General features: G+C 48.5%; 56 protein-coding genes and 1 tRNA gene. 24 read left to right on the top strand and 33 right to left on the bottom strand.

What is annotated here, in order from left to right; translation table 11 throughout:
- Positions 1–176: 176 nt before the first annotated feature.
- From AC5JLB_RS24425 to AC5JLB_RS24400, 6 genes are all read right to left on the bottom strand, one after another.
- On the bottom strand, positions 177–602 hold the full coding sequence (locus AC5JLB_RS24425; protein ID WP_495876432.1) for a hypothetical protein: 426 nt from the start codon (positions 600–602) through the stop codon (positions 177–179).
- 392 nt (positions 603–994) lie between these two features.
- Positions 995–1,684 (bottom strand): hypothetical protein, encoded by a 690-nt coding sequence (locus AC5JLB_RS24420; RefSeq protein ID WP_495876431.1) that lies wholly within the window; start codon positions 1,682–1,684, stop codon positions 995–997.
- 472 nt (positions 1,685–2,156) lie between these two features.
- Positions 2,157–2,828 (bottom strand): hypothetical protein, encoded by a 672-nt coding sequence (locus AC5JLB_RS24415; RefSeq protein WP_495876430.1) that lies wholly within the window; start codon positions 2,826–2,828, stop codon positions 2,157–2,159.
- 256 nt (positions 2,829–3,084) lie between these two features.
- On the bottom strand, positions 3,085–3,297 hold the full coding sequence (locus AC5JLB_RS24410) for a hypothetical protein (RefSeq protein WP_495876429.1): 213 nt from the start codon (positions 3,295–3,297) through the stop codon (positions 3,085–3,087).
- A 4-nt stretch (positions 3,298–3,301) separates the two neighbouring features.
- Positions 3,302–3,994 (bottom strand): HAD family hydrolase, encoded by a 693-nt coding sequence (locus tag AC5JLB_RS24405; RefSeq protein ID WP_495876428.1) that lies wholly within the window; start codon positions 3,992–3,994, stop codon positions 3,302–3,304.
- A gap of 308 nt (positions 3,995–4,302) precedes the next feature.
- The gene (locus AC5JLB_RS24400; RefSeq protein ID WP_495876427.1) at positions 4,303–5,871 is read right to left on the bottom strand and encodes a metallophosphoesterase family protein; all 1,569 of its coding nucleotides are present in this window, start codon (positions 5,869–5,871) and stop codon (positions 4,303–4,305) included.
- A gap of 394 nt (positions 5,872–6,265) precedes the next feature.
- On the opposite strand from AC5JLB_RS24400, the gene AC5JLB_RS24395 reads away from it, so the two are divergent.
- From AC5JLB_RS24395 to AC5JLB_RS24375, 5 genes are all read left to right on the top strand, one after another.
- Positions 6,266–7,987: an iron uptake porin gene (locus tag AC5JLB_RS24395; RefSeq protein WP_495876426.1), complete on the top strand. Its 1,722-nt coding sequence runs from the start codon at positions 6,266–6,268 to the stop codon at positions 7,985–7,987.
- A gap of 357 nt (positions 7,988–8,344) precedes the next feature.
- Entirely contained in the window at positions 8,345–8,818 is a 474-nt protein-coding gene (locus AC5JLB_RS24390; protein WP_495876425.1) for an RrF2 family transcriptional regulator, read from the top strand.
- Between the two features lie 70 nt (positions 8,819–8,888).
- Positions 8,889–9,857: a cysteine synthase A gene (cysK, locus tag AC5JLB_RS24385; protein ID WP_495876424.1), complete on the top strand. Its 969-nt coding sequence runs from the start codon at positions 8,889–8,891 to the stop codon at positions 9,855–9,857.
- Positions 9,858–9,954: 97 nt separating this feature from the next.
- Positions 9,955–10,683 carry a J domain-containing protein gene (locus AC5JLB_RS24380; protein WP_495876423.1) on the top strand — a complete coding sequence of 243 codons (729 nt, stop codon included), beginning with the start codon at positions 9,955–9,957 and terminating at the stop codon, positions 10,681–10,683.
- Between the two features lie 363 nt (positions 10,684–11,046).
- A complete protein-coding gene (locus AC5JLB_RS24375) occupies positions 11,047–11,298 on the top strand; it encodes a DUF7219 family protein (RefSeq protein WP_495876422.1) in 252 nt (83 codons plus the stop codon).
- Positions 11,299–11,411: 113 nt separating this feature from the next.
- On the opposite strand, the gene AC5JLB_RS24370 is transcribed toward AC5JLB_RS24375, so the two are convergent.
- The 4 genes from AC5JLB_RS24370 to AC5JLB_RS24355 form a co-directional block, all read right to left on the bottom strand.
- Positions 11,412–12,545 carry a glycosyltransferase gene (locus AC5JLB_RS24370; protein WP_495876421.1) on the bottom strand — a complete coding sequence of 378 codons (1,134 nt, stop codon included), beginning with the start codon at positions 12,543–12,545 and terminating at the stop codon, positions 11,412–11,414.
- A gap of 26 nt (positions 12,546–12,571) precedes the next feature.
- Entirely contained in the window at positions 12,572–12,859 is a 288-nt protein-coding gene (locus AC5JLB_RS24365) for a hypothetical protein (RefSeq protein WP_495876420.1), read from the bottom strand.
- A 3-nt stretch (positions 12,860–12,862) separates the two neighbouring features.
- Complete coding sequence (locus AC5JLB_RS24360) at positions 12,863–14,014, bottom strand: NAD-dependent epimerase/dehydratase family protein (protein WP_495876419.1); 1,152 nt, start codon at positions 14,012–14,014, stop codon at positions 12,863–12,865.
- A 458-nt stretch (positions 14,015–14,472) separates the two neighbouring features.
- Complete coding sequence (locus tag AC5JLB_RS24355; protein WP_495876418.1) at positions 14,473–14,661, bottom strand: CsbD family protein; 189 nt, start codon at positions 14,659–14,661, stop codon at positions 14,473–14,475.
- A 522-nt stretch (positions 14,662–15,183) separates the two neighbouring features.
- Between AC5JLB_RS24355 and AC5JLB_RS24350 the strand changes: the two genes are divergently transcribed.
- A complete protein-coding gene (locus AC5JLB_RS24350) occupies positions 15,184–15,600 on the top strand; it encodes a hypothetical protein (protein ID WP_495876417.1) in 417 nt (138 codons plus the stop codon).
- Between the two features lie 319 nt (positions 15,601–15,919).
- On the opposite strand, the gene AC5JLB_RS24345 is transcribed toward AC5JLB_RS24350, so the two are convergent.
- A complete protein-coding gene (locus AC5JLB_RS24345; protein ID WP_495876416.1) occupies positions 15,920–16,768 on the bottom strand; it encodes a universal stress protein in 849 nt (282 codons plus the stop codon).
- Positions 16,769–16,895: 127 nt separating this feature from the next.
- Here AC5JLB_RS24345 and AC5JLB_RS24340 point away from each other — a divergent pair, with 127 nt between their 5' ends.
- Positions 16,896–17,369 carry an acyl-CoA thioesterase gene (locus tag AC5JLB_RS24340; protein ID WP_495876415.1) on the top strand — a complete coding sequence of 158 codons (474 nt, stop codon included), beginning with the start codon at positions 16,896–16,898 and terminating at the stop codon, positions 17,367–17,369.
- 69 nt (positions 17,370–17,438) lie between these two features.
- Here the strand turns inward: AC5JLB_RS24340 and AC5JLB_RS24335 are convergent, their stop codons facing one another.
- From AC5JLB_RS24335 to AC5JLB_RS24320, 4 genes are all read right to left on the bottom strand, one after another.
- A complete protein-coding gene (locus AC5JLB_RS24335) occupies positions 17,439–18,449 on the bottom strand; it encodes a DMT family transporter (RefSeq protein WP_495876414.1) in 1,011 nt (336 codons plus the stop codon).
- 805 nt (positions 18,450–19,254) lie between these two features.
- Positions 19,255–20,979 carry an ABC transporter ATP-binding protein gene (locus AC5JLB_RS24330; RefSeq protein WP_495876413.1) on the bottom strand — a complete coding sequence of 575 codons (1,725 nt, stop codon included), beginning with the start codon at positions 20,977–20,979 and terminating at the stop codon, positions 19,255–19,257.
- Complete coding sequence (locus tag AC5JLB_RS24325) at positions 20,976–21,605, bottom strand: DedA family protein (protein WP_495876412.1); 630 nt, start codon at positions 21,603–21,605, stop codon at positions 20,976–20,978. Before AC5JLB_RS24325 ends, AC5JLB_RS24330 begins: the two co-directional genes overlap by 4 nt.
- 278 nt (positions 21,606–21,883) lie before the next feature.
- A tRNA-Arg gene (locus AC5JLB_RS24320) sits at positions 21,884–21,956 on the bottom strand.
- Positions 21,957–22,316: 360 nt separating this feature from the next.
- Between AC5JLB_RS24320 and AC5JLB_RS24315 the strand changes: the two genes are divergently transcribed.
- From AC5JLB_RS24315 to AC5JLB_RS24305, 3 genes are all read left to right on the top strand, one after another.
- Positions 22,317–22,991: an Npun_F0813 family protein gene (locus AC5JLB_RS24315; RefSeq protein WP_495876411.1), complete on the top strand. Its 675-nt coding sequence runs from the start codon at positions 22,317–22,319 to the stop codon at positions 22,989–22,991.
- Between the two features lie 80 nt (positions 22,992–23,071).
- Positions 23,072–24,178, top strand: coding sequence for a superantigen-like protein SSL4 (locus AC5JLB_RS24310; protein ID WP_495876410.1), 1,107 nt, complete (start codon positions 23,072–23,074; stop codon positions 24,176–24,178).
- A 273-nt stretch (positions 24,179–24,451) separates the two neighbouring features.
- Positions 24,452–25,069 (top strand): DUF1003 domain-containing protein, encoded by a 618-nt coding sequence (locus AC5JLB_RS24305; RefSeq protein WP_495876409.1) that lies wholly within the window; start codon positions 24,452–24,454, stop codon positions 25,067–25,069.
- A 76-nt stretch (positions 25,070–25,145) separates the two neighbouring features.
- Here the strand turns inward: AC5JLB_RS24305 and crtO are convergent, their stop codons facing one another.
- The 4 genes from crtO to AC5JLB_RS24285 all read right to left on the bottom strand — a co-directional run bounded on the left by crtO (position 25,146) and on the right by AC5JLB_RS24285 (position 29,118).
- Complete coding sequence (gene crtO, locus AC5JLB_RS24300) at positions 25,146–26,840, bottom strand: beta-carotene ketolase CrtO (protein WP_495876408.1); 1,695 nt, start codon at positions 26,838–26,840, stop codon at positions 25,146–25,148.
- Between the two features lie 95 nt (positions 26,841–26,935).
- Positions 26,936–27,976 carry a bifunctional heptose 7-phosphate kinase/heptose 1-phosphate adenyltransferase gene (locus AC5JLB_RS24295; RefSeq protein ID WP_495876407.1) on the bottom strand — a complete coding sequence of 347 codons (1,041 nt, stop codon included), beginning with the start codon at positions 27,974–27,976 and terminating at the stop codon, positions 26,936–26,938.
- Positions 27,977–28,157: 181 nt separating this feature from the next.
- Complete coding sequence (locus AC5JLB_RS24290; protein ID WP_495876406.1) at positions 28,158–28,571, bottom strand: PspA/IM30 family protein; 414 nt, start codon at positions 28,569–28,571, stop codon at positions 28,158–28,160.
- 133 nt (positions 28,572–28,704) lie between these two features.
- Positions 28,705–29,118: a hypothetical protein gene (locus AC5JLB_RS24285; protein ID WP_495876405.1), complete on the bottom strand. Its 414-nt coding sequence runs from the start codon at positions 29,116–29,118 to the stop codon at positions 28,705–28,707.
- A gap of 227 nt (positions 29,119–29,345) precedes the next feature.
- On the opposite strand from AC5JLB_RS24285, the gene folD reads away from it, so the two are divergent.
- The 3 genes from folD (at position 29,346) to AC5JLB_RS24270 (ending at position 31,839) form a co-directional block, all read left to right on the top strand.
- Positions 29,346–30,215, top strand: a complete 870-nt coding sequence (gene folD / locus AC5JLB_RS24280) for a bifunctional methylenetetrahydrofolate dehydrogenase/methenyltetrahydrofolate cyclohydrolase FolD (RefSeq protein ID WP_495876404.1) — start codon at positions 29,346–29,348, stop codon at positions 30,213–30,215.
- A gap of 120 nt (positions 30,216–30,335) precedes the next feature.
- Positions 30,336–31,259, top strand: a complete 924-nt coding sequence (gene crtE / locus AC5JLB_RS24275) for a geranylgeranyl diphosphate synthase CrtE (RefSeq protein ID WP_495876403.1) — start codon at positions 30,336–30,338, stop codon at positions 31,257–31,259.
- 100 nt (positions 31,260–31,359) lie between these two features.
- Positions 31,360–31,839, top strand: a complete 480-nt coding sequence (locus AC5JLB_RS24270) for a divergent PAP2 family protein (RefSeq protein ID WP_495876402.1) — start codon at positions 31,360–31,362, stop codon at positions 31,837–31,839.
- 82 nt (positions 31,840–31,921) lie between these two features.
- Here AC5JLB_RS24270 and AC5JLB_RS24265 read toward each other — a convergent pair whose 3' ends face one another.
- From AC5JLB_RS24265 to AC5JLB_RS24255, 3 genes are all read right to left on the bottom strand, one after another.
- On the bottom strand, positions 31,922–32,551 hold the full coding sequence (locus AC5JLB_RS24265; protein WP_495876401.1) for a hypothetical protein: 630 nt from the start codon (positions 32,549–32,551) through the stop codon (positions 31,922–31,924).
- Between the two features lie 128 nt (positions 32,552–32,679).
- The gene (locus tag AC5JLB_RS24260) at positions 32,680–33,006 is read right to left on the bottom strand and encodes an MgPME-cyclase complex family protein (protein ID WP_495876400.1); all 327 of its coding nucleotides are present in this window, start codon (positions 33,004–33,006) and stop codon (positions 32,680–32,682) included.
- 1 nt (position 33,007) lies between these two features.
- A complete protein-coding gene (locus AC5JLB_RS24255; RefSeq protein WP_495876399.1) occupies positions 33,008–33,730 on the bottom strand; it encodes a pyridoxine 5'-phosphate synthase in 723 nt (240 codons plus the stop codon).
- A gap of 419 nt (positions 33,731–34,149) precedes the next feature.
- Between AC5JLB_RS24255 and AC5JLB_RS24250 the strand changes: the two genes are divergently transcribed.
- Positions 34,150–35,073, top strand: a complete 924-nt coding sequence (locus AC5JLB_RS24250; protein WP_495876398.1) for a tRNA (5-methylaminomethyl-2-thiouridine)(34)-methyltransferase MnmD — start codon at positions 34,150–34,152, stop codon at positions 35,071–35,073.
- Between the two features lie 2 nt (positions 35,074–35,075).
- On the opposite strand, the gene AC5JLB_RS24245 is transcribed toward AC5JLB_RS24250, so the two are convergent.
- Positions 35,076–36,263 carry a hypothetical protein gene (locus tag AC5JLB_RS24245; RefSeq protein WP_495876397.1) on the bottom strand — a complete coding sequence of 396 codons (1,188 nt, stop codon included), beginning with the start codon at positions 36,261–36,263 and terminating at the stop codon, positions 35,076–35,078.
- A 118-nt stretch (positions 36,264–36,381) separates the two neighbouring features.
- On the bottom strand, positions 36,382–39,738 hold the full coding sequence (locus AC5JLB_RS24240) for a response regulator (protein ID WP_495876396.1): 3,357 nt from the start codon (positions 39,736–39,738) through the stop codon (positions 36,382–36,384).
- Between the two features lie 275 nt (positions 39,739–40,013).
- On the opposite strand from AC5JLB_RS24240, the gene AC5JLB_RS24235 reads away from it, so the two are divergent.
- From AC5JLB_RS24235 to AC5JLB_RS24225, 3 genes are all read left to right on the top strand, one after another.
- The gene (locus tag AC5JLB_RS24235; RefSeq protein ID WP_495876395.1) at positions 40,014–40,229 is read left to right on the top strand and encodes a hypothetical protein; all 216 of its coding nucleotides are present in this window, start codon (positions 40,014–40,016) and stop codon (positions 40,227–40,229) included.
- Positions 40,230–40,436: 207 nt separating this feature from the next.
- Positions 40,437–40,955 carry a transcriptional regulator NrdR gene (gene nrdR / locus AC5JLB_RS24230; protein ID WP_495876394.1) on the top strand — a complete coding sequence of 173 codons (519 nt, stop codon included), beginning with the start codon at positions 40,437–40,439 and terminating at the stop codon, positions 40,953–40,955.
- Positions 40,956–41,119: 164 nt separating this feature from the next.
- Positions 41,120–42,862, top strand: a complete 1,743-nt coding sequence (locus AC5JLB_RS24225; RefSeq protein ID WP_495876393.1) for a hypothetical protein — start codon at positions 41,120–41,122, stop codon at positions 42,860–42,862.
- 237 nt (positions 42,863–43,099) lie between these two features.
- Here the strand turns inward: AC5JLB_RS24225 and AC5JLB_RS24220 are convergent, their stop codons facing one another.
- Positions 43,100–43,462 carry a hypothetical protein gene (locus AC5JLB_RS24220; protein WP_495876392.1) on the bottom strand — a complete coding sequence of 121 codons (363 nt, stop codon included), beginning with the start codon at positions 43,460–43,462 and terminating at the stop codon, positions 43,100–43,102.
- 234 nt (positions 43,463–43,696) lie between these two features.
- Here AC5JLB_RS24220 and AC5JLB_RS24215 point away from each other — a divergent pair, with 234 nt between their 5' ends.
- Positions 43,697–44,233: an orange carotenoid protein N-terminal domain-containing protein gene (locus AC5JLB_RS24215; RefSeq protein ID WP_495876391.1), complete on the top strand. Its 537-nt coding sequence runs from the start codon at positions 43,697–43,699 to the stop codon at positions 44,231–44,233.
- Positions 44,234–44,260: 27 nt separating this feature from the next.
- Here the strand turns inward: AC5JLB_RS24215 and AC5JLB_RS24210 are convergent, their stop codons facing one another.
- Genes AC5JLB_RS24210 through AC5JLB_RS24200 form a run of 3 tightly spaced genes read right to left on the bottom strand, consistent with a single transcriptional unit; the run spans position 44,261 to position 47,332 of the window.
- Positions 44,261–44,896, bottom strand: coding sequence for a pseudouridine synthase (locus AC5JLB_RS24210; protein ID WP_495876390.1), 636 nt, complete (start codon positions 44,894–44,896; stop codon positions 44,261–44,263).
- Between the two features lie 18 nt (positions 44,897–44,914).
- Entirely contained in the window at positions 44,915–45,982 is a 1,068-nt protein-coding gene (gene hisC, locus AC5JLB_RS24205) for a histidinol-phosphate transaminase (protein WP_495876389.1), read from the bottom strand.
- Between the two features lie 60 nt (positions 45,983–46,042).
- A complete protein-coding gene (locus AC5JLB_RS24200; RefSeq protein WP_495876388.1) occupies positions 46,043–47,332 on the bottom strand; it encodes a cytochrome P450 in 1,290 nt (429 codons plus the stop codon).
- An 89-nt stretch (positions 47,333–47,421) separates the two neighbouring features.
- Here AC5JLB_RS24200 and AC5JLB_RS24195 point away from each other — a divergent pair, with 89 nt between their 5' ends.
- Entirely contained in the window at positions 47,422–48,408 is a 987-nt protein-coding gene (locus AC5JLB_RS24195; RefSeq protein WP_495876387.1) for a carbohydrate kinase family protein, read from the top strand.
- A gap of 6 nt (positions 48,409–48,414) precedes the next feature.
- Complete coding sequence (locus AC5JLB_RS24190) at positions 48,415–48,879, top strand: CYTH domain-containing protein (protein WP_495876386.1); 465 nt, start codon at positions 48,415–48,417, stop codon at positions 48,877–48,879.
- A 116-nt stretch (positions 48,880–48,995) separates the two neighbouring features.
- Here the strand turns inward: AC5JLB_RS24190 and AC5JLB_RS24185 are convergent, their stop codons facing one another.
- The 3 genes from AC5JLB_RS24185 to AC5JLB_RS24175 form a co-directional block, all read right to left on the bottom strand.
- A complete protein-coding gene (locus AC5JLB_RS24185) occupies positions 48,996–50,084 on the bottom strand; it encodes a DUF8738 domain-containing protein (protein ID WP_495876385.1) in 1,089 nt (362 codons plus the stop codon).
- A gap of 616 nt (positions 50,085–50,700) precedes the next feature.
- Positions 50,701–51,327 carry a hypothetical protein gene (locus AC5JLB_RS24180; protein ID WP_495876384.1) on the bottom strand — a complete coding sequence of 209 codons (627 nt, stop codon included), beginning with the start codon at positions 51,325–51,327 and terminating at the stop codon, positions 50,701–50,703.
- 399 nt (positions 51,328–51,726) lie between these two features.
- A complete protein-coding gene (locus tag AC5JLB_RS24175) occupies positions 51,727–52,155 on the bottom strand; it encodes an HHL1-like protein (RefSeq protein WP_495696142.1) in 429 nt (142 codons plus the stop codon).
- A gap of 161 nt (positions 52,156–52,316) precedes the next feature.
- Here AC5JLB_RS24175 and AC5JLB_RS24170 point away from each other — a divergent pair, with 161 nt between their 5' ends.
- The 3 genes from AC5JLB_RS24170 (at position 52,317) to grxD (ending at position 53,510) form a co-directional block, all read left to right on the top strand.
- On the top strand, positions 52,317–52,781 hold the full coding sequence (locus AC5JLB_RS24170; RefSeq protein ID WP_495876383.1) for a hypothetical protein: 465 nt from the start codon (positions 52,317–52,319) through the stop codon (positions 52,779–52,781).
- Between the two features lie 126 nt (positions 52,782–52,907).
- Positions 52,908–53,153, top strand: coding sequence for a BolA family protein (locus tag AC5JLB_RS24165; RefSeq protein ID WP_495876382.1), 246 nt, complete (start codon positions 52,908–52,910; stop codon positions 53,151–53,153).
- A gap of 36 nt (positions 53,154–53,189) precedes the next feature.
- Positions 53,190–53,510: a Grx4 family monothiol glutaredoxin gene (grxD, locus tag AC5JLB_RS24160; protein WP_495876381.1), complete on the top strand. Its 321-nt coding sequence runs from the start codon at positions 53,190–53,192 to the stop codon at positions 53,508–53,510.
- Between the two features lie 199 nt (positions 53,511–53,709).
- On the opposite strand, the gene AC5JLB_RS24155 is transcribed toward grxD, so the two are convergent.
- Positions 53,710–53,967: a DUF6761 family protein gene (locus AC5JLB_RS24155; RefSeq protein ID WP_495876380.1), complete on the bottom strand. Its 258-nt coding sequence runs from the start codon at positions 53,965–53,967 to the stop codon at positions 53,710–53,712.
- A gap of 227 nt (positions 53,968–54,194) precedes the next feature.
- Here AC5JLB_RS24155 and AC5JLB_RS24150 point away from each other — a divergent pair, with 227 nt between their 5' ends.
- The gene (locus AC5JLB_RS24150; RefSeq protein ID WP_495696147.1) at positions 54,195–54,944 is read left to right on the top strand and encodes a response regulator transcription factor; all 750 of its coding nucleotides are present in this window, start codon (positions 54,195–54,197) and stop codon (positions 54,942–54,944) included.
- On the opposite strand, the gene AC5JLB_RS24145 is transcribed toward AC5JLB_RS24150, so the two are convergent.
- Positions 54,941–55,699: an ABC transporter ATP-binding protein gene (locus AC5JLB_RS24145; protein WP_495876379.1), complete on the bottom strand. Its 759-nt coding sequence runs from the start codon at positions 55,697–55,699 to the stop codon at positions 54,941–54,943. The two genes, AC5JLB_RS24150 and AC5JLB_RS24145, sit on opposite strands and share 4 nt — an antisense overlap.
- Positions 55,700–56,173: the final 474 nt, after the last annotated feature.

Here is a 56,173-nt window from a genome sequence, read left to right as displayed (position 1 = left end):
TTCCAAGCCTATCACCTTTCCCTTTTCCGCCGGTCTTATTTAATCCACGTTCCTAGCTTCAATAACAATTCTGGGCGTCGGCGATAAAAATGATTCGCTAATGCCCAGAATTTTGCAATTAAAAAGGGGTACGCTAACGCACCCCTAACCCAAAACTTGATGAGATTTAAGAGAAACTATTCTAGACCGTCTGCACCCGAAGCTGCTTTAAGAATTGCAGAATAAGCATCAATACTTGCTTGATCGGTTCCAGCAATACCGTTTAGCTTGGTGATAACTGCTGCTTTTAGGGTATCAGCATTGAGAGGAACAGTGCTAGTTGTCAAAGCACCACCTGTCAGCGTCAACTTCGTGGGGACTTGAAGTGTAACATCGTAAACCGCATCTACCATCAAGGGACTTGAGAAGTATGTGCCTTCGGGAGCAACCATTTCACCCGAAAGAGAGGCAGAGTAGCCACCGGGAGTAGTCCGAGTTGCTGCACCACTGATCGAAGCATTTTCAGCAGATGCAGGTGAAGCTGCTAAAGCGACAACTCCAACGAAACTAGCTAGAGCCAAACCGCCTTTAACAATACCAACAGATTGAGATAACAAACTCATTACAGACTCCTCGATTAAGGATCAATACCTGACAAGCTTGTGTTAACTTGTCACCTGTTTATCTTTCCCCACAGCACCAAGCACTTTGTCCGTAATTTCACACAAATTTCTTGTTGGTTGCAAATTACTAGCTCTTAAAGTAGTAATTGTCTCTGTAGCATGGGCATTAATAGCTAGATTTGCTTGTTTATTCAGAAACAGTCTGCAAAAGAATTGAGATTGAGCGAGTGAAGTTAGGGCGCTTCAACTACCGAATGCTAAGTTTGAATTTGTTGCGGTGAGGCTTGAGTGATTCAATCCGACGGTAACGATCGAATCCCTAGAATAAAAAAGAGGCGCGTTTACCGCACCTCTCGAAGCCAATCTCTCATAGTCTTTCTAGAAACGGCAGGTTACTCTAAACCATTGGCTCCCGATGCGGCTTTAACAATGGCAGAATACGCATCGCGTCCTTGCTGAGTGCTGATATCAATGGTGTTGAGTTTGGTGATGACAGCCTGCTTAATATTAGGGGTAGACAAACGCGAAACGACAGGAGCCAGATACATAGAATTAGAAAGAAGAAAATGCAGGTTGGCACTGAGGAATGGGTCTATGCGGGCAAACTCTCCAAGCCCATTCACGACCACGATGTTGCCGTTTGCATCGAAATAACCGTAACCACCAGGAAACGCCGCATTGAGAGCAGCATAGACTTGTTCCTTCAGTTGAGGATTACTCAATAGTGTAGGGCTAGTCAGCATGGCGCTCAAGGTTTGAGGATCATAAGAACCAGGACTGGTTTGCAGCCCATTCACCGTACTTACCCATAGGCTCGTTGGAATCGAGGTTCCGCCCCCTACAGGAGTCGTAAACGTGGGTGTGACTTCTAAAGGACCTTTGAAGTAGGTGCTATCGGGGGCAATCATTTGACCCGCCGTTGAGGACGAGTAGCCTCCCGGAGTCGCACGAGTGGCAGCACCCTGAATCGAAGCGTTTTCAGCCCCCACTGGGAGACTCGCAAAGGCGGCTAAGCCAATTGCGCCAGCCAGAGTTAGCCCTCCCCTAAAGCCAGTCGAAGCCCAGTACGATAAAAAGCTCATCACAAATTTCCTCGGGTAGTCAATACGTGTGGGGGGATCGCTCACCTCATCTACAAATATTGTGCCCAGACCAGATAATTACTCTTCCGCAACGTCACTTAACTTATATCTAACTCTTGACGCCTTAACGCAAACAGCGCGATCGTTGCGAAAGCCTTAATTCTGTTGCAAACAAACTGGGAGAGGCAAAGGAATCCCACTAAATGTTCAAGCCGCACCTCTCAAGATCAAGATTTAGAAACCAAAACAACCTGTACGACTATTTAGCCCTTCCCATCCATAGCGAAAGTCGCGCTGGACGGGCTGAATGTGAAGCGCAGTCCCGAGATCCGAAGCGGGATACTATTTCTTAGCAAGTCCCTTAGGTGCTTCAATCAAACGCTAACGGTCGAATCCCCAAAATAAAAAATCGAGAGGCACAATTGCTGCACCTCTCGAAATCGATCTCCACAATCTTTCTAGAAACGGCAGGTTACTCTAAACCATTTGCTCCCGATGCTGCTTTAACAATGGCAGAGTACGCATCGCGTCCTTGTTGAGTGTTGATATCAATGGTGTTGAGTTTGGTGATGACAGTCTTCTTGATGTCAGGAGGAGAAACACGCGATATGATAGCTGGCAATAGCCAAGGATTCCACTGCAAAACTAGATTCAGGTTGATATTACCCCAGTATGAGTCCGTGCGAAGATACATTCCCAGACCCTGCCCGACTCCCCCCCAATTAGGGTATGCCGCATCGAGAGCAGCATAGGCTTGCTCCTTCAGTTGAGGATCACTCATTAGTGCAGGACTGGTCAGCATGGCGCTCAAGGTTTGAGGGTCATAATAACCAGCACCACCGGGTTGCACTCCATTTACCGCACTCACCCGTAGGCTTGTGGGAATTGAGGTTCCACCGCCCACAGGAGTTGTAAATGTAGGTGTGATTTCTAAAGGACCTTTGAAATAGGTACTATCGGGAGCAATCATTTGACCCGCTGTTGAGGAGGAGTAGCCCCCCGGAGTGGCGCGAGTGGCAGCACCCTGAATCGAAGCGTTTTCAGCCCCCGCGGGGGAACTTGCAAAGGCAGCGAAGCCAATAATGCCAGCAAGAGTTAGCCCTCCCTTGCAGGCGATTGAAGCCCAATACGATAAGAAGCTCATCACAGATTTCCTGGGTAGTCAATACGTATGGGGTGATCACTCACCTCATCCACGAATATTGTGCCCGGGCTAGATAATTCCTCTGTCCGTAAGAGCACTTAACTTCGGTCTAGACCTTGCTGCCTCAGCTTAAGAAGCGCGATCGCGGCGAAAATTCTAGTTTCTTACTGCAAAATCTTAAGGCAGGGCAGAACAATTCTGTTAAACTCGCCAGCCGCCCCTCAAGATTTCAGCGACAAATAAGCTGCACCATCGTTTAGCTCTTTCCGTCTACCAATCGCTTCAGCTTCAGATACGCTTCCTCAGCACTCAATCTCTGAGATTCCTTCTCATTGGGAATATAAAAATCTCTATAGTCCCGAAAATGATGGACAACATAGCTCGGAATTAACCCCTGCTTTAGCGCATCCTCCGCGAGTTCCGCGACGGCGTCCGCTAATGTTTCCTCATTATGAAAAGGATGAGCCATTGTGCTATTGCTCCACTAACTTCAGTGTTTTTGTTCCCAATGGAGAGCGATCGTAGTGGGCGAGTAAGTCGGCTGGATCATCGTAGATTGCGATCGCGCCTTCTAATTCACTGTCATTGAATCCGCCGCAGCGGAACATGATCACTTCGACGCCTGCGGTGTTTGCTGCTGCCACATCATAGGGTGAATCTCCGAGCATGACAACCTGATTGGGTTCAAAGCCGCCTCGCTTGAGAGCCGCGTTGACCAAATCAGGAGCGGGTTTTGAAGCCTCGGCATCATCGCTTGAAGTCGTCGGCATATCATTCAACAGATCTTTGACATCAGCCGCTTCTAGCAGAATATCGAGTTCTGCTTGCGTTGCTGAACTGGCAACGACGATTGAATAGTCATCTTGCTGGAGTTTTTCTACCAGTTGTCTTGCTCCTTTCGTGGGCGATAACATCGCTCCGACCCGTTCGACAATGATGGCTTTACGATGAGCGCTAATCTTCTTGCCATCGCCTTCTTCATCAGATAACCCCGGAACCAGCATTGGAAGAATTTGATCGCCGCCCATGCCAATTAACGGTCGCACTTGGTCATATGCGATCGAATACCCAAATGCCCCGAATGCCTCAACCCACGCGTTCGCATGGGCATCATTACTAAGAATCAATGTCCCGTCTACGTCCAGAAGTATGCCTTGCAAGGTCATATGACCCATTCTCCACAATGAAAGCTGCTCTCAGCCTAATGATTGTGAATAGAGCTAACGTCTTCAATAAGAAGTAAAGAAAGTGAAAGGTAAAGAACTAATGTGATGCAGCGTCTTTGCGGTTTTGAAAGCTGAGTTACGATCGCGTGATCCTTCGTTCCCAACTTAGGAACTCAATTACGATCGCATGATCTTTCATTCCCAACTTGGGAACTGAGTTACGATCGCACGCTCCTTTATTCCCAAGTTGGGAACTGAGTTACGATCTCGTGCTCCGAAACACCACTTGGTTGTACAACGAACATTTGTTAAATCGTAAACGGCGTCAAGGCGCGATCATTCCACTCCCCTCGATACCATTCCGACACAAACGGGCGCACCACAAACTTGACTGGATTTCCTGCTTGCACATCAATGCGGACAAACGAGTAGGGACGGCGTTTCCGCGAACCCTGTCCTTCACGCCCCACAAATAAATGAGACTTCGCAACGGTGGTTTCGTCGCTAGACACGCGAAACCGCTCACTCAACACATCGCCTTCCATCCGCTGCCGTCGCAAACTGTAGCCACTGCCGCCACAGACAATCCAGTTGACATTCGCATCACCCGCCCCGGTGTCAACCGTTCTCAGATGCTCAAAACAATGCGCGTGACCATTAAGCACCAAATTGACAATCGGCTGATCGTTCGCAATGTCTCCCACGGCGGCTTTTACTTCATCTAACACTTGTCGCAGCCGTAACCGCACCGCTAACGTTTGTGCCTGATGCCACTTTGTCGCTTCTGTCACATAGGGCGGATGGTGGAAAAACAAAACGCGCCCTCGAACTTCCGGATCGCGCCAAGAATCAATTAAGCGATCGCGCAACCAGTTCAATTGCTCGGTGTCAATCACGATCGCTTGGTCGGCAGTTAATTGTTTATCAATGTCAATCTGCACTTCTTCAAGCTGCTGCAACTTAACCCGCATATCGTCAATTTGATCTGCCTCCTCTTGCTGAGTTGGGCTAAGCGTCTCAATCTGAGTCACCAATGCTTGCATTTCAGCTTCTACTTTACGACGGCGAGTTTGTAGCACCTGCCGATACTCGTCTCCTGCCGAATCGGACGGCAATGGAGCAGGTTCATTAAACGTGTTGGAATCGAGCGCAAAAAAATCAACGCCGCCGTAGCAGAAACTATAGTAGCGGTTTGGCACGCGGGTAAAGTGCCCCGGCTCGTACTGCAAACATCGTCCGGTAGACGTTTTGGCGTTGTAATACTGATCGAGATGTTGTCCCAACTGCCCTTTCATCTCGACCATCCACAACGGATCGATAAAGGCTTGAGTGTAAGCTTTGCCCTGCCCTGAGCCGTGCCAACCCAAATCGAACTCCAGCCGCGATTGCAGCAAGCGACGAAGCGGGTAGGTCAACTGTGCGATCGCGCCCAAGAACACAGGCAAATCATAGTAGTCGTGGTTTCCTGGCACAGGCAGAAACGGCAACTTAAACACCATCTGCTCATAACTCAGCCGCTTGTAATGCTCCCCGCCTACCAGAAATTCTCGGTATGGCTCGATAAAGTTTGGCGGATAGAATTCGCTCGAACCGACTAAATAGATCACATCTCCCGTATGTAAAATAAAGCGGCACTCATCCCACTGAGTCAACATCTGTTCAGCAATTCGTCGCTGTGGGTTGTTTCCTTGATGTTTGCCAGAGCCACTATCGCCAATTACTAAAAACGAAAATTCTGGCGCATCATTCTGCTCATCTGCCAGCATCAAGCGCGTTTGATCAATGCCGCGCGTTTGAATCTCTGGCGACCCCCAGCAGACTCGCTCTTGCATCTTCTGAATTTTGATGGCGGTTGCTGGATCAGTTACGAATCGCATAACTCTTCATGTCTAGGTGGGCACTGTTCCCTAAATCGTAGCGATATCCCTAGTTTTAATTACATCTACCGTGGGCTAAAATTTTCGCCTCCGCCCATCGAAGCTCATGCCTTGAAATGGAGCTTTTCAGTCGCCATTTGTATTCGAGGAAACAACACTTTTGGTGGAACTTCTGTATACTCACATCTGCCTCAAGTTAGAAAAATTCCTCTCTAACACGAACTTGCTTAGGATATACCTTGCTTAGGATATACTTTTGAGCGAGCTAAATATGCAGCTTCAGATTGAATAAGTGTGCAGTTTAGAAAGGGCAACGCAGGTACTGGCTTTTGCAAGCATTGCAGTCTTGTACAAGCCGACTCGGTTTATTAATGGTGTGAAAGGAAAAGCAAACATGTCGAATCATTTGTGGAAGTCATTGCTGACTAGTCCTGCACTTTTGGGTGCTGCGATCGCGGTCTCTGCTACCGTTGGTGCGGGCATGGCTCAAGCGGCTGATGTGTCTACCCAAGCGCAGACCCCAGTTTCTCTAGACCAAATTGAGACTTATGGTAATGCAGATGGTAGTACAGAAGATGCGAATGCCGTCGATCAAGTCACTTCGGTTTCGCAACTTTCTGATGTTCGCCCTACGGATTGGGCATTTCAAGCGCTGCAATCGCTCGTTGAGCGTTACGGCTGTATTGCAGGTTATCCTGACCGCACCTTCCGCGGCAATCGCGCCACGACTCGATATGAATTTGCCGCAGGTCTCAATGCCTGCCTCGATCGCGTCAACGAACTCATTGCAGCCTCAACCGCAGATCTGGTTAAAAAAGAAGATTTAGCCACGCTTCAAAAGCTGCAAGAAGAATTTGCGGCTGAACTGGCCACCTTGCGGGGACGGGTAGACGCAGTAGAAGCTCGCACCACGACCTTAGAGAAGCAGCAGTTCTCGACCACAACCAAACTTCAGGGTGAAGCCATTTTCGGCATTGCTGGAGCTTTGGGAGGAGATAGAGCCGTGCCTTCTGGGGCAGTTGCTGGGTCAGCAGGTCGCGTTGATGAAAATACAGTATTTAGCGATCGCGTCCGCGTCGGCTTAAGAACGAGCTTTACCGGAAAAGACACGTTATTTACCCGCCTGCAGGGCCGTAATATTCCGAACTTTGCTGGAGCAACGGGAACCAATATGGCTCGTTTGTCCTATGAAGGATCGCAGCCTTCGGGCACTCCTGCCAACAACAGCTTCAGACTGGACAAGCTGTACTACCGCTTTCCGGTCGGAGCCGGTAATCTGACGATTGATGCGGTGGGGGGCGAATTCTACAACAACGTTCCGAACTTTAACCCATTATTCGCCAGCGATGCTCAAGGAGCGATCTCTCGCTTTGGTCGGTTTAACCCAATCTATCGCCAAGGGGCGAGCCCCAGTGGTAGCGGCGCAGGTGCAACACTGACCTTACCGTTGAACCAAGCCTTTACGGTGTCTCTGGGCTACTTGTCCGATGAAGCGTCGGCTCCGGGTGCCGCGCAAGGTTTCTTGAACGGTTCCAATGCAGCGCTCGCGCAGTTGGCGTTCAAGCCTAGCAGAAATATTGATTTAGGCTTCACCTATGTACGCTCTTACGATCGCGGTCCTCTGGGCGGAGCGGGTGCGACAAACGTGACCACGTCGGCTGCGACCGGTAGCGCTTTTGCGAACAATCCATTTAACGGTGCTGCAACATCGGCAGACCACTTTGGGGTAGAAGGGTCTATCCGCATCACGCCTAAGTTTGTGTTGTCTGGTTGGGGTGGTTTAACCAAGGCTCACCGTCAAACCGGAGCAGATGCAGATGCTGATATTCTGAACTGGGCAGTCACGTTGGCCTTCCCAGATTTAGGCAAAAAAGGCAACATGGCAGGCATCATTGTTGGTATGCCTCCCAAAGTTACTGATAACGACTTTGTAGGCGCGAATGGGGTTCGCCGAGAAGATCAAGATTCTTCGCTGCATCTAGAAGGTCTATACCGCTTCCAGTTTAGCGACAAGATCTCCATCACGCCTGGCATTATTGTGATCTTCAATCCTGAACACAACAACGCCAACGATACGGTATATGTCGGAACGATCCGCACGACCTTTACGTTCTAAAGTCCCTGATTGAATTTCGGTTGTCTGATTGAGTTTTGGTTGATAGACGCCTCGCCTAACGCGGGGCGTTTTTTGTGAGGCAGGATGTTTCAGAATCTTATCCCGTTGAAAATATTGCGATAGTGCAATCTCCAGACTTTACCAACCCTTCTGGAACTTCGCTTTGTATTAAAGTCATCCTGCTCTAGCTCTTTACCTTGCTTGTCATTCTGCTCAGCCAGACTGCTAGTACTCTACAATTATGCTACGACCCAGGAGAACACCAGACGTGGCTATTTGCGAGAGCTTCTCCGTCAATTCTTTAGAAACCTACAAAACCCTAGTGGAAAACCGGAGTATACTAGAAGAAGCTCGTCCTTGATTGATCCCCAACCTACTGTGCCCGTGGAACTGTCTTGTAAAAGTGAATATGCGCTCCTCGCGCTTCTAGAACTTGCCGATGTTTACACTAGTAAAGAGCCACTCCAAATTCGACAAATTTCTGCTCAACAGCACATTCCCGATCGCTACTTAGAACAACTGCTAGCGACCTTGCGGCGAGGAGGGATAGTGCGATCGCAGCGCGGCGCAAAGGGTGGCTATCTGCTCGCCCGCGAACCTCGGAAAATTACACTTCTTGAAATTGTCGCCTGTTTAGAAGGCTTTGATGCTCAAGCGAAGGAGCAGGAAGATGCAGCAAAATTCACAAAAACACTTGAGGGCGGTATCATTGCCGAGGTTTGGCAAGAAGCCGATCAAGCTGCAAAGACAATTTTACAGAACTACACGCTTCAAGATTTGTGCGATCGCCGCGATGCCCGACAACAGCTTGACCTGATGTATTACATCTAACCGTATTACATCTAACCGTATTACATCTACATTGTTTTTTCTTAGACGCTGTTTTACCTTCATTAAAGCCATGCATATTGCTCAAAACGTTACGGAACTCATCGGTCACACGCCGCTCGTTCAGCTAAATCGAATTCCTCAAGCGTCAGGTTGCGTTGCTCGCATCGTCGCCAAACTGGAAGGCATGAATCCTTCTGCGTCAGTGAAAGATCGGATTGGCATCAGCATGATCAACGCCGCAGAGCGGGAAGGCTTGATTACCCCTGGAAAGACAGTTTTAGTCGAGCCAACCTCTGGAAATACGGGGATTGCCTTGGCGATGGCATCGGCTGCAAAAGGCTACCGCCTAGTCTTGACTATGCCAGAAACCATGAGTTCTGAGCGTCGATCGATGCTGCGTGCTTACGGGGCCGAACTCGTCCTAACGCCAGGAATCGAAGGCATGGCGGGCTGCATTCAACAAGCGCAACGCATTGTCGATACGACGCCTCATGCCTACATGCTGCAACAGTTTCGCAATCCTGCGAATCCTCAAATTCATCGGGAAACCACCGCAGAAGAAATCTGGCAAGACACCGATGGGGAAGTTGATTTCGTAGTAGCAGGAATCGGCACGGGCGGCACGATTACAGGTGTCGCAGAAGTCATTAAGCAGCGAAAGCCGAGCTTTAAGGCCATTGCGGTTGAGCCGACCAACAGCCCAGTTCTCTCAGGCGGGCGTCCGGGGCCTCACAAAATTCAAGGGATTGGAGCTGGCTTTATTCCGCCTGTGCTAAATGTCAACTTGATTGATGAAGTGATTTCTGTGAGCGATGATGATGCGATCGCATATGGACGCCGCCTCGCGCGGGAAGAAGGGTTGCTCTCCGGTATCTCTAGTGGTGCTGCCCTAAAAGCGGCTTTAGAAGTGGGAAAACGTCCAGAAAATGCGGGTAAGCTAATTGTGATGATCCAACCCAGCTTTGGCGAGCGCTATCTCAGTACTGCCCTGTTTCAAGATTTAGAGATGGCGATACCCGCCGCGATGTTAGACGGCTAGAGCGATCTAAATTTGCTATGTGAATAGGAGAAAGAAAAGGAAGCAAAAGGTTCACTGAGCCTTGGTCTTCCTGTCTTTCTTCTTTTAAAATAGCGGTATGTCGATTTCTTCAACTCACTACCAAACCCTAGATCTTCAGCCAACCGCATCCCAAGCTGAAATCAAACAAGCCTATCGGCGCTTAGCAAAACGATTCCATCCCGATACTAACGCTGAAACCGCTAACCACGACAAGATTTCCCGAATTAATGCTGCCTACGAAATTTTAGGTGATCCGCAAAATCGTAGACAGTACGATCAGCACCTGCAACTCAGCGAACAGCTCGAAGCGGTTGGATTTTCCGTCGATGCTGTAGAGGAACGTCGCCAACGAACAGAAGCGGCGCAAGAGCGCTATCGTCAGCAACGAGAGGCAGAACAAAATGCAGATCATCAGCTTAAGCTGTGGCTCAAGCGGGTCTACACACCCGTCAATCGCATCCTAAACCAGATCTTGCGTCCGCTCAAATCCCAACTCGATCAGCTTGCGGCTGACCCCTTTGATGATGAATTGATGGAAGCGTTTCAATCGTACCTAGAGGACTGTAAAGCCCTGATCGACAAAGGACAGCAAAGCTTTCAAGCACTACCCAATCCGCCAAGTGCTGCTGCCGCTGCTGCCAACCTGTATCACTGTATAAACCAAGTGAATGACGGAATTTATGAGCTAGAGTACTTTACGCTAAACTACGACGATCGCCATATCCATACGGGGCGCGAACTTTTTCGGATTGCTGAACGACTGCGACGAGAAGCCGTCGCGGCGGTTCGAGAGTTACCGCAGTAGGGTGAGGAGATGAGTACAGCAATTTCAATTTGTTAGGAGCAGTTGACAAATTGAATCAGTTGCGATCGACGCAGAGCATAACTTTAAAAGACCACTTTGCAAGCTCTAAAGGAGCGCCTGTACTAGATACCGCTAGGGCGTCGCATCGCCTACTTTCGCTTAAGGTAGCTACTTTAGGCACATTATATTTCTGCCTAATCAGGTTAACATTCGATTAAGGTTAAGTTAAACTAAAAGACCCTTTCAATTACTACCGTATTCTGGGAATACTTAAGTTGTTCCTATCTACTCAGTTTCAGCCGAATAGCATTCCCGCTTCTTCCCTCGCTGAAACAGAAACAACTTTTAGATGAGGAGATAAAGATGCCAGACCAATATAACTTTTTGTACCCTCGCAGTCGTTACCGTGGCGCGGTGAAGCCTGAGAACTTAGTTTTTAATGCTAATTTGCAGGAGTTTTCTCAGCGCGTGAGCTATATTTCTTGTCTAGAAACTGGCGGAAAATTGACGCCAGAAGAATCTTATCGAGAGATTCGCTCGCTCTGGAAGCAGCTTAAAAAGAGCCGAAAGCAGTTAGGCATCGGCAGTAGCAATCCTAATTCGGAAAATTCTTAGTCAGGGACAGCGAATTAACTGAATCAGCATGGTTGAATCTGCTTAATGAATTCTGGAAGAAAACGCGCGATCGCTGACTCTTCCAGAATTTTTTACTTTCTTCAGCCCTCACCTCAGACCACTGAAGAAAGCGGGCGTTTTGCAGCAACACGTTGATAGTACTGCTGCAATTGCTTAGTGGCGGCTGACCAGTTCCAGCGCTCCGCTTCTTGTCTAGCATTACGCCGCAGCGTTTCTCGCTCTTCTTGTTGAGAGAGCAGATATTGAGTTGCCGCGATCGCGCCTCCCTCGTCTTTTGGATCAAACAAAAAGCCGTTGACCCCATCTTCTACAATGTCGGGAATTCCCCCCGATCGCGCTGCTACAACTGGGCATCCGGCGGCCATCGCTTCGAGCAACACTAATCCTAGTGTTTCGGTTCGAGACGGAAACACAAAAGCATCGGCAGAGGCAAACGCAGACGCTAATTCTTGCCCTTCAAGATAGCCGACAAAATTTGTAGGCGTGTCTGCAAAATGCTTTTCTAAAGCTTGGCGGTTCGGTCCATCTCCTACCAAGGCTAAGCGAGCGTTAGGAATCGCGTCCAGAATGGGTTTGATGCGATCGATTTCTTTCTCGGCGGAGAGCCGACCCACATAAAGCAACAATGGCGCTTCAGGACGCCCTTGGCTTAAGCGGTTTCGCATCTCCAAACTGGCGAGATGAGGCTGAAAAGTTTCGGTATCGACTCCACGTTGCCACAGGTTTACCCGCTCGATGCCGTGTTCTGTGAGGGCTTGCAGCATGGCAGTAGACGTACACAAATTGATCTCTGCCTGATTGTGTCCAGCTTTTAAGAGTTCCCACAGGACTCCTTCTAACAGACCCAAGCCGTAATGCTGAAGATATTCGGGCAGATGAGTGTGATAAGACGCAATTAATGGAATATCTAGAGTCTTGCTATAAAACAATCCTGCTAATCCAAGGACAGCAGGATTCACAATGTGAATGATGTCAGGTTTAAAGTCCGATAATTCGTACCCGATCGCAGGGCGCGGCAACGACATTTTCAATTCTGGATACAATGGTAACGGAAATCCAGATACGCCATAAATCCTTGCGCCTTTGTATTCGGTTAGCCCTCCATCTGGCGAGAAAATTAAAACTTCATCACCTAGGCGTTGCAGATGATCGATCGTGTGCCGCAATCGAGTAACGATGCCATCAACTTTAGGAAGGAACGTCTCAGTAAATAAAGCGATTCGCATAAATGAAGAGATGAACAATAAAACGGTTACTGCTGCTTAGGGAGTGTGCATCCATGCACACCAATTGCAACAATCACACTCCCTAGTAGAACGCCTACGCCTTCTGCAAAACAGTTGAGGCGGTGTCGCATTTCTGCTGATTCTGCAATAGATAACTCTCGCATACTCGCGCCTGCGATAATGAGCCTTTCATAGTTTTGATGACTTTTATCTAATGCCGTCCAATCCGCAAATAAGTAAAAAGTGCTGAGCGCCATTGCTCCTAATCCAGGCAGAACCGTTGTCAGCAGCAATATCAAAACTCGAAGGGGCATGAGCTATCGCTTCCACGTTACTTTGGGCAGAATGTGAGACTCATCGACTCGATGTTTGTATTTCATCGCGAAGTTAAGCAGCGAATCGAGCAGTGAATCTGACAGGAAGTGGGGCTGAAGTCCGAGATCTAGCAAATTGGTGTTTTTAGCGTTGAAGTAGTGTTCTTCTTTCTCAATGCGAGGATTGTCCACGTTTTGAACGTCTACTTTCACACCTAATGCTGATCCGGCTTTCTGCACCATGTTTGCTAGGTCACCCACACTAAACATTTCGGTGAATTGGTTGAAGACGCGGAATTCTCCCGGATTGGCAGGGGTCGCGATCGCTAGCTCAACGCACCGCACTGTATCGCGAATGTCCAACAGTCCGCGAGTCTGTCCACCTGTTCCATAAACTGTGAGCGGGTGACCTACTGCTGCTTGAATGCAGAATCGGTTTAATGCCGTGCCGAACACGCCATCGTAATCGAGGCGGTTGATCAGCAATTCATCCATGCCCGTTTCTTCAGTCAAGACCCCGTACACGATGCCTTGGTTAAGATCAGTAGCACGTAGACCCCAAATCTTGCAGGCGAAATGAATATTGTGAGAATCATGTACCTTGCTGAGGTGATACATGCTTCCAGGCTGCTTTGGATAGGGCAGTGTGTCCTTGCGCCCGTTATGTTCGATCGTGATGTAGCCTTCTTCGATGTCAATATTGGGTGTGCCGTATTCGCCCATTGTACCGAGCTTGACCAAGTGGCAGTCGGGGAAACGCTCTTTAATGATGTAGAGCAAATTGAGCGTTCCAACAACGTTATTGACCTGAGTTAGCACCGCATGCTCGCGATCGATCATGGAGAAGGGAGCGGAGCGCTGTTCGCCAAAGTGAACAACTGCCTCTGGCTCAAACTGATTGAGTGATTTATCGAGAAATTCGTAGTTCGTGATGTCACCAATGAAAAGATCGATCGTTTTACCCGTGAGATCTTTCCATCGCTTCAAGCGTTGTTGAATCGGCGCGATCGGCGTTAAGGTATCGATGCATAACTCGTTATCCCAATGTCGCCGCACTAGACTATCCAAAATTCCGACGTCATAGCCTCGATTTGACAAGTACAAGGCTGTCGCCCAACCGCAATAGCCATCACCACCAATCACTAGAACTTTCATCTTGCTCAATTTTATGTGCTGATACTTTGCCAAATCTACCAGGTTTGGGGTCGCAGTTGATAGTAGTTAATGAATGGGCGTGGGTGTAAAGAACAGAAGAGATTTGAGACAGTGAATAGGCATCTAGCTGGAGAGTTAAGTTGCGGTTAAGACAAAGCAGAAATTGGAGCAGTGACACTCAGGAGCTTGGCAGAGCCATTTTTTCTCTTTCTGAAGTTGTGCTTTTCGCTAGTTGCGGCAATACCGAAAACCCTCAGAATTCACACATCTTTCGATTTGCCCTGCAAGGCTATAAGTGAGTTCATGAGCAGAGTTAAAAATAGCGGTTTGTAAATCTATGGTTGAACGCTCTCCTATCACAGTTGTAAAGACGCAATTAATTGCGTCTTTACAACATGGCATCGAAGCTAGTCAACAGGTCTACAACACTACCAAATCACGGATACGAAGCATAGAGATTACACCTGGTCTACGTCACGCTTAAAGTCATCTTTGATATCCTCTTTGACATGACGAGCCGCCGCTTCTACCTGCTTTGCTTTCCCTGCCATTTGATCTTTAGGATCGCCTGTCAACTCACCTACAGCTTCTTGCACTTTGCCTTCAATGTTTTTAGCTGCTGCCTTCGCTCTTTCTTCTAAGCTCATGACATTACTCCTTAATTGATTTGATTTTAGATACTTAATTTAGTGATAGTTACTGATTTATCAGAAGAGCATTAACTCAGAGAGAAATTAACTCATTCCGCACAGTCTGTTTTCTCTTCTGATAATTAAAAAAGTAGCGGGGTTTGCTCCCTAAAACATCAATCTACAGAAGGAAGTGTTTAAGCGATCGCGGGTATAAAACTCCTACTTAAGCATGAGGTGAGATTGCGATCGCCGCTAACTTTACCTCAATGCATTTCTACCCAAAGGGGGGCATGGCTGAGCCAAAATGTCTGGTAGGTTAGGACATATAAAAGTTACATGAATAAAAAATTTAATACATTTAGACATGTAACAACAATTGTTTAGTACACATAGATTAATAGAACTAAGCCTGATAAGCATAAGGCTTACTGAGCGAAGTTATTATGTGTTTACTGTTGTTTAATCACTACCAGAAACCGAATAAGTTTTGTTACGGTTTCGCTTGAACGTAAACTACTCATTACAAGTGGGAAAATTATGAGCCAAGATTCTAGCAACGCTAAAACAACTGCTACCGATTCAGCAGACCGAGTGCAAGAAGACCATTACGATCGCGGGATTGTTCCAGCAGAGACGGCGGCTCGTAGGGAACGAGAAGGCGATCAATTCAAGACGACTCCGACTGAAGAGAGAGAAGCGGGTGCGGCAACGGACGATCAGACAGACAATGAGAGCATACGTACAACCGATGGATATACGGTTGATAAGGAAGGACTGGTGAACAACTACGCCATCGAGCCGGAGATGTATTACGAGGTTCCGGGCGATGCAAAACAAGCAGAAGCGGAAGCAGAAGCAGAACGAGCTGAAGAGTACCGCGAAATTAATCAGGATGAAAAAGGGAAGCTAACCACCGAGGGCGATCAGCGCGGCAAAGGGCCGGGAGCGGTCTAAGGGTCTAAGCGTTGGAGCATCATAAGCAACGTTTCTAAAAAAGGTAAAGGACAAACTATTCCCTCTCAAAGTTCATCCTTGATCAATATCACACTGCCATAAACGAAGCGATGGTTAGACTACACATCTGACCATCGCTTCGTTTATGGCAAAACTACTCGCATTAGTATCAGATACAACAGGCAGAATGGCAGCGGATGAGTAGCGGATGCATTACAATGCTTCGCAACCAATGGATGAGATTAACAACTCATTCACTATATTCTGACAGCCGTTACTCATCCGCTGCTAATGGAGAATTATTAACTCAAAGCACGACCTATCCTATTGTTCTAGTTAATAGAATTGGACAGTTTGCATAGACTCGAACATAGTCAGATAGCGACGTACCTAACAAGCGATCGAGGTCTGGTAATCCTTTCGCGATCGAGGGACGACGATCGGGCGATCCAAGCATCAGCAGATCGGTTTTAACCTCCTCTGCCATTCGGCAAATTGCCTCTCCCGCTTTACCTGTTGTCACAAAGCAGCGATAGTTGATGCCTAAACGTTTGGCGTCTGCGATCGCGCTGGCAAACACTGGATCTTTTTCAGCCTCTGCACCTTTTTTATCGGCTGTCACTTTTGGATCAGCACTGACGTTAACTAAATTGAGTTGTCCGCCCTGAATGTCACGCAATAGAAATAGAGCAAGATTGAGGCATTGTTTTGCTGCTTCCGATCTGTCGATCGCAACGGTAATCCGGCTTAGATTCCGAACATAAATATCGTCTTTTACCAGCAGCATCGGGCGCGAGGTCAACTGAAACACATACTGGCTAACAGAATTTTCTAAAATCGAGACGAGCCGCTTTAGACCGCGCGACCCCATGATGATTAAGTTAGCATCGATTTCATCTGCAACCTTGAGAACAACGTCTTTCGGGTCGCCCTGGCGGAGAACGGCAGACACTCGGCTTGGGTCAAGCTTGAGCGATTCAACAGCTTTTCCTAATAGCTTTCCGCCTTCTTCCCAACGCTGCGACATCGCCTCAGACGTGACCTGTTCGGGAACAACATGCAGTACCGTTACCGATGCACGCTGAATCGATGGAATCTCCATCAGCGCTTTTAACATCTCTTCGGAGTGTCCGGTTCCTGAATCAGCCAGTAAAATTTTTTCTATCATCGCATTACCTCGGTTTAATTAGACTAGAGCAAAACGGAAACACCTAGCTCGACATTAATCCTGTAAACTACACTTTCCGTTACTCATAGCCAGGTCTAGTCGTGATTTTTGTAGGACGATCGTGAACGTGACAGAACAATCTCAACTCCCCACTTCCAACATTATCCAACCTTCGTTGTCTGTCGTTGCAGAAGATTGGTTTAAGTATTTGGTGAAAGTCCATCCTCACCATACCGACTATGCGGGTATAGTCTGGCATGGAACCTATTTGACCTGGATGGAAGAAGCTCGTGTTGAATGTTTACGATCGCTGGGAATTGAGTTTGCCGATTTGGTCGCTGCGGGCTGCAATCTCCCTGTAGTTGAGGCATCCCTTCGCTATCACCAACCGATGCGAATGGGAATGGAGGCAATTGTTAAGACTCGGATTGGGGATATGGAAGGCGTCAGAATTCACTGCGATTATCAGATTCAATCGCTCAACGGTGAACTGCTGTTTTTAACGGGTCGAATTACGCTGGTGGCAGTGGATTTGCAGAATGGAAAGGTGATGCGACGGTTGCCGCCGAGCATGAAAGATGCGTTGGAGAAAATGAGATAAAGCTTAACGTTTACTGGGCATCTAGGGTTTACTGGGTGTCTAGGGCTGGTGCTGCTAGTTCTAACGTGCTCATCCTTTCAGGCTTGGCGAAGCCAATTCAGATGTCAGATTCAATAAAGCATCATCTTGGCGCTCTTTATCAATGCCTTGACTAGACTTTGCTAAATAGATCCCAATCAAAACTAAGCCAAACGCCAGCCCACTGGCGACGCTGATCTGTTCGGCAAATATGATCCAGGCGAAAATGGCTGTCAGAATCGGATCGAGCAGCAGAAACACAGCAACAAAACCTGCCGAAAACCGCTTCAGGTTGTGGGCCTGAAGACTTTGCCCAATGACTTGACAAATCACACTCATCGCGATCACGCATATCCAACCCGACCCACTGTTGGGAAACACAGGTTCTCCGGTTAGCAATACAATCGGCAAGGTTAAAACAGATCCGATCGCAGAACACCACAGCAAAATAGTTGAGGCAGAAAATCGGGTTCGCAAGTGTTCGACCAACATCAGATTGGCTGCCGACAGCACGGCTGACCCGATCGCGGCGGCATCGCCTACAAAGTGTTCCCCAGAGACTTGCCAATCTTGGGCTGCAATCAAGCCCGCTCCGCCAAGTGCGAGTGCCATCCCGACTAAAAAACGGTTGTCAAACCGTTGTCTCAAAAATAGCCAGCCTCCGATCGTAGTAAACAAAGGCGTCACGTTATGAAACAAGTTGGAGTTAGCCACGCCAGTCTGAGTCAGCGACCAAGCCCACATGAGTAGTGTCCCGACAAACGTGCAGGACATCGCGATCAGCAGAAGTAACGTTTGCCCTGTAAAGGGTTGTGGTGCAACAGCAGGCGGTTGGCGGCGCATCGTGATCACTTGCCCCACACCCAGTACGATCGCTCCGACCCAGAATCGATTAAAAATGGTCGAATTCGGTCCTAAACTTTCTTCATTTAATCGAATAAAAATAGCAGCAGAGGAAAGGGCAAAAATCGCCAGAAGTAGAGTCGTCAGATCGATGAAGGTGATAGGCTGCCACTCTAACTTCTGTTCTAACTTCTGTGGCAGTCGTAGTTGATGGGTCATATTCAGTGCCTAAAAGCCGTCTTAACACCCCTCATCCTTTAGGCAAAGCGTTAATTCATAGGGATTACGTATGCTCATCAAAAATTTGCCTCCAAGTCTCAAGTTTAGAAAGGAGATAATCTTCCGAATTTGAGGATTTTGGAGGGAGAATGCGTAAGTTCTGACTTAGTTATCTCTTCGCAGAAAAAGTTAACTAAGCTAGGGCTAGAATGCTTCGTGGATGGGAATAACTCTTATTATTGTTGCATTTTAGGTACACAAAACACGCATCAAGAAATGAATTCCACCATCATTCTCTATTTGTGTGTAGAAATGATTTGTATGTAGAAATGCCGTGTCGCAATTAGCACAAAACGCAACTTCGGAAAGAATGACTTTGCCACATTCTAAGCGACGGCGAATCGTGAGAAATATCTACCGCACCTCTTGGTGGCGTTTAATCCATAAGAGAGGAAGCAGCAGCTTGAAGAACGCAATATGTCTATGTACACTTCATACAGATTTAGTCTATCGGTAGAAAGATAGACTTTTCAATCGCTAGAACAGCAGAATCTAAAGGTTGATACTAATGAGAATTGTACAAAACCCAAAAGTGAACGAAATACTTAACGATTTAGCATTTGTGTCAGATCTTTTATGAATAAGTTTGTGCCTTCAGACTACAAGTTGAGAGAATATAGTAATCACTTCGATATCAGGATTAGAAACAGAACCTACATTGCCAATCACAACATAACAGTCCTCGTCAAGCATGTCTTCAGGTAGGCGAATGAATTACATCCGCTGGTCAACCTGAATTTCTAATTCAACTAAACTGCTGAGCGTAAAACCCTGCGTATCGCCCGCCTTCGGCAATCAGTTCCTGATGCGTGCCAGATTCGACCACCCGGCCTTTTTCTAATACCAAAATCCGATCAACCCGTCGTACCGTTGCCAATCGATGGGCAATAATGAAAACTGTTCGGCTCTCCATAATGCGTTCTAGGGCTTCTTGTACCAACGCCTCAGACTCAGAATCGAGTGCAGACGTAGCTTCATCGAGAATCAGAATGCGGGGATTGAGCAAGACGGCTCGTGCGATCGCCAGTCGTTGCCGTTGTCCGCCTGACAAATTCACGCCGCGCTCACCTACCCAAGTGTTATACCCGTCGGGGAACTGACTAATAAATTGATGAGCATTGGCAATCTTCGCGGCTTCCTTCACCACATCTAGGTCGAATTTGGACTGTCCAAACGCGATGTTTTGCGCGATCGTGCCCGTAAACAAGGTCGTTTCTTGCGGCACAATTCCGATCTGCCGTCGCAAACTTTTGAGCGAAATATCTCGGATGTCGATGCCGTCTACCCGAATTTCTCCTGCTTGCGGATCGTAAAAGCGAGGAATCAAATTGACGAGCGTGGTTTTTCCGGCTCCAGAAGTTCCAACCAGCGCCACCATTTCTCCCGGAAGCACCCGCAAATTTAAGTCTTGCAGCACAGGTCTGCCGACTTGATAGGCAAAGCTGACCTGATCGAATTCCACTTTGCCATTGACAGAGGGCAGCGGTAAGGCGTTTGGCTTTTCGACAATCGAGGGCTTTAAATTGAGCAACTCAAATATTCGATCGACCGAGGCTTCTCCCTGCTTAAACTCGTTGTAGTTATTGGTCACCGTTGCGATCGGCTCAAACAAAATTACTACTGCCACGATGTAGCTAATAAAGCCACTTCCGGTTAAGTTGCCTTGAGCGATCTGAATTCCGCCGACCATCAACAGCGACAGCATACTCAACGCTTCTAGAAAGCCCACCACGGGGTATTGAATCGCTCTGAGCCGCTCGGTTCCATATTTGGCTTGCCAATTACGCCTCGCCGCATGATTAAACCGCTCAATCGAGTAGTCTTCCGCCGCAAACGCCTGAACGAGCCGAATACCGCTAAACATCTCAATCAGCAGTGCCGACAGATCCGAAACCCGATTTTGGCTCCGGTAAGAGAGCGATCGCAGTTTCTCACCAAACCAGGCAATCAGAAATGCCATTAGGGGAGCCACAATTAGCGTTGCAAGCGTTAACTGCCAGTTGAGAATCACCATGTAGATCAGCATGATCACCAACCGCAGCACGTTTGGCACAAACTGATGAAACACCTTATTGATCACTTCGCCGATGCGATCAACATCCTCCGTCAGTCGATACGCCAAATCTCCTGTTTGCGCCGTTTCAAAATAGCTCAGACTCAACTGTTGAATATGGGCATACGCCTGTTGCCGCAGTCGCAGCGCAATGGATAACGCCGCCTTTGCCATTAGCGTATCCTGCCCGTACTGAACCAGCTTTTGGCTCCCCCAAACCAGTGCAGCGAAACCTGCTAGCTGAGCTACGCCACTCACTTTTCCTGCCGCAATCAACTCAGACATCTGCTGAGCCAGCCATGCCAAAATGGGCCACGTCGCCGTAAAGACCAGAGTACAGGCCATCGCTTGTGCAATGGTTTTCCACTGAGGGCGCACGTAGGGAAGAATCTGCCAGTAGCTAGAGCGATGTTTCAAGGTCGGTTAGATTTTCGGTCTTGGTAGATGTGAAAAACAGATGGCAATAACGAGACAACAATAATCATTAGGATAATCGGTAAGAGGTACTTGTCGAGTTGCTCGGCGGGCAGAATTTGTCCCAGAAAATAGCCGAGGAGCGTAACGCCAAACGTCCAGAGCAACCCCCCTACAACGTTGTAGAGCAAGAACGTACGGTAGTGCATGGTGCCAATGCCTGCCACAATTGGCGCAAATGTCCGAATGATCGGCGTAAATCGTGCCAAGATGACTGCCCGTCCACCATATTTTTCGTAGAACTGTTGAGCCGTGACGAGGTGCTTCTTATGAAACAGCCAAGAGTCTTCTTCTTTAAAGAGTCGTCGTCCAAAGCGGCTACCTGTGGCGTACCCCACGTTATCGCCAAGTACAGCACAGACAAAGCTGCCAAACATCAGTAGGTTGAGGTCAAGTTTTCCCAGCGATGCCAAGAAGCCAGCAATAAACAGCAGGCTGTCTCCCGGCAAGAAAAATCCTATCAGCAACCCAGACTCTGCAAAGATAATCCCCCAGATGACCAACAAACCACCCCAAAACCCCAAGTGTTCGATCGTTTGCTGTAGGTGTGGTACATCAAAGAAGTTCATGCTTTCCTCATCTCAAATTTTATGACGGGCGATGTCGTTGCTTTGTGCCACAACGCAAATTCCTCCCTTACAAACTACGAATTCTAACCTCCTCTTCAGGACACCATGACTCATTCATGACCCATCCATGACTCATTGTGATGGACTTCGCCTCAATCCGTTCTTTCAAAATATCAGCAGTGTCTCACGAAACCGCAGAACTTCTACTAAAGTCAAGGTTTCTCTAAACTCAAGATTCTTTCAGCTTAGATTTTCTGTAATCAGTTTTCTCTCGTTAACGGGTACTACAGGGTTCGAACCTGTGACCGACCGCTTAGAAGGCGGTTGCTCTATCCACTGAGCTAAGTACCCAAGGGGAAATGTATTTCAATATGATAGACGGCTGTGGGGGAATTGGGAACCAGGGTAGACCGAACACCAATGACAGAACCCCCTTTGAGAAGAATTTTTAGGGTGAAAATAGAAAACTTAATATCTCTCAATCTATAAGTCTCAATCTACAAGATGGCTTGGATTTTATAAGGCGTATGTAAATCGAGCGCTAGAAAAAGGGAATTCAAAGGTGTGAGACATTTGTTCTGAAACATGAGTGCAATGACACGCTGCTGACAATGACTGAATTGCCGCGTCAATTCTAACGATCGCAGGCATAATGGCAACTGTTTACGGGGATCGTGTCTCGCAATCCCATACCCCTCCTCTAGCTGTTTTATGTTCATCCTGAAACGGCAGGATGTTGAAATCACCAGCATTCAACATCCTAAACGTGATCAAAAAGTTCCGATTCTGTCCTATCAGGGGCAGACCTTTCGACTTATCAGCGTGTTCCAAGCCAACCAAGAGGAAGAGGCAAGGGCATTTTGGCGTGAGCTAACCGATAACCAAGGGAAAGCCTGCGTTTTATTAGAAGAACCAGAACGCTATAGTGTTTGGGGCAAAATTCGCCTCGATCAGTTGGGTAACGAAGCAGCTCCTAGCGGTGTTGTTGGAGGGGTGCCACCCACCGTATTTACTCAAGCCTGTCTGCTGATGCTGCAAGCGGTGTATATCGATATCGAAGATTTTATGGGCACCAAGCAAGCGGCAACCTTTCAGAAAGAAATGGCAGATGTCTTCTCGAAAGGGCGATTTCCTGAAGCAGAGACTCCAGAGGCAATCAAACATCTGCTGACGGTTGACCCGCTCAACAGTCAGCGAACTCCTGTTTGGCAAGATAAGCATTTGAGTGTGCTGCTGCAAGAGCTACATCGTCTCAGCAAATCCTATTTTGGGAAGTCTCCTTTTGTATCCCGCATTTTAGAAGCTCTGCAAGATTTATCACCGAGCGATCGCACTCAGTTTGTAAATTGGATGCACCAATTACCCGTCGGTAAGCTATGGCAGTAGTGACAAATATTTAAGGTATAGCTGTTTTTACGCTAGGACTCACCCAAACCCATTCCCCTTGTTCTATTGAAAATCAACGTATGAGTAGTTCACTAGGAAAATCTGCGACCAAATCTGCATCGGTGCAAACGATTGTGTTTGCAGAAATCATTTGGGCGGTCTTAGCCCTGCTATTTTTTCTGTTGTTTAGTGTTGCTGATCCTGGCAAAGACCGCGAAAGCTGGTACCTCTTGGGAACCGCCGTGTTTGAAATTGCGGCGTTTGCCTCAGCCGCTATCTTATGTTTTAGAAATTGGCTGAGTCCACAAATTGTGAGTGGTCGTCGAGTTTGGCTGGGTATTGGGTTAGGAATGCTGTTCTATGTGCTTGGCAGCATTTTGTTTACCGTGTGGGAAGTCGGATTCAACCAAGAACCTGATGTCTCTCCGGGCGATTTCTTTTATATTCTCACTTACCTTTGTCTGGGTTGGGGAATGATCATGGCATTCGCCGATCGTCGCCTCAATTTGGAACTGTGGCAATGGGGTATTGTTGCTGGGATTGCCGCCGTGAATATCGCGCTGGCAACTTCGATTACGATCGCGGGCAATGCTCAGAATGCTCCTCAAGCCGATCTATTTGGCATCGCTCCAGTTTCGGCACAAACGGCTCCGGTGAAGCCTCAAAAGCCTGTTATGATGTCACCAAAACCTAGCACTCTAGCCTCTCCGAGAGTATCCGTCACGCCTAGCTCAAGTTCTGCGCCGCAAGTCAGCCCGCTGCCGAGTCCGTCTGGTGTGGTAGCTCCAAAGATTTCTTCTAAAGCAGAGGAGCTTAAACAACCTGTACCAGAATGGGTGAGCGCGATCGAGGACGGACTCAAACCTCTGAAAGCCTTTGTCAATTACTTCTACGTTATTGCCGATGTGTTTATCATTATTATTGCAACGACGTTGTTGCTTGCTTTCTGGGGCGGGCGATTCTCGCAGTCGTGGCGAATGATTGCGGCGGCAGCGTTCTCGCTTTACATCGCCGATATGTGGCTGAAGTACGCGACCAGTCCCCTGTTTCCGGGCTATCCTGACTATCAAAGTGGCGGATTGCTAGAAGTATTTTGGGTGTTTAGTGCTGTTTTGTTTGGCATTGGTGCAGCGCTTGAGTATGACCTCAGCCGATCGCGTCGGACGGGAGGACGGCGAAGAGCTTGACGTCATCAGGAAAATTCTACGGCGGCGATTCAACTTTTCGGCATTCCTACAATTGGGGATGCCTTTGTCGTGGTAGGCGATTTTTGATCAGATCAAGGCTTTTTCCGGCAGATAAGTACTCGGTGAAAATTTGCTGCGGCAGTGTCAACTGATCGATCTAAAGTCCCTCGCAGCTTGTCTCTAGCGATCGTAAAGTTCAGCCTTAAGCTTCTAGCGGCATAGCTCGATCGAGGCTTACCTTAAGGGCGTACCTTTTGGTCGTTATAATTAAACATGGCAACTAGCAAAGGCTTCTCTATGTTTGGTCGCCGCGCTGCCCCGCGAAGCATTCTTCCAACGGCTCCCCTCCCCGATCCAATTGGTGAAACCATCCAGACCATTATTGCGCTGCAAACCAAAGCAGAACGAGATGTTGCCCCTCATCAACGTAGAGTTGAACTCATCACTGGATTTTTTGGGCGTCCTGCTTTTTTATACGGGCTGATGGCTGCGATCGCGCTTTGGCTGCTTCCCAATCTTTTGCCTGCTGCATGGGGCATTCCTCACTTTGATCCCCCACCGTTTGAGGGACTCGACAAAACTATTAGCATCGTCTCGCTGCTAATGACGGCTGGCGTGTTAGTGCGGCAAAGTCGGCAGGAGTATTTGGCTGAACAACGCGCTCAGCTCAGCTTACAACTGAACCTTTTATCCGAGCAGAAGATTGCAAAAGTGATTGCCTTAGTAGAGGAACTCCGGCAAGATTTACCGGAGGTCAGCGATCGCTACGATCCGGAGGCAGAGGTGATGCAACAAGCGGTTGATCCACAGACGGTGGTTGAAACGCTAGAAGAAACGCTGACCGTGGAATTAGCGCGGTTGCAAAACGAATCTAAGCAAGCTGAATCATAACGCTGAGTGCGATTCTTGCGGAGCTGTGCCTTACGGTAATTGCACTGGCGCAAACATTTTGAGAAATCCCAGCATTTTAGGAACGACGGAACAGAGAAGAAATTGTAGACTGCGCTGATTCTTTAGCATCGCGCAACTTCTGTGTGACGGGTTCTTGAGTGTGCAGAAAGACACGTGCGCAGTTGCGTCCCGGCATCCCTGAAATTGACCCGCCCGGATGGGTTCCAGCCCCTGTCAGAAACAGCCCCTCGATCGGCGTTTTGTAGTTGGCGATTTCCGGTAGAGGACGGAAAAAGATCATTTGATCTAAAGTCATATCAATGTGATAGTAGTTGCCATTGACTGCCCCTAGTCGCTCTCCCAATTCTGCCGGGCTCTCTACCCGCCGCGCGATCGTTGCCCGCTTAACATTTGGCGCATACTGAGCCAGTTTGTCAATGCAACGATCGGCAACCTGATTCTTGATCTCGTCTGTCCACCCTGTCCCATGTTTGCCTGTCCCTTCCAATCCAGCAATTTTGTAGGGCGCAAAGAACTCAATCCAAACTGTATGTTTACCGTCTGGAGCCATTGAGGGATCAAGCATGGTTGGTTGTACAACATACATGGATGGATCGGCGTCTGGGATGATGCCTTGACTCGGATCAGCGTGCGATTTCTCTACGTGCCGCACCGAATCTGCAATTAGCACTGAACCAATTAAGTATTCATCGCGATGATTGTATTGCTCAAATTTCAGTGGCTCTGACATCGCCAAGTCAATTTTGAGAATCGTTTCATTGTTGTTGACAATCCGTCGCTCCAGATGCTCACGCAATGTCGGATCGGCAGCATCGACCTCGGCGGGGTTCAGTAGGTGCAAGAACACGCGCTGAGCATCGATATTTGAGATTACGCCTTTGGTCGCTCGGTACTCCTTACCATTAGCGGTACGGACACCCACCGCACGACCATCATCGACCAGCACTTGTTTCACCTGCTGATCGGTTAAGATCACGCCGCCTAATGTCTTGACCAGATTAAGCAATGCCTGCACCAGTGCCCCTGTGCCCCCTTTGGGTCTTGCCATACCAGGATTGTGCCGCATGGCCATCATAATCATGCCGATACCTAGCATTTTTTGAGAGGGTGGCGCACCCAGTTCGGCTGCCAGTCGTGCCAGCGGAGCTTTGAGAAATTCTGAATCAAACCACTCGTTGACGACATCTTCTGCACTGTTGAGCATGGTGCGAATCAGATCCAGGGTCTTGATGGGCGACCCCATCACAGAAACCAGATCTCGAATTTTCTTGAGGTCATAGTTGCCCGCAATGTCAATGATTGATTTAGGCGGGGCATTGAACATGGGGGTCATCGCGTTCAGCACCTGCTGCCAATACTGAGTGAACTGGGCATAGCGCTCTGCGTCGCGGGAGCTGTAGCGGGCAATCTCGGCACAAGTTTTTTCAACCGAGCGATGTCCTAGAAAATACTTTCCATCAGGATGGGGACAGAAAACGACAGGATCGCAGAACAAATACTCTAGCCCGTACTTAGTCAGTTCTAATTCCTCGATGACTGGGCCTAGATGAATGAATTCATGATCAATGGCGCAAAGATTAAACTTAAACCCAGGTGCGTCTTCGGGTAGCGCCTCTTCCGTGGTTGCGGCTCCCCCTGGAACGGATCGCTTCTCTAAAAGCAACACGCGATAGCCCGCCTTGAGTAAGTAAGCTGCACAAACTAATCCATTGTGCCCTGCGCCAATAATCACCACATCATAGGTTTCCATGAAAGCCGCCCTAGAACGAATAGAATTTCAGATTGAAGCAAAATCAATAAATTATCTTCTCGCTATGGATAGAAACAGGGTAGGGGCAGCAGTTCTTACAGTGACTCGCTCAGTTCAGCTAAGAGGGTTTCTAGGGCGGTTTTGATGGCGATCGCATCTGTCGTTGTCGTGCCAAATTGCCGCACAACAATACTTGCTGCCAAGTTACCCAACACTGCCGCTTCCCACACTGTCGCTCCTGCGCTTAACCCTAATGTCAGCGCCGCTACCACGGTGTCCCCAGCTCCCGTAACATCAAACACCTTAGTGCGATTAAACGCGGGGATATGCTGCTGCGCTCCCTTTTGGTCGAACAGCGTCATGCCCTGTTCGCCGCGCGTGATTAGAAGGTGTTCTGCTTGAGTGAGTCGCAGCAGATCGCGCCCTGCCTGAGATAGCGTTTGAGCATCCGTAATCGAATAGCCCACCGCAAGTTCTGCCTCTGGTAAATTGGGGGTGAAGATAAACGCTTTCTGATATTGAGGCATCTGTTTTTGAGAATCAATGATCGTGCGAGAATGCTTCAGTGTTGCCTCGATCACGGGTTTAGTTAGCGTTCCGTCGCCGTAATCTGAGCAGACGATCGCATCTACAGCATGAATCTGTTCAAAAATGTATTGGGCTAACTGTTGCTGAAGCTCTGGGCTTGGCAGCGCATCGGATTTGCGATCGACTCTAACAATTTGTTGAGTCACAGATTGCCTTGCATGACCCGAAATTCGAGTTTTCGTTACCGTTGGACGATCCGGATCAAGAAAAATTCCGTCTGTATTCACACCGACGGTTTCAAGCAGTTGCTGTAGTGCTTGCCCTTGTAAATCTTTTCCCAGTAATCCAACGGCTTTTACGGTTGCTCCTAACTTTGCAAAGTTGTAGATCGAATTTGCTCCGCCGCCGGGAACTTGTTGCGTTTCTTCATGACGCAAGATTAGAACTGGAGCCTCGCGCGAGACTCGTTCGACCCGTCCCGTGAGAAATTCATCTAGCGTTAAGTCACCCACTACTAAGATGGTGGCTTGAGCGAAGTGATCAAGATAAGTGAATAAGCGATCGCGGCTCTGACGCAACCGATCAGTAAATGAAGGATCGAAAGACATGGTGGGTTAAGTTGCCAGGAACCGACAGAAATTAGATTTGTCGTCAAATAAAACAAGTAAATAGTCGTTTATCTTTCGTTTCCCGACAAGTCTCTATAATTATGTCGTATTGCAATTAGCCTTGCGAAGCTCGTAGGCTCGTTTAAAGTATTGGGCAATTATGGGGCGATTGCCAACGTTGCTATTGATCTCTTCTACGCTTTACTTCGGACATTTTGGATTCGAGTGCAGTTTGATGGCGCTTATATATCTCGATCGTCAACTCTTGCGATTTAAGTTGCTCTTTCAGTTGCTTAGCGGCATCGGTGTGCCTTTTCTTTTGCAGCGCAGCATGTTGAGCCAGTGTTGAAGCTGCCTTTTCTGAAGCAAGTCGCTCCCGTCTCTGCCATTTTGTTGCCTCTGCAATAGCCTGCTCGAATTGTTGCTGAGCGGGCTTTTGGTCAGCGATCTCGTTAATCACTGCTTGACGAGTTTGCACCAACGCTTCTTGCATTTCAAGCAAAAGCTTCTCTATGCCTGCAAGAGGATCGCTGGCTTGGTTAATATCATCGAGATTTGCCCTAATTGGACGGCTAACGCGATTATAAAGGCTCACAGGCTTTTCCAAATTCAAGCTCAATCTGCTCGCTAAATGGCTTGCAACTATAAACAGGATTCCCGCTACAGATGCCATTCAACCGCTAAAGCAGAACAGAAAAGCCCTCTTGATCAAAGGGTCGGGGTTGCAATTACGAGCTACTTTCCACCTTCCGCTGTTCTAAATACACCGCACTTTGATCTTGTCCGCCGACTTGAATTTGCTGCAAGCGAACCGTTCCCTTCACCACGATCGGCGTGCCTTGCATCGGAATCTGATTTGTCGTGACAATCCAGATGCTGCCCGTCTCATCTTTTAACTCATAGGCACGAACACCACCCATCAATGGAGCTTGCGCCCCAACCACACCCCGCACATGTACCGAAAAATGTTTTTTATTTTTCCCAATATCACGAACTTTTGTAATGTTGCCAAGATCAAACACCGATAACATTCGCTCTCCTGGCGAAACCGTTCCAGGAGCCGTAGAACCTGTGCAACTCATCAAACTAGCGAAACAGAGTAAACCGAGACTCTGATGGAGGATCAAAGGAGGGAGACGCATGATCGCTGATTTAGGGTAAGGGAAATTGAGGGTCAAGATAAGCTTCTATCGTCTTTTTGCCATAAGATCGCCCGAATCTGCGAAACTAAGAAAAGTTTGTCAAACGAAGGGCAAACGGCATTAGGACTATTGCATACTCATTGTAAGAAAAGTCTTTCTAGTGTCAATTGTTTCTCAGCATTTTCTGCTGAGATATCTTTCGCTGTGCTGTTGTAGTCGCGCACTTTATGTCTTCTGTTGCTCAATTACTAGATGGAAAAGCCTTAGCTCTACGAATGCAAGCGGAGCTAACAGAACAGGTGAAAACTTTGCAAGCTAAGCACGGACGTGCTCCAGGGTTGGCTGTTTTGATGGTGGGAGACAACCCAGCCAGTGCCGCCTATGTCCGCAACAAAGAACGTGCTTGCGAAGCGGTTGGAATTGTGTCCTTCGGCACTCACTTTCCTACTGACACTACGCAAGCAGAACTAGAGCAAGTGATTCAGACTCTCAACCGTGATGATCGCGTGGATGGCATTCTCGTTCAGCTTCCCCTGCCCGACCATCTCGATAGCGTGGCATTGCTCAATCAGATCCATCCTGATAAAGACGCAGACGGCTTGCATCCAATGAACCTCGGTCGTCTTATGCGCGGAGAACCGGGGTTACGAAGCTGTACGCCAGCAGGCGTGATGCGGCTTTTAGAAAAGTACAACATTGACCTGCAAGGCAAGCAAGCCGTTGTCGTCGGTCGAAGCATTTTAGTCGGCAAACCAATCGCGATGATGCTCTTAGAAGCCGATGCTACCGTGACGATCGCGCACTCGCGATCGCACGATCTTGCCGCGCTGTGCCGCAGTGCCGACATTCTAATTGCCGCTGTCGGTCGCCAAAATTTGATCACCGCCGACATGGTAAAACCGGGAGCCGTTGTGGTAGATGTAGGCATCAACCGCATCACTGACGAAGCCGGCAAAAGTCGTCTCGTTGGAGATGTAGATTTTGGTGCAGTGCAAGCGATCGCAGGCTATCTCACTCCTGTTCCTGGTGGAGTTGGTGCGATGACTGTGACCATGCTGTTGCACAATACTGTATGGAGTTACTTGCAAAAATTTTAAGAACACCTGCGGCAAGGCTCCGCACCCAGGGACAAGCGTTGAATTTAAGCCGTAATTAACGCTAAACCTCTTCAATTCACCCTCATTCTTCATCCCTTTAAAATCGTAGAGGCAATCCGCATGATAGCAACCGGTGAGACCCAAACCAATAAAGCCAAATCCTTCGATCTGAAGGCATATTTAGCCGCACGGCAGCAACTTGTTGAAGCGGCCCTCGATCGCAGTCTCCCGGTTATCTATCCTGAGCGGATTTACGAGTCGATGCGTTATTCTCTCCTAGCAGGCGGAAAGCGCTTACGCCCGATTCTTTGTCTCGCCACCTGTGAACTTGCAGGCGGCACAATTGAGATGGCGATGCCCACCGCCTGTGCGCTGGAGATGATCCATACCATGTCTCTGATTCACGATGACCTGCCCGCTATGGATAACGACGATTATCGGCGCGGCAAACTCACGAACCACAAGGTATTTAACGAAGCCGTTGCGATTTTGGCGGGAGACGGGCTTTTGGCGTACGCCTTTGAACACATTGCTGAAGAAACTCACAACGTCCCTGCTGATCGATTAATGAAAGTAATTGCTCGTCTTGGCCGGGCAGTCGGTGCGGCGGGGCTTGTTGGTGGTCAAGTCGTCGATCTCGACTGCGAAGGAGCAAAAGACGTTACGATAGAGACCCTGAATTTCATTCACACCCACAAAACGGCGGCCCTATTGGAAACCTCTGTAGTGAGCGGTGCCATTGTTGCAGGTGCATCTGATGAGGATGTGCAGCGATTATCCCGCTATTCACAGGCGATTGGGCTTGCCTTTCAAATCGTAGATGACGTGTTGGACATCACCTCATCGTCTGAAGAACTGGGCAAAACGGCGGGCAAAGATGTCTGCGCTGAGAAAGCAACTTATCCTAAGCTATGGGGCGTGGACGAGTCGTGTAAACAAGCCCAAAAGCTGGTTGAACAGGCAAAGTCAGACGTGTCTCCCTACGGCGAAAAAGCCTATCCGCTAATGGCGATCGCAGACTATATCACGGCTCGAACCAACTGATGGAGAGATTGCGAATGAGGGATGAACGTGTAATTTCAGTCTCTTCCAGCATTTTCTCCAGCACACTCTGTATTTATCCCTCATCCCTTTCTTCTCTTCTATGCAGGACTTTGGCGACATTCTCAATAATCAGGTGCTGCTCATTGCCCTCGTTGCGTGCCTTTCCACTCAAGCGGCAAAATTAATTGTCGAATTGGTTCGACATCGCAAGATCAATTTCCGCGTGCTGGTAGAAACGGGGGGAATGCCAAGTTCCCATTCTGCACTGGTGACGGCCTTAGCAACCGGAGTGGGGCTAACGGATGGATGGGGGAGTACAGAGTTTGCGATCGCAACGATCCTCGCCTTTGTCGTAATGTACGATGCGGCAGGCGTGCGCCAAGCGGCAGGCAAACAAGCTCGCATTTTGAATCAGATTATTGACGAGTTTTTCCAGGGCGAACACCAATTTACTGAAGATCGCCTGAAAGAACTATTGGGTCACACGCCTTTTCAAGTAATCGTCGGATCACTCTTAGGAGTAGCAATTTCGATTGCGGGACAATGGTGGTTTAGCGGTCGTTGGGCCGCGGTTCTTTGAAGCTTGGCAGAGCCAATTGGGGGTTGTCATAGCCAGGACGGCACAATTTTAATCTCCCGCCGTTCCTCGCGCGACTCGTCGATTAGCTCCCCCCAATTCCTGACAAGCTCACAGATGGCTTGAGCAATACGACCTGACGGCTATCGACCACCGTAGCATTGAAGCCTCGCTCGCTCAGCGATCGCACGATAGAATCCGCAATGCGCTGATCGGTCGTGTGAGCCGCTAACAGAAAAGGTCGTTGCCCGTAAGAAGCAAGCCCGATCTGCCGATTCAAAGTCTGGCTCACCTGTGCTGCCACTTCCGGGCGATTGTAATACTGCACAATCACCGCATAACCCCCTCCTAAGAGTTGTGGGTTGTACGTAGAATTAGCGCTGGAATCCCCTGAATAGCTACTGGGCGGTGTGCCCCACGGTTGCTGAGCGTTGATTGCTCCAGTAGAAGGACGAGCCACAAACGCAGACAAACCGACAGTTCCACTAAAGTAATTTGCCCAAGAGGTGGCGGATTCTGCACTGCGGAACCCACCGACCCGCGTCACGGTGTCTTGAAAGTAGTTGCAAATCGTGGAATCTGCGTTGTTGGAGAGCGTGCTACGCACCTTTGCCTGAGCGTCGGCAGATTGGCTCACCACAAGTACCAAGTACTCATCCGATCGCGGCGGTTGACAGGTCGGATAGGCTTGAGCAAGTCCGCTTCGAGCAGACATGAAGACTCCAGCAGTCGCAAGAAAAATACTTAGCGCTCCTCGGGAGCCTGGCAAAGCCAATCGTGTGGCTGCAAGTCGCTTTGTGATACTTCGGCAGGTAAGCTGACTCATGACAGTTTAAAAGGGGCTTAAGAAACAGTTTCTAGAGAGGCCAACGGCTGCGAAATGGTGTCCGAAGGTTGGAATTCTCCAGTGATGACATATTCTAGCCGTAGCTTGAGCCATGTAATAAATGTTTTATCGGTCGAGAGAATAGCGGCGGCTGGTTTCGGACATTCGGCTTTGATTTGTGCCATTTCTGGTGCTTCTAGAAAGGCAGGTTGCTTCACCAGCCAGAAGTCAATCTCTTTTTCTTGCTCTCCATAATTTCGCGTCCGTTCCTTCAGCACTTCATAGGTCGGCTCTTCTTCCAACATGAATTTTTGGCTGGCTAAGACGTAGTAGTAAGTTGTCACTTTAAAGGTCTCCTTGAATGGCGTGTTTCATGTCTCGCACGGCGCGTTCTAACCCGACTAGTGCGGCACGACTGATGATCGTATGTCCAATATTCAATTCTTCCATGCCAGGGAGACATGCAACAGGGTAAACGTTCCAATACGTGAGTCCGTGTCCAGCGTTGATGCGTAATCCGGCTTGGAGGGCGCGATCGCATCCTTCTTTCAAAATCTGCAATTCTTTCTCGCGATCGCGTTCAGTCTTTGCCTCAGCGTACTGTCCGGTGTGCAATTCGATGAATTTTGCTCCACTGGCAGCGGATGCTTCAATTTGGTTTGAATCCGCATCAATAAACAGACTCACCGGAATGTCTGCATCTTGTAATTGACTGACAATATGAGCCATGCGATCGCGCGCTCCCGCTACATCCAATCCGCCCTCTGTCGTGACTTCAGCGCGATTTTCAGGAACGAGAGTGACATAGTCGGGCTGGATGTCGAGTGCGATCGCGACCATTTCATCGGTCGCTGCCATTTCCAAATTAAGGTGAGTGCGGACAGTTTGCCGCAAAATTCGCACATCGCGATCTTGAATGTGACGCCGATCTTCGCGCAGGTGAACAGTGATGCCATCAGCCCCGGCAAGTTCGGCAAGAACGGCAGCGGCAACGGGATCAGGCTCCACCGTCCGGCGGGCTTGGCGAATGGTGGCGATGTGATCAATATTGACACCAAGGGTAGGCATTGGGGTCTCCGGAACGTCAAACCCTGATTGTACCGTTTCTGTTGAATGAGTGTTCCGATTTCTTGTTCTCCTGCCAGGTTTGAAATCTGGCGAATCAGTGAGTCTGATGACCACATCCCTCGCTGTTGTGATTGAGAAATTAAGGGTTATTGCGCTCAATTGTCCAAACTGTTTTGCTTTAATCAAAACACCAAGAGTTCCAGTACCTTTCAGCCTATAAAAAATTGCGATCGCTCTACTAAGCTGATTATTCAAGATAGGCAAACGGTCAGGATTCTCCATTCTCAACGCCATGACTGAGGAAACAGGACTTTGTTTTACGGCAGTCGCTGTCGCGCCTCGCGTGGAAGATCCTATCGTTTTCTAAATCGTTGAAAAGTCACATTGAAGCAATCTGGTATTTTGTTCATGACGACATCATGACTTCCGTCACACTATCGGAACGCGACAAGCAGTCCTCATCTCTTCTAATGCTTTGGATTCCTCAACTCACGCAGGATGGCTCCTACACCTTCTTTTCCGAAGAATTTGGTGAAGCGTTTCACAGTCATCAAGGGGCAAAAGCCGAAGCCTTTAAGAAATTTGCTGAGGCGACTCGGCTAGCTCAGAAAGCGCAATCCAGCCTTAAACTGCTGGATGTTTGCTATGGCTTGGGTTATAACACGGCGGCGGCGTTGGAGGTGATTTGGACAGTGAATCCGACCTGTCAAGTTGAGCTTTATGGGTTGGAATTAGATGCAACGGTTCCCAAGAGCGCAGTGGCTCCAGCGTTACTTCATCCGTGGTCGGCGACTGTTCAGAATGTGTTGACGGCGCTGGCAACGCATCATGTCTGCGTGCGATCGCATCTAGAGGCGCGATTGCTAATTGGAGATGCTCGAAAATCTATTCAAACTGTCCGCCAGAAAGCGTTTCAGGCGGATGCAATCTTTTTTGATCCATTTTCTCCCCGTCGATGTCCGCAGCTTTGGACGGTCGAATTTTTTCAGGCTGTTGCTGCCTGTTTAAGCTCAACTGGGTTGCTTTCAACCTACTCGCGATCGGCGGCAGTCCGCTCGGCTCTAATTGAAGCAGGGTTTCAGATTGGCACGATTCCTCTAGAGCGATCGCATCTGCGGCACGACTGGGCACAGGGAACGGTGGGCGCACTGAGCCATAACATAGCCCTACAACCGTTATCGCAGATGGAACAGGAACATTTGCACACTCGTGCGGCGATTCCCTATCGCGATCCAACGCTGAACGACTCGGCGGAAAAAATTTTAGAACGACACGTCCAAGAGCAGCGATCGTCAACCGCAGAATCAACGTCAAGCTGGCGAAAACGCTGGGGTATTGCGTGACCCTAAGAAGCAGGGGTGATATTGATTCGTAACAAAATCTCCCAATCTGATTCAGGAGAAATATTGCCATTAGGCCCAGGCTCTACAACAACCTTATACTTTGTTCCCTCAAGTATGTTTCTAGCAATTTCCTTGAGCCGACTTCGATCAAGCTCAGGACGTCTCAATAAGCTGGGGCTATCGTCTTGAATCTGATTAATCCGCAAAAACTCCCCAGTTTCGTTATCAATTGAAAAGTTGACTAGTAATTCCAAAACAGTCTCGCCCCGAAGATCACGAGCAGCATCAATTTGACTCGGCTCAATGTCAAATGACTGAAGCGAACTGATTATGGCAGCGCTTTTTGCACTCGTTTGTCGCGCCGAGGCTGGGATTTCGAGCTGACCAACGATCTCACCTTGATACGTTTGTGCGCCAGTTGGCAGGGGTTGCTGACCTGAAGAATTTACAGGAGGCAATGGGATTCCTGAAGCGGCTACGTCTGGCACTTTTGGAGTAGAAGGGTCAGATGGGCGCGAGTCTGGAGTAGATGTAGCAGGATTAGAAGATTGTGGGTCTGGAGTAGGCGCGGCTGGATTCGAGCTTCCGTCTGGCTGTGAGTCTGGAGTAGACGGACGAGAGGGGGGTTGCGGATTGGGAAGCGAATTGGTTGGCGATCCTTCAGAACTTGGCGGAGCGGGTCGCGTGGAGGGACTAGTAGACGGCGTGGGAGACGGACGGGGATCTTCTCGACCTGGTTCTGGGTTAGGAGTTTGCGATCTGTTAGAAGGCGTTTCTGGCGATCCCTGTTGAGCGGGTTGAGGGACGGGCGCTAGAGGCTGAGGAGACGGACTTGGACGTGAGCGAACCGGTGGCGGGGACGCGGTGAAACTTTGAATTGACGCTGTTGAAGACGGTTCAGCCGTGTCGCTTGGAGGAGGAGCATTTTGCGGCAACGAAGAACTCTTCGCTTCCGTATTAGACGGTGCGATCGCTGATGATCTGGAGATGGAAGCGTTCGGATCGATTTCTACAAATTCAATCGCCTTTGAAGATCTTGCGACTTGAGATCTAGATGTTTGGGTAAGGTACCACCGTCCAAGTAACAACATGGCTAAGTGTAAAACCAGCGACCCTGCCAGCACTAACAGCCAGAAGAGCGGAGAATCGCGGCGATCGGTTGCGCGATCGTAAGTCGGGAACTGCGCCATACGCCCTCAAGAAATCAGAGACTCAGCAGAATGAATTTTGCCTTCGAAGAGATCGAATGCCAGATCAACCCCTTCAGAATTCCTTCTATCCTAGTCTCTGATGGTGAGTTTCTGTTCCCTAAGCGATCGCTGGCGCTGGTACATGAGGATTGACGGAGAAGGTTAAAACGGTTTCATCGACCCCTTTAAGCTTCAATGGGCTCTCTTTGGTCATAATATCCTCGTCAAGATAATCTGCCACTGCCGCCGAGACTAAGATTGCACCCGGTTGAGCCGCTTCTTGAAGCCGAGCAGCAATATTGACGCTTGGACCAATCGCCGTATAGTCAGAGCGCTCCTCGCCGCCAAACATGCCTACAACAGCAGTGCCTTGATGAATCCCGCACCGGAACTGGACTCGGTGAATGCCTTGAGCTTCCCATCGAGCATTGAGGTCATCGAGAGCAGCATACATTTGACGCGCCGCCGCGATCGCGCGTCTAACCTGTTCGTTCGGCGTCAACTCTTCTGGTGCACCAAAGATGGCCAGAATCGCATCGCCCATGAACTTGTCCACTGTGCCGCCATTCTCGAAAATCGTGCGCGTCATGCAGGCGAGATACTCATTGAGCAACTCCGCCACGCGGCGCGATCGCAGGGTATTGGAGAGTTGGGTAAAGCCAACAATATCGCTAAATAGCACTGTGATCATGCGCGGTTCAGGGCGCAAATCAAGCGATAACTCACCTTTGGCGGCTCGATGTACCAGGCTAGGCGGTAGAAAGCGACTCAGAACAGAGCCAGTTAGATAGGTATTGAGCCGAGAGACGCGCTGTTCATTTTCTTTGAGAGACAGTAAGTTACGCACTTCTGCCAACAGTTCACGATCGTTGAACGGTTTGGATAGATAAGCATCCGCTCCTCGCTCAACGCCTTCAATGCGAGTATCTTCATCAGCTTTTGCCGTCAGCAGCACGACCGGAATTCCTTTCAAATCGTCTTGCTCTCGCAGCATCCGAATCAGGTCGAGACCGGATACCTTAGGCATCATCAGATCGGTGACAATCAGCGATGGACGCAGTGTTTGAGCATGTTCAAAGCCCTCCCCGCCGTTGCGAGCAGTCCAAACGAGGTAGCCCTGCTGTCGCAAAATGCCTGACACATAAGAACGCAAATCAGGATTGTCATCTACGACTAAAATTCTGGGCTGATCAGAACTGTGAGGCACAACTAATTCGGGGTTGAGCACATCTGAGGAATCTGCGAAGTCTTGCAGTTCGGTCTCTAAGTCTGCTAACTCAATCGAAGCCCGACCTGCTTGAACTTCAGCTAAGGAGTCTTGAATTTGCTCAGATGGCAAATGATCTGAGCCAGTTTGCAGGCGAATTGTAAAGGTTGTGCCCTCACCGTAGGTAGAGTCTACTGCGACCTGCCCGCCATGAATTTCGACTAATTCTTTCACCAAAGCAAGTCCTAAGCCTGTGCCCTCAAAGCTACGGTTAGTCGAGCCTTCTGCTTGACGAAATCGCTCAAACAAGCAAGGAAGCTGATCGTCGCGAATGCCAATACCGCGATCGCGCACCTGCAAAATGCACTGTTCGCCGTCCGATTGCAACGACACCGTAATGCTCTTACCCGCAGGTGTGAACTTCATCGCGTTGGAGAGCAAGTTGTACAGGACTTTATCAAACTTTTCGGCATCTAGGTAAATTGGCGGACAGTCGCTCAACTCGGTCGAGAGGGTTAGTCCCTTTTTCTCACAATAGGCGCGGAAGGTCTCGACAATTTGAGCCACAAAGTCTGTCAAGTTGCACGCTTGAAACTTAGGCTGCATTCTTCCAGCATTGAGGCGCTGTAGATCTAGAAGTTGATTGACCAATCGAAGCAGACGACGAGAATTTCGCAACGCGATCGTCGATTGCTCAAAGGATAAGCCTTGCTGCTGAGCCACTGCCCCTTCAAGCGGTCCGACCATCAGCGTCAGGGGTGTGCGGAACTCGTGGGAGATATTTTGAAAGAACTCCGTTTTTTGCCGGTCGAGTTCGATCAATTTCTCGGCTTGGTTGCGCGTGGTTTCGTAAAGGCGCGACTGCTGCACTGCGATCGCGGCTTGAGCCGCAACCGACTGAGCCAGCTGAATCTCCGCCGCTTGCCAATAGCGAGGATAGTGATTTTGCCGCAAAGAGATGCTGCCAATAATTTTGCCGTCTGCAATCAACGGAACGACCAGCAGCGCACAAGTGGGTGAGCGAAACTCCAGATGATCCATTTCTGGGTGGTTCGCCAAACTATTGAGAACAACTGGCTGTTGCGTCGCCATTAGCTGTTGCAGAACCGGATTACCTGCAATGGGAATGCTTGACTCAGGTAATTCATACTGTTCCGGTGGTGATTGCCAACTGCCATCATGCAAACCGACACATTCAACAAATTCATCGTCTTCTGTCCACAGCGATAGAACACAGCCATCGACTTCTAAGCCCTGTCCGAGTTGTTGGGTGATCGCAGAAAAAATCTTTTGCCGATCAAGACTCGATCGGATCGCAGTTGTGATGGTATTGATCAGTGCTTCCCGTTTTGCCAGTGCCCGGACTTTTTCATAAGCGCGAGCTTGAGAGAGCGCTAAGGCAGATTGATCCGCCACCATGCCCATCAGTTCTACTTCTTCTTGTTGCCATTGGCGCGGTTCACCACACACATGAAGCGCCAGAACTGCCATCAGTTCAGATTGAAAGGCGAGCGGCACAATCAGGCTAGAGCGAATGCCCGTCTGCTGATAGAGCGGCTGAAGACTATCCTGCTCCATTCGCAGATCGCTTTCGCTGTCTTGAATGACTTCAATCTGAGATGTTTTCCAAATGGGAGGAACAAAGGAGGTCGGTTCTTCTATTCCAGAAGCAGAAAATCTAAAGTCTTGAGCGTCAAACTCACCATCTTTTACAGACCGAACGATCGCATGGCTCACTTCTAAGGTGCTGCCAACTTTTTCAACGATCGTTTGCAAAATTTCCTCATAGCTCAAGGCACTACGAATTGTGCCAGTGACAGCATTAAGCAGCGATTCTCGCCGTAAGGTGCGTCGCAGCTCTTGAGTTCTGGCTTTCAGAACATTGTGCGTATCTGCGGCTTGTCGCACCACCAGTTTGAGTTCTTCATCATCCCACGGCTTCGTAACGTACTTGAAGACTTTGCCGGAGTTAATCGCTTCTACCAAGTCTTCTACATCGGTATAACCCGTCAAAATAATCCGAATAATATCGGGATACTGAGCGGCGGTGAGGCTCAAAAACTCTGTACCGCTCATTAACGGCATGCGCTGATCGGAGATGATCACCGCGATATCTGGCTCTTGCTCTAATAGCCGTAGCGCCACTGGCCCGCTTTCTGCCTTTAGCACTCGAAACTCACGATGAAAGGTGCGGTAGAGCAAGTCAAGGTTATCTGGCTCGTCATCCACGACCAAGAGTTTCTGCTTTTTAACGTCAGGAGATATCATGCGTCACACTCCTGCTGTGAGGGCACTAACAGAAGAAACAGGCGTAGGCAGAGCGTACCAAGCCCCAACGCCCACCGGGAACACGGCGTGAATCGCTGCTTCATAATAGAATTTATACGGGTTGCCTTAATGGTTGGGATGCTGAAGGAGTCTTGCTCAGAAAGACGGCAAGAGGAATACAAAAAACGGGCAATTTGGCGCTGAGAGAACGTTGGCAGAAGTAGCGCATCAGCAAGGGGACAACGGGCTGATGGGAAGACACAATCTAGGGGGAAATGACTGTCTCCGTCTTCTTTAGTAAAGTTGCCCATCGCCCGCCAAGTTCTAACGAGTGTGAAGGAATTTTTGTGATCAAGATCGCACTAAGCAGGAGATCCACGTCAGAGAAAAGTCATATTTGGCAAGGCGTTGCCGAATATATGTCCTCTAATGGGAGCGAAAATCACGATGAAAAAGCAACGCTGCCGATAGCGGAAGAGAAAAAGTTTTGAGACTTAACACACTAGCGGTATGATGGGACTTATAAGACGCAAACCAGTTTGGGGGCGTTTTACCCCTGCTGCTGACTCTACTGTGACTGCTGTTGCCTTTACAATTGCCTTTACAGAGATTCACACCAGGATTTAGAAGGGATTCAGACTGCTCCCTAGAAACCTTTAGGGATTCGTGAGCTACTATTTCTTTGGTCACCAGAAATTATGCGCTGTCCTGTTTGTCATCATCTGGAAAATCGGGTTTTGGAGTCGCGATCGGCGGAGAGTGGGCAAAGTGTCCGGCGGCGACGGGAGTGTTTGAAGTGTACCCATCGATTCACGACCTATGAGCGAATTGAGTTTGCGCCGATTGTCGTGATTAATCAGAACGGAGAACGGCAATCGTTTGATCGCTCAAAGCTGCTGCGAGAAGTGATTCGAGCCTGCGATCGCACCCACGTTCCAGAAGCTGAGGTCGAAGCACTGGTGAGTGCGGTAGAGGCTGAGTTGCAGCAGCGCACTTACCGCGAAATTGAGAGCCGCGAAATTAGCGACTTGGTGTTGCAGCATCTGCGATCGCTCAGTGAAATAGCTTATATTCGCTATGCCTCTGTGTATTGCGACTTCGAGAACGTTGAGAGCTTTGTTGAAACCCTCGATCGGCTGCGGTCTAAACCACCTCTAAGAGACACGGAAATCAATCGATCAACAGAGGCAGAAAGCGCCGAACCTAGCCGAGTTTGATCCGCGATATACTATTTCCTCGGATTCGGCTTGCTATGCTAAAGGGTGCTCGAACAAAACAAAGAGATTAAGACAGGTTGCTCCGCATAAGCTAAGCGGTCTTGTGTCTAATTTTTGTTGACAGTCTATCGCGATGCTTCCTCATTCTCTATCAAGCCGGTCTTATGTTTCACTCTACGTTTTCTGATTCCCTGGAGACAGCGCTTGAGCATGAAATTATTGGACAGGTGGCAATCGGTCAGTACTGTTTAGCTGTTGGGTCAAAGCACGGGGTTTTACTAACGGTTACAGAGACGCCAGTGGCGGCTCCAATGCTAAGACCTACACCGATTAGCCAGTTGCCGGACGCTCCTAATCTGATTGGACGCCAAGCTGAATTAGACCTGGCGCGATCGGCATTACATACGCATCGAACCCTTGAGATTTGTGGACAACCTGGAGTTGGCAAATCAGCTTTTTTGCAACAGCTAATTTTGCATCCGCAAGTTAGCCCTAGAGGTGCAAATTCCGAAGGAATGGCTCAGCCGAATCGATTTTACTTCGGTCAACCGCTAACCGTTTCAGAGGTGTTTCAACACTTATTTGAGGCGTTTTATATGTCTCCTCCGGGTGTTCAGCGTTCAATTCACGAGATGGAGCGATCGCTGCGATCATGTGACGCCATTATCGCGCTTGACTCGCCAACCTTGACCGAGCCTGAAATCAATCGGATTAAAGCTGCACTGCCCAATTGCACCCTTATTGTTGCGTCAAGACGGCGAGTTGGCACAGCAGAGGCGACGGTTGCTTCGGGGTCGCCTGCGCTAATCGAGCTGTCAGGGTTGACCTTAGAAGAGACCCGCCTGTTGCTCGAACGAGAGCTAGGACAAGTCGCCTCTCACGGGCGCACCGTTGCTCCACTAGAGCAACGGCCTTTTGAACAGACCACGATCAAATCGCTCTGGCAATTGCTCGAAGGAAATCCGCAGCGATTGCTGCAAGCGGCGGCTCTTGTGCGAGAAGATCGAGTGTCTCTAGAGCAAACGCTTCAGTACATTCAGACCAACGAGCCGATTCGCACGTTTACGCGCTTGAGCTTAGCATCGTTGCCGAAATCCCAACGCTGGATTGTTGCGCTGTTAACAGCAATGGGAGGAACTGGGCTGAGAGCAGAACAAATTGCGGCAATGGTAGGGCCGCCTAATCCATACCCGAGTTTGCAGTCGCTTTTGCAGCGGCATTTGATTCAATGCATCGACGATCGCTATGTTTTGACCGATGGATTAGCCGATGTGTTGCAAACCGAGTTTAATGCCACTCCTTGGATGGAGCGAGCGATCGCATATCTTGTTCCTTGGGCAGAAGCCCATCAATCTCAGCATGACGTGATTTTAGAAGAACATCGGGTTTTGATGCATGCGCTTCACTGGATGATGGAGCAACGGCGGTGGAGAGATGGGCTAAGACTAGTTTCTGCCATTGAAGCGGCGCTTATTTTAGGGAACCAATGGGAAGCGTGGCGACAGGCACTGCGCTGGAGTTTGAAAGCGGCTTGGGCGCTAAGTGATGAGCAGATCGAAGCGTGGGCAATGCATCAATTGGGAACGCTCTCGTTTTGCCAAGAACGTATTACAGAGGCTTACGACACGCTAACCGAGGCGCTGAAAATTCGGCGAGCAAATTTAGGCAATGAACTAGCGACAACGCTAACTCGCCATAACTTGGCTCAGATTAAAGAAACAGTGTTACCTCCAAAACTTAAATATCCCACTCTCCGGCTAGATCAACGGCGCACTTACCGAACCTTGGCGCTGATTGGAGTGTTAGTGTTTCTAGCTTCGGTTTTGATAGGATTAGCCATTTCGCAGCGACTAATACAGAACCCATCGGATGGAGATACGCTTAACCCTGCACCCGCGCAAAAGTAGAAATTCAACAGCAGAAGGCCTCTGCTTACATCTTAAAATTCTATAGTTCGACAAGAGGCTTAGCGACTAGAGTTTCATAAATAATAAAGTTGCAGTTATGCAACGCTAGCTTGCACAGATTGTGGCAGCGCTTAGCGTTTTCCCTATGATTGGGAAACTCCTAAATCAGCAAGCTTTAGTCACATAGCAGCAATTCTAATCGCTAAGCTCTGTTCACCGATCTGACACTAAAATGATCTACGACTGACCAGGCGTGCCGAGATCCATTGCCTTTTTGACCGGATCACCACCCGTCTCTGTACTGCCCGAAACTGGATTCACTTCTCCAGCCATATCCTTGTATGCGCTCGGGTCACCTGTAGGTTCTGTACTAGTCTTGGTTTCTTCGGCTTCAGGAACTTTAAATTGAGGTGCAGTAGCGGCTTCAGCAGCTTTAGCACCTTCCCCAGTCTGGTCAACGCTGCTGACGCTAAGTTCTTTAGAGGCCTCATAATCTGCTGAAACATCAACGTTAGGAGCAGGACGATCGCCGCTCTCAATTTCTTCTGTCATTTCTTCAGCGTCGTAGGTCTGATTGAAATCTTTATTAGTTTCTGACATAACAAGCTCCTGTAATAAGTTAAGTCCAAACAGCGCACTCTTTCAAATCTGAACTTGGTGTCACCCTATCAGAATTGCACCCACTGTCTTAAACCTTCTGAAGGGGGATTTACGATCTCTTTCATTAGGAGGATTAGAGAGCGATCGCAAGGTCGTTCTAGAGAAAGGCGACGCCCAACGGTTAAACCTGATACACCTTGAAGCGACTGAAACGTTATCGCTGGAGAATAGATTATGGCTGAGTCTGCAAATCAGAACACAGAACGATCGGACTATTTAGATGAAAAGACATTGAAGGCAGTAGAAACGTATGAAAAGTTAGGCACGGACGACAAGTTAGCCCTGCTCTATTACGTTTACAAGAAGATGGGAGATTCGGTAACACCTGCTGACCCGACCGCTGCTGAACCAGAGCTGTCACCTCTTCTATCGGACACTTTCTATAATCTCTCGCATCAAGATCAGCTTAACGTAATGCGTGACATTGTAAATGGTGCTGACACTGAGTATTCTCACGCTTACGGCGCAATCAAAGAAAACAACCAACTGCTAATTTGGTTTGATTGGGCAGAACGCATGGGCGAAACGGTTGTGGGAATGCCAAGTGACTACAATGCAACCGACTCGGTGAATGCAAGCTTGAGTAGTATTGAAGCGCTAGATTTTGAGCAGCAAATCTCGCTGCTGCGGGAAATTGCTCACGGCATGGGTTACACAGATGTGAAACCAATTCCAACGCAAGCTGAAACGGGAAAAACACCCAGTCTATAAGGTGAGGCAATATCCATCGGAGCGAGTCTATCTTCGATGGAAGAGCTTCAGCAAAGCTTGTACCTCTTCAAACGTTAAATCGCGCCATTGTCCAGGAGTAAGCCCAGTGAGTTGAAGAGGTGGATCTGTAAGCGAAGTGTCGATCCTTTGGAGCTTGGCGGAGCCAATCGCGACTCTTATTAAGCGTAATGTTGGAAAGCCAACGGCAGCAGTCATGCGTCTGACTTGGCGATTTTTCCCTTCAGTGAGGGTGATTTCGAGCCATGATGTCGGAACCTGTTTCCGAAATCGGATTGGCGGATCGCGATCGGGCAGATCAGGCTCGGCAATCATCAATATGCGAGCGGGGCGCGTTTTATAGTCTTGAATTTTAACGCCCTGCCGCAAAATATCCAGTGCCTCTTCGGTTGGAATGCGCTCAACTTGTGCCCAATAGGTGCGTGGATGCTCAAATTTTGGGTCACTGAGGCGATGTTGAAGCTGTCCATGATTAGTCAGCAACATTAGTCCTTCGCTATCGTGATCGAGACGTCCAACAGGATAAACATCAGGAATTGAAATGAAATCTTTAAGGGTGAGTCGCGCTTGCCCTGGCGGACTGTTATCGGTGAATTGGCTCAGAACGTTATACGGTTTGTAGAACAGAAGATAGCGGTAAGGCATGAGTTAGAAGAGAAATCATTAGAGGTGGCGAATAGCTGGTTCTAGGTTAAGCAGAGCTTCGATCAAACGTTGATTTTGCGCTTCTGTTCCAACTGTAATTCGGAGCTTGTCATCCAATCCGGGCTGGTTGAAGTAACGAACGAGAATACCTCGATCTTTCAGTCCTAAATACAAGTCTTCTGCCTTCTGCATTAAGGGAGTTGCAAGAACAAAATTCCCGTGAGACTCGCTTACGGTAAACCCTAAATTCTTGAGATCGACCGTCAGTTTTGCGCGTGATGTTTTGACTTTCTGAGCGCACGCATCTTTATAAGCTTGATCGCGCATAGCGGCAGTGCCGACTAAGGTTGCGATCGCGTCGATGTTATAACTATCTTTCACTTTAAACAATCCTTCTAGCAAGGCTGGATTCGCAATTCCAAACCCCATTCGCAATCCGGCTAGCGAATATCCTTTCGATAGTGTTCTTAACACAATCACGTTTTCATGTTGAGATACTAACGGAAGCGCAGAATAGTCAGCAAAATCAACGTAAGCTTCATCGATCGCTAATACGCCTTGTAGACGTGTCGCTAACTCATGTAAATCATCGAGCGGAACAACATGCCCGGATGGACTATTGGGAGACGCTATAAACGTCACTGCACCATTGGCGGCAACAAGATTGTCAATGGGTAATTTGAAGTCTGACGAATAGGGAATCTCAACGACTTCCGCAGGCTGCATTGCGGATAGCGTGCGGTACAACACGTAGGTTGGAGTTGGATAAACAATTGTGCGATCGCGCCCTTCTCCGCAGGCTCTCACCAACACGTTAAGAATGTCATCACTACCATTTCCGACGATCACCCATTCGGGCGGTACATTCAATGCCTCACTCACGGCCTGACAAAAATCTCGCGCAAACGGATCAGGATAGCGACGTAACCACTCACTATCGAGATTGTGAAGAACTTCTAGCGCTTTAGGAGATGGCGGATAGGGATTTTCGTTCGTGTTGAGTTTAATGATTTGGGTTCCGGGTTTGGGTTGCTCACCGGGAATGTAACCCTTCATAGCTGCGATCGCAGGACGAAAATAACTCATGGTAATAGCGACTAGAGGCAAGATCGTTTATTGTATGGCAGATTGCCCCAACCCACTCTGCTAGTCGATCGCACGAAAGATCACCCGCAGTCTATCTTTGGGTCGGCGAGTCGGGATCTGCACAGGTTCTAAGCGCTGATGGGGTAACAGTTCCCATTCGTAATGCCGTAGTAAATGCGCCGCCACTAGCTTCATTTCTAACTTAGCAAACGCTAATCCGATACACACTCTAGAACCGCCTCCAAACCCAATCAGACTAAACGGCTTTTGCTTCGTGTTGTGCCAGCGATCGGGGTCAAATTTCTCCGGGTCGGGGTATACCTCTGGTAAGCGATGCGTATGCAGAATCGAGTACTGCGCTAACCACCCTGCCGGAACAGAATAGCCATTGAACTCAAATGGTTTAACAACGCCTCGAAAGCCTCCAGCAACTGGGGGATGCAAGCGCTCGATTTCATTGAATATCTGATCGAGATAGGGCATTTTGCTTATCTGCTCTAAGGTCACAGCATCACTAAATGTCTGCTGTTCTGCTTTTGCTTTTTGATACACATCTTTGTTCCTGGCTACCTCTAGCGCGAACCACGTGAGCATTGACGTTGTGGTTTCATGTCCTGCAAAAAGGAGTAACATCGCTTGCGCTCGAATTTCTTCAAAACTTAGGCGATTTCCCTCTTCATCTTGCGCGTCTAACAATAAACTCAACGCATCGTCAGTGGGGTTTTCTTTTCGTTGATTAATTACAATAGCAAGATGATCTAAAAGGGCGTTTCGAGCGGCGAGAGACTTCTTAAACTGACTTCCGGGAAGATTTGGAAAGCTAAGCAACCCGCTTGTTAAGGTGGTAAACAATTGGCTTAAGCGTTCTGTTTCTTTACCGGGTGGTGTTCCTAGAAAAATTTGACTGGCAATATCAAAGGTCAGTTGCTTAAATTCTTCATACCATTGGAGAGTCTGCTGTTGTTCCCATTTCTTCAAATGTTGCTGCGTGATCTCTTCCATTGATGAAAAATATCGCGCTAATGCTGCTCCATGAAACGCAGGCATCATTAGCCGTCGATTTTTGCGATGTTCTTCGCCCTCTTGCACAAACAGCGATCGCCCCAACAAAAGTTTGAACGTGTCAGGCCACCCATCTCTCCACGAGAAATTGTCAAATCCGCTAGAGAGCAGAAACTCCACGGCATCCGGCCCGACCATAAACACGGTCGGTCTGCCAATGATATGGCTTTTGAACACCGAACCGTGGCGCTGATAGCGTTTCTGCACAAAATTGCGATCGGTTAGAAACTGGAGCGTTTCACCAATGAACGGTAATCCCGTTGATCCGGGAGGTAGAGAAGATGCCATAGGTCGATGAGTAAGGGAATATAAGAGTTTCTTTAGGTTTCGAGCAATTCTGGCAAATACACTATAAATGACACCTCAAGGAAATAGCTGTGCCGACTCCGCGTGTAATCTGTCTAGGCGAAATTCTATTTGATCGTATTTCCAACCAACCGGGACGTCCGCTCGAAGCGGTCACGTCTTGGACATCTTACCCCGGAGGTGCGCCTGCAAACGTTGCCTGTGCCCTAGCAAAATTAGGTACTCCAACAGCGTTTGTCGGCTGTATTGGAGAGGATGAAGAGGGGCGATCGCTCGTCAAATTGCTGGAGACGGTTGGGGTTGATACGAGAGGAGTCCAATTCCACCCTACGGCTCCGACGCGCACTGTGCTTGTGTTGCGCTCGGATAGTGGCGATCGCAGTTTTGTTGCTTTTGGTGACCAGCGCTCGTCCGACGAATTCGCCGATACTCATCTCCAAGCCGAGCACCTGCCCGTGGAATTGTTTCAACAGGCAGATTACCTCGTTCTTGGCACACTGGAGTTAGCGTATGGGGACAGCCAAGCCGCGATCACACAAGCGCTATCTCTTGCCGAACAGTTTTTCGTCAAAATCGTACTAGATGTCAACTGGCGTCCGGTATTTTGGAACGATCCGGCGGCAGCACCACCGCTAATTCACGAGATGATCAAGCGCGTTGATTTTCTTAAACTGGCAGAAGAAGAAGCCGAATGGCTGTTTGGAACGACGGATCCGGGCGCGATCTCATATCGGCTCGGTTCGCTTGAAGGCGTGCTAGTCACCAAAGGGGAACACGGTTTAGCCTACTGCCTAGGAACCAACGAAGGCGCAATTCCCGCTTTCAAGGTTGACGTTGAAGATACGACCGGAGCTGGAGATAGTTTTCTAGCAGGATTTGTGCATCAACTTTGCCACCATAATTTACAAGACTTTAAAGATCCGCAAGTCGCGCGACAAGTGGTGCAGTATGCCAGTGCTGCCGGGGCATTGACAACGGTTCGAGCGGGCGCGATCGCGGCTCAGCCAACATCTGAAGAAATTTCAGCCTTCTTATATTTACATGAACAAACAAGCTAAGGGGCCATGATGGAAATTGAGCGTAAATTTTTAGTGAGCAACGACGATTGGCGCACCCTATCCACCGGAACGCTCTATCGTCAAGGCTATATTCCAACCACCGACCAACGGACGGTGAGAGTCAGAATTGCCGGTCAGCAAGGCTTTTTGACGATTAAGGGAAAAACGCAAGGCATTTCGCGATCGGAGTTTGAATATGAGATTCCCCTTGAAGATGCCGCGCAACTGCTCGATACGCTCTGCGATCCGCCTCTGATTGAGAAACATCGCTACCGAATCCCTCTAGATGGATTAGTTTGGGAGGTCGATGAATTTTCGGGTGAAAATGCGGGACTGATCATCGCGGAAGTAGAGTTGACTGATGAAGCCCAAGCGATCGCGCTTCCCAGCTGGATTGGACAAGAAGTGTCTAGCGATTCGCGGTATTACAATTCAAATTTGGCGAAGCACCCCTTCAGGCACTGGCACTAGCCGTTCCTCATTCCTGCAAACATTGCGAATTACCGATTACAAATTAGGCTTGGTTATGTCACAAAAATTGCCAGGCACATCCTAACTTGATTTTTGCAACACAACCCGCCGTCATTCTATTTCTCCTGCTTTTCCCAACTTTGAATCACTTGCCGTAATGCTTTGGGAAGATTGTCTTTTTCCAGGTCAATATATTGAACAGTGCTTCCCATCGCTTGCAGGGTTGTGGTCGGATAATCTGCAAATGCTGCGCTACTCAAATATCTTAGAGCATTGAGATTGCGGAACCGTTGGTTTTGCAAGACCTGTTGAAACTGCTGCACCTGCTGCTCTGTTAACCGCTTCAACACGACAGGACGAGAGCGAATATTTGGAGCAGTGACCAATCGTGTGAGCACACCGTCAGCCGTTAAAAAGGTTTGCGTCACTTTCCCTGAAAGATCTCCACTAATTGTGGATTGAAAGATGACATTAGGTTCGAGCGGAGGAATGACGTTTTGCTCTGGAATAAACGAAGGCACTAATCCACCCCGGCTGCCGCTCGCTGTTGGATTTTGAGCTATCCGGCTCCCCGATTGATCGAGGTGATATACCCAACTGCGATCGCCTCCCGTCAGAATGACTTGCCACCCTTGAAGGGCAATTTTGGTACACGCTTGTCCCGGTTTAAAGATGCCCAAACAGCCATCCCAAACGGCAGATTTAACTTCTGCAATGCGTAACCGAGACGCTGGAACCCGAACCTCCCGAGCCACTCTGCGAATCAGACGTTGACGAACGGCTGACGGCAATACGACGGCGTTAGATTGCGGTTCTAATCGGAGTGCGTTGGCGGTTTTGTCGGTTCGATAGACCCACGTTTGCTGTCCATCAGTGACTTCCACCCGCCATCCTTCTACTTGAGCTTGCAAGCAACTTTCCGCTGGACCTCCCAACCCCAAGCAGCCATCAGACCAGGTTTGCGGATTAAAGCTAGCAATCTTGAGATCCCGTACTGACACGTTGAGACGCTGTGCCAGATCTTGGCGAACCTTTTGTTCGACTGATTGAGGCAGTTGTAGCGATTGCTGAGCAACTTCAGCCTTAAGTGGAGCGCTCAGCGCAGATTGTCTTGATACGGCTGCACTCGATATTAGAAGCAGTCCAGTTAGCGCAACCGTTATGACTTGACGGGAGGACTTAAATGGTTTTTGGATTGTATACATGATCGTTTGCCTTATTTTGAAAAGCTCTGAGAAGCATTGTGGCTGAGCTCTAACTTAAGCAATCGAATGGTTTTTTCGGTCGCTGTTGCTGAATTTGCTACACAATCTCATGCGCCAATATTCAATTTACCTAATTACAACCTACTGATTGCGCAGACCAACCATGCAGACCGATCGCTGTTAATTCAACTCATTTGCACTCTTTTCTATAGACGTTGACTCCAGCATTCTTGTTGCAATGTCTGCGTTCTTTAAGGCGTATATGGAGGAAACTTTTAAGCAGGCCAGGAATTGGTTGAGAAGTTCACATGGTTGAACGCTTGCTCGAAGAGACGCCTTGTTTCACGGGCACAAGCTTTTCGCTTGTAGATGCCATGTATGCTCTGATATTTCGCCGCTAAATTTGATGCGATCGCTGACTTTGGTATTTCTGAAAACACGTCTAAAGTGAGCGCATGGGGACAATTGGAGGATCGTCCTTCAATTCACAAGGCATATAGAAGTAGAGCAACCTGGTTCGTAGGGTTTCATGATCTGAATGGAATAATTCTCATGAAACCCTCTTCTTCATCATTTCAAGCGTTTGTTCTGTAGTTAAGCTGTGAACTACTAGCTGCTACCTGACAAATTTAGCTTGATCCAATTGAAAGTTACCATCAACAAAAACCGAAGTTTCTGTCCCGGCCTCGTAAGTCACATTCTTGCCTTTCATCAGCAAGAAAAGTGGGTTAATAACTGCCGCCAACGCAATTACACCACCTGAATTTCCTCCTCCACTTTCTTGGCTTGCTCGAACTGCAATTCGTTCACCGCTCGTCAGGTCAACGTCACTGATCGCAATTTCTAACTTGCCTTTCCGACCCAGCATTCCAGAACGCTGTACTTTAGTGACAACGCCTCTTCCTGTCGCTCCTTTAGCAATCACTGTAGTATTGCCAATTCTAATGTCTTCAGCAACTTCAAATTCAATTGGGTCGTTTTGTTTCGCCGTCTTAGAAGAAACGGTTTGCTTAAACTTCATCTTGACCGGCGTTCCGTCCGCCAAGCCAAATTTCATGGTGCTAGTCGGCTTCTTAACTTCGACAGGTTGCGCTGGCATCGGAGTTTTTGTTGCCTGAGCAACTTGAAAAGATTGTGTGGTTTCCTTTAGGGTAGACTGGGTACCAATTGCCGCCGCTTGTCCCATCGCCAATGCTTCTGCGCCAATTAATAATGCAGAAGCGATTCCAAAAACTGTCTTCATTCGGGTAGTACCTTTGGTTACGTGAAAATGATTAAGAAGCTGTTGCGAAGCGAAACGTAATTTCCAACGCTAAGATGCACAAATTAGCCCAAAAGATGTAAAACCAGGTCAAGGGTTAATTACATCAAGTTGGCACAGCGAATCTAATGCTCTAGCTAGGCCCTCACGAAGTTAACCCGGATGGAAAACTTCGTCAATACTCTCTCTAAACAAATTTATGTAGTTATAGTTAAAGTCAAGTTATGCAGCTTTCGATCTATCAAGTGCGCGATCGATGCAGAGCGCAAGTCTAGCAAGACAATTCGGAACTTAACGAAACTAATCGTGACATCCGCACGCGAAACCCACAGCGTTTTCTAGCCCTTTAAATTCGTAATGCCTGCAACAGGGTATAAATTTCTAATTTTTCTTGAACAGCGAGCTAATTTTGTCGCCGACTTGCGAAATCGCTTGCTGAACTCCGCCTAAGGCTTTCGTCGCTGGACGTGTAGCAAGTTCGATCGGCTCATCCTTGTACTCTTTTAAGCGATAGCCATATTCCAAATTCTCTTTATTTTTCTTGAGAATCGGAAATAGGCGAAATGCGCCCTTTAGCAATTCTTCTTCGTTGCCATAGATTGCCGCATTAATTTGGTTAGAGCGTTTCACCGCGATCGCGCCCACCGGAAACCACGGCTTTTTATCTTTGACCCGCATGTAAATCTCATATTCCGGTAGCCCGCTCGACTTAAATTCGTCATACTGCTTTGAGGCTTTCTCTCGCTTTGATGCGCCCTGAGACTGCTTTTTCTCTTGGTGAACTTTCTTGCCAAATCCGGGGGTGGTCATCGCAGTATATGAATGTCATTAACAAAAGTTTACGGCATTTTTTAGAAAATTAGAAATTTTACGGCAGTCATTTGAAAAAGATGCCAATAAGATCACTCACTTTAAGGCCCAATTAGTGAGGCATGACATAACATCAAACCAGTCGTTTTGCAGGAAGTTTAGTGTTTCTAGTTAAAGACTCAAGTCACTCTCGTGAAGAGCGAATTAAGCAATTTTTAGCTGAAGATCCTTCATTGTCAGCCCTTCTTGCGGTGATCCACTTTGAGTGGACGGTTCGGCGGGCAATTATTGCGCTCGGGACTTCTCCCAATGTGGCGATACGAGGAGATTTAAAGAAGCGTGGTCAGGGACTCGAGGGGTACAAAGATATCTGGAAAGACGAAGTTTTTCTGAACGAGAAGGTTCAGCTACGTCTCCCTGAAGTCGTGCAGAACTGGGACGGTCTGGGTAAAGCTTTCCGCTTGCGTCACCGACTAGTTCATGGTGTTGCTTCTTGTGATGCAGAATATGCTAGGAAGCGGGCGCACTGGGCAATTAGTGCAACGAATGACATCAGAGCGGTCTGCATTGATAAAGGTATTAATTTAGATGCCCGTTTGCCTGTCAGGAGATGCACTAAAGCGTAAGAACGTTTCTCTATTAAGCAACGCCCTCCATTTCAGTGCTTGACTGACCTTCGATGCGATCCAGCAATCGCTTTCCCTAACCAGTTAGACTATAAGAAGTCTTTGCAGTCAGTGAGAGGAGCAGGAATGATTAGCCCGGATCAGGTTGAAGCGATGATCAAGGCTGGGTTGCCAGATTCTCAAGTAAGCGTTGTCAGCCCAGATGGGGAGCATTTTGATGTCACCGTTGTCTCTTCGTCGTTTGAGGGCAAACGCCGTGTGCAGCAGCATCAGCTTGTCTATGGCGCAGTCAAGCAAGCGATGGCATCTGAAGCGATTCATGCCCTATCGCTCAACACCTTTACTCCCGAAGAATGGGCAGCAAAGCCCTAATCCATCTTTACTGAAGTTTATCCCTAAATAACCCTTATGACAGACACCAACGATCGCATCGACAATCTAGTTAAACAAAGCAAAATTGTCGTTTTTATGAAGGGCAGTAAGCTAATGCCCATGTGTGGATTCTCAAACAACGTGGTTCAAATCCTCAATGCGCTAGGCGTTCCTTATGAAACGGTGGACGTGCTAGAAGACCCTGAAGTTCGTCAGGGAATCAAAGAATATTCTAATTGGCCCACTATTCCGCAAGTGTACGTAAATGGCGAGTTTTTAGGCGGCTCTGACATCTTGATTGAGCTGTACCAAAAAGGTGAACTTCAGCAGCTTGTAGAAGTTGCTTTAGCATCCTAGGACTCACCAGAGGACGCACTCAGACAGACGTCTTGAAGCCGATCAGAGCCAATCGCAAAAGCGTCTGACGATGTTTCATGCAATTAGCGCAGAGTGCAACTTCCAGAGAAACCGCAAATCCACAAACCTCTGCCAGAACGTTCTAAAACGTCCTTAAAGAACGCGAAAGGGCGCTGATCAAAGCGCCCTAACATATTCCTTAACGATAGTCTCGGTCTGGTTCTGGCATCGTCATCTCAAAATTTGAAGGGTCATAGAGGTATCGTGTCAACTCTTCTTCTAATCGATGAATCTGGAATGGTTCCAGCGCATTAGAGTGACGAAGAGAAGCGATGTATCCCTCCATGTACATCCGGAGATCATCATAGCGATATCCCCGGTTCCAATGCTCAACCAGAGCGTCGGTGAGCCTTTGGTAATAGCGAATCGTGGGCGCGTCTTGAAGCATAAGTCCCATGTAAACGACGACGATGTCCTGTAGTAAAGAACTTACATTCCTAGTCTTAATCTTAACATCAACCCTTCTTAGCTCACCCCATGTTGCATAATCCTAACGGCATAAACTTAAGGTAGACTTTTTGGTTTGTGTAGGATTAGTCAAGAGCCTGGGTAACAGGCGTTACAAACCGATACTGACTGGCTTTGCTAATCTGAAAGGCAGCAAACTAAGGGAAATCAGCCTCCGTGGGAGCCTCAAACATTCAAATCGTAGAAGGGAACCCGCATCTGCGATCGCTTCTTGGATGGCATTTACAGCAGGCAGGATATCACGTCCATCAGTCGGCTGATTTGCACCAAGCACGAGAGATCTTTCTGATGCGTCAGCCGAATCTGGTAATTCTCGATTCTGACTTACCAGATGGAGATGGAGTGGAGTTCTGCCGTTGGTTGCAGCAGCAACAGTTGGCGATGATCTTGATGCTGTCGGCTCGCACGTCAGAGCCAGACATTGTAGAAGGATTGCGGGCAGGTGCCGATGACTATCTGACGAAGCCCTTTGGAATGCAGGAGTTTTTAGCCAGGGTAGAGGCTTTGATGCGTCGACGTCGGGCCTCCGCTCCGCCTGCTCATCTGGACTTTGGCGATCTCAAAATTGATTTGGTGCATCGCCGAGTTCATTTTAAGGGTGAGCTGATTGAGCTGACACCACAAGAATTTAGTTTGTTGTATGTGTTGGCTCAAGCGGGGGGAACGGCACTGAGTCGGTCGGAGTTGTTGCAGCGGGCGTGGCCCGATGCGATCGACAATCCCCGCACAGTGGATACGCATGTGCTGTCCTTGCGAAAAAAAGTCGAAATTGATCCCCGGCAGCCCAATCTAATTCAAACGGTTAGAAATGTCGGCTATCGGCTCAATCTTGAGCTGCTGAATGCGCCTTCATATTCTCAAAACGGGCATCAAGCAAGCCGAAAGACAGTTGCCTCGGGTCGCTAATCCCATTCTGCGGATTCTTCGGCTTCAATGCGGGCGATCGCACCTCTTAGATCCTGCCAATCTACTTGATGGGTCAGCAAATCTTGGATCAGTTCGCCTCGCTGCAAGTGCAGTACTCGATGGCTAAATTGTGCGGCAAATTCTAGGTGATGAGTGGCAATCAGAATCGTTTGAGGAAGTTCCGAAAGCAACCTGAGAAGATGATCTTGTCGTCCAACGTCGAGCGAAGTGGTTGGCTCATCAAGCAGCAAAATGGCAGGTTGACAGACTAGGGCACGCGCGATCGCAACCCGTTGCCGCTCTCCTAAAGACATTTGAAGTTCGGTGCGCTCTAACCAATCGCGAGGAATATGTAAGCGCTCAATCCACTCGTTAACGGATGATTCGATCTCTCGTTGTGGCATCCCTTTTAGTTTAAGGGAATACTGAATTGCTTCTTGAACCGTCATTCCTAGCAGTTTTGGCTCTTGCGAGACGAGCAGAATTTGCTGACGCAGAGAGAGCACTGGAATTTGGGGGAAGGGAATTTCGTCTAAATAGAGCGTTCCTTCAAGGGGATCAGCAAGGCGGTTGAGCAATTTTAACAAAGACGTTTTGCCGGCTCCTGATGCACCCACGATCGCGACCCGCTCGCCTTTAAAGACGTTGAAGGAAAGCGATCGCAGCACATACGACCCCATTGGAGGACGCAGTTTTTTAGTGGCAATGCGCCCTGCCGCGAAACTGATGTGTTCGGCTCGAAGTTGTGCGGTCAATGATTCCTATCCCAAACGGCAACGTTCTAGCAGTGTATCTAGATCTTTCTACTACTTTAAGAGGATTTCTGCCCTTTACCGTTTTACTGCTTTGATAACGGGTAAGACGAACCATATCGAGCGGCAACACATTGCGTCAGCGAGTTTCTCGCTTAGTCAGAGAAATATCATCCTCAAAGTTGTTGGAGAATCGATCGCATTCTTGCAACCTGGTGCTTTGTTCACGCTCCGAATAAATCTCTGCACCTGTAAGGCTATCTGTACAGTGACTAATTAAGTGTCGTCGTGACAAATTAGTGTCGTCTAGGTAAATCTCCCTATTTTCAAGCATTGCAGCGATTTTGATGCCTTTCCATTACCCTCACATACCCTGCTGGTGAGTGACACATTCACTGTCGTGTTCTAGATTTGTGACAAATTAGGGCTCTTCCGAGCTTTTGGTGAAGCTGAGAAAACGATTGCTGCACTACGTTG

Source organism: Myxacorys chilensis (assembly GCF_059505265.1).
This window is presented reverse-complemented; position numbering and strand designations above follow the sequence as displayed.

Excerpts from the sequence above, each read along its gene's own strand:
- AC5JLB_RS24380 (WP_495876423.1), top strand. The coding sequence starts at position 9,955 with ATGTCGATTTCTTCAACTCACTACCAAACCCTAGATCTTCAGCCAACC.
- nrdR (WP_495876394.1), top strand. The coding sequence starts at position 40,437 with ATGCGCTGTCCTGTTTGTCATCATCTGGAAAATCGGGTTTTGGAGTCG.
- AC5JLB_RS24165 (WP_495876382.1), top strand. The coding sequence starts at position 52,908 with ATGATTAGCCCGGATCAGGTTGAAGCGATGATCAAGGCTGGGTTGCCA.
- AC5JLB_RS24180 (WP_495876384.1), bottom strand. The coding sequence starts at position 51,327 with ATGAAGACAGTTTTTGGAATCGCTTCTGCATTATTAATTGGCGCAGAA.
- AC5JLB_RS24365 (WP_495876420.1), bottom strand. The coding sequence starts at position 12,859 with ATGCCCCTTCGAGTTTTGATATTGCTGCTGACAACGGTTCTGCCTGGA.
- AC5JLB_RS24315 (WP_495876411.1), top strand. The coding sequence starts at position 22,317 with ATGTTCATCCTGAAACGGCAGGATGTTGAAATCACCAGCATTCAACAT.
- AC5JLB_RS24370 (WP_495876421.1), bottom strand. The coding sequence starts at position 12,545 with ATGCGAATCGCTTTATTTACTGAGACGTTCCTTCCTAAAGTTGATGGC.
- AC5JLB_RS24325 (WP_495876412.1), bottom strand. The coding sequence starts at position 21,605 with ATGAACTTCTTTGATGTACCACACCTACAGCAAACGATCGAACACTTG.
- AC5JLB_RS24175 (WP_495696142.1), bottom strand. The coding sequence starts at position 52,155 with ATGACCACCCCCGGATTTGGCAAGAAAGTTCACCAAGAGAAAAAGCAG.
- AC5JLB_RS24235 (WP_495876395.1), top strand. The coding sequence starts at position 40,014 with ATGACTGTCTCCGTCTTCTTTAGTAAAGTTGCCCATCGCCCGCCAAGT.
- AC5JLB_RS24210 (WP_495876390.1), bottom strand. The coding sequence starts at position 44,896 with ATGCCTTACCGCTATCTTCTGTTCTACAAACCGTATAACGTTCTGAGC.
- crtE (WP_495876403.1), top strand. The coding sequence starts at position 30,336 with ATGATAGCAACCGGTGAGACCCAAACCAATAAAGCCAAATCCTTCGAT.
- AC5JLB_RS24255 (WP_495876399.1), bottom strand. The coding sequence starts at position 33,730 with ATGCCTACCCTTGGTGTCAATATTGATCACATCGCCACCATTCGCCAA.
- AC5JLB_RS24220 (WP_495876392.1), bottom strand. The coding sequence starts at position 43,462 with ATGTCAGAAACTAATAAAGATTTCAATCAGACCTACGACGCTGAAGAA.
- hisC (WP_495876389.1), bottom strand. The coding sequence starts at position 45,982 with ATGAGTTATTTTCGTCCTGCGATCGCAGCTATGAAGGGTTACATTCCC.
- AC5JLB_RS24215 (WP_495876391.1), top strand. The coding sequence starts at position 43,697 with ATGGCTGAGTCTGCAAATCAGAACACAGAACGATCGGACTATTTAGAT.
- AC5JLB_RS24395 (WP_495876426.1), top strand. The coding sequence starts at position 6,266 with ATGTCGAATCATTTGTGGAAGTCATTGCTGACTAGTCCTGCACTTTTG.
- AC5JLB_RS24350 (WP_495876417.1), top strand. The coding sequence starts at position 15,184 with ATGAGCCAAGATTCTAGCAACGCTAAAACAACTGCTACCGATTCAGCA.
- AC5JLB_RS24405 (WP_495876428.1), bottom strand. The coding sequence starts at position 3,994 with ATGACCTTGCAAGGCATACTTCTGGACGTAGACGGGACATTGATTCTT.
- AC5JLB_RS24355 (WP_495876418.1), bottom strand. The coding sequence starts at position 14,661 with ATGAGCTTAGAAGAAAGAGCGAAGGCAGCAGCTAAAAACATTGAAGGC.
- AC5JLB_RS24310 (WP_495876410.1), top strand. The coding sequence starts at position 23,072 with ATGAGTAGTTCACTAGGAAAATCTGCGACCAAATCTGCATCGGTGCAA.
- grxD (WP_495876381.1), top strand. The coding sequence starts at position 53,190 with ATGACAGACACCAACGATCGCATCGACAATCTAGTTAAACAAAGCAAA.
- AC5JLB_RS24305 (WP_495876409.1), top strand. The coding sequence starts at position 24,452 with ATGGCAACTAGCAAAGGCTTCTCTATGTTTGGTCGCCGCGCTGCCCCG.
- AC5JLB_RS24285 (WP_495876405.1), bottom strand. The coding sequence starts at position 29,118 with ATGCGTCTCCCTCCTTTGATCCTCCATCAGAGTCTCGGTTTACTCTGT.
- AC5JLB_RS24270 (WP_495876402.1), top strand. The coding sequence starts at position 31,360 with ATGCAGGACTTTGGCGACATTCTCAATAATCAGGTGCTGCTCATTGCC.
- AC5JLB_RS24295 (WP_495876407.1), bottom strand. The coding sequence starts at position 27,976 with ATGTCTTTCGATCCTTCATTTACTGATCGGTTGCGTCAGAGCCGCGAT.
- AC5JLB_RS24250 (WP_495876398.1), top strand. The coding sequence starts at position 34,150 with ATGACTTCCGTCACACTATCGGAACGCGACAAGCAGTCCTCATCTCTT.
- AC5JLB_RS24415 (WP_495876430.1), bottom strand. The coding sequence starts at position 2,828 with ATGAGCTTCTTATCGTATTGGGCTTCAATCGCCTGCAAGGGAGGGCTA.
- cysK (WP_495876424.1), top strand. The coding sequence starts at position 8,889 with ATGCATATTGCTCAAAACGTTACGGAACTCATCGGTCACACGCCGCTC.
- AC5JLB_RS24265 (WP_495876401.1), bottom strand. The coding sequence starts at position 32,551 with ATGTCTGCTCGAAGCGGACTTGCTCAAGCCTATCCGACCTGTCAACCG.
- AC5JLB_RS24425 (WP_495876432.1), bottom strand. The coding sequence starts at position 602 with ATGAGTTTGTTATCTCAATCTGTTGGTATTGTTAAAGGCGGTTTGGCT.
- AC5JLB_RS24410 (WP_495876429.1), bottom strand. The coding sequence starts at position 3,297 with ATGGCTCATCCTTTTCATAATGAGGAAACATTAGCGGACGCCGTCGCG.
- AC5JLB_RS24190 (WP_495876386.1), top strand. The coding sequence starts at position 48,415 with ATGATGGAAATTGAGCGTAAATTTTTAGTGAGCAACGACGATTGGCGC.
- AC5JLB_RS24420 (WP_495876431.1), bottom strand. The coding sequence starts at position 1,684 with ATGAGCTTTTTATCGTACTGGGCTTCGACTGGCTTTAGGGGAGGGCTA.
- AC5JLB_RS24245 (WP_495876397.1), bottom strand. The coding sequence starts at position 36,263 with ATGGCGCAGTTCCCGACTTACGATCGCGCAACCGATCGCCGCGATTCT.
- AC5JLB_RS24155 (WP_495876380.1), bottom strand. The coding sequence starts at position 53,967 with ATGGGACTTATGCTTCAAGACGCGCCCACGATTCGCTATTACCAAAGG.
- AC5JLB_RS24225 (WP_495876393.1), top strand. The coding sequence starts at position 41,120 with ATGTTTCACTCTACGTTTTCTGATTCCCTGGAGACAGCGCTTGAGCAT.
- AC5JLB_RS24200 (WP_495876388.1), bottom strand. The coding sequence starts at position 47,332 with ATGGCATCTTCTCTACCTCCCGGATCAACGGGATTACCGTTCATTGGT.
- crtO (WP_495876408.1), bottom strand. The coding sequence starts at position 26,840 with ATGGAAACCTATGATGTGGTGATTATTGGCGCAGGGCACAATGGATTA.
- AC5JLB_RS24335 (WP_495876414.1), bottom strand. The coding sequence starts at position 18,449 with ATGACCCATCAACTACGACTGCCACAGAAGTTAGAACAGAAGTTAGAG.
- AC5JLB_RS24185 (WP_495876385.1), bottom strand. The coding sequence starts at position 50,084 with ATGTATACAATCCAAAAACCATTTAAGTCCTCCCGTCAAGTCATAACG.
- AC5JLB_RS24360 (WP_495876419.1), bottom strand. The coding sequence starts at position 14,014 with ATGAAAGTTCTAGTGATTGGTGGTGATGGCTATTGCGGTTGGGCGACA.
- AC5JLB_RS24400 (WP_495876427.1), bottom strand. The coding sequence starts at position 5,871 with ATGCGATTCGTAACTGATCCAGCAACCGCCATCAAAATTCAGAAGATG.
- AC5JLB_RS24375 (WP_495876422.1), top strand. The coding sequence starts at position 11,047 with ATGCCAGACCAATATAACTTTTTGTACCCTCGCAGTCGTTACCGTGGC.
- folD (WP_495876404.1), top strand. The coding sequence starts at position 29,346 with ATGTCTTCTGTTGCTCAATTACTAGATGGAAAAGCCTTAGCTCTACGA.
- AC5JLB_RS24240 (WP_495876396.1), bottom strand. The coding sequence starts at position 39,738 with ATGATATCTCCTGACGTTAAAAAGCAGAAACTCTTGGTCGTGGATGAC.
- AC5JLB_RS24345 (WP_495876416.1), bottom strand. The coding sequence starts at position 16,768 with ATGATAGAAAAAATTTTACTGGCTGATTCAGGAACCGGACACTCCGAA.